The organism is Amycolatopsis sp. FDAARGOS 1241, from assembly GCF_016889705.1.
In the GTDB taxonomy this organism is placed as follows: domain Bacteria; phylum Actinomycetota; class Actinomycetes; order Mycobacteriales; family Pseudonocardiaceae; genus Amycolatopsis.
Map to the genome: position 1 here is coordinate 4,400,591 of NZ_CP069526.1, position 54,841 is coordinate 4,455,431.

At 71.7% G+C, this 54,841-nt stretch carries 54 protein-coding genes and 6 pseudogenes; 31 read left to right on the forward strand and 29 right to left on the reverse strand.

Going from position 1 to position 54,841, the window contains the following annotated elements:
* Nucleotides 1–291 precede the first annotated feature (291 nt).
* Nucleotides 292–537, forward strand: coding sequence for a hypothetical protein (locus I6J71_RS21670; protein ID WP_204096368.1), 246 nt, complete (start codon nucleotides 292–294; stop codon nucleotides 535–537).
* Nucleotides 538–539: 2 nt separating this feature from the next.
* Here the strand turns inward: I6J71_RS21670 and I6J71_RS21675 are convergent, their stop codons facing one another.
* Genes I6J71_RS21675 through I6J71_RS21690 form a run of 4 tightly spaced genes read right to left on the reverse strand, consistent with a single transcriptional unit; the run spans nucleotide 540 to nucleotide 2,800 of the window.
* Complete coding sequence (locus I6J71_RS21675; RefSeq protein ID WP_204096369.1) at nucleotides 540–1,235, reverse strand: phytanoyl-CoA dioxygenase family protein; 696 nt, start codon at nucleotides 1,233–1,235, stop codon at nucleotides 540–542.
* A gap of 53 nt (nucleotides 1,236–1,288) precedes the next feature.
* On the reverse strand, nucleotides 1,289–1,753 hold the full coding sequence (locus tag I6J71_RS21680; RefSeq protein ID WP_204096370.1) for an MSMEG_6728 family protein: 465 nt from the start codon (nucleotides 1,751–1,753) through the stop codon (nucleotides 1,289–1,291).
* Nucleotides 1,754–1,775: 22 nt separating this feature from the next.
* Nucleotides 1,776–2,327, reverse strand: coding sequence for a hemerythrin domain-containing protein (locus tag I6J71_RS21685; protein ID WP_204096371.1), 552 nt, complete (start codon nucleotides 2,325–2,327; stop codon nucleotides 1,776–1,778).
* Nucleotides 2,306–2,800 carry a carboxymuconolactone decarboxylase family protein gene (locus tag I6J71_RS21690; protein ID WP_239155137.1) on the reverse strand — a complete coding sequence of 165 codons (495 nt, stop codon included), beginning with the start codon at nucleotides 2,798–2,800 and terminating at the stop codon, nucleotides 2,306–2,308. The genes I6J71_RS21685 and I6J71_RS21690 overlap by 22 nt, the downstream gene beginning before the upstream one ends.
* Nucleotides 2,801–2,961: 161 nt before the next feature.
* Here I6J71_RS21690 and I6J71_RS21695 point away from each other — a divergent pair, with 161 nt between their 5' ends.
* On the forward strand, nucleotides 2,962–3,831 hold the full coding sequence (locus I6J71_RS21695) for an RNA polymerase subunit sigma-24 (RefSeq protein ID WP_370542177.1): 870 nt from the start codon (nucleotides 2,962–2,964) through the stop codon (nucleotides 3,829–3,831).
* Here the strand turns inward: I6J71_RS21695 and I6J71_RS21700 are convergent, their stop codons facing one another.
* The 4 genes and pseudogenes from I6J71_RS21700 to I6J71_RS50960 form a co-directional block, all read right to left on the reverse strand.
* On the reverse strand, nucleotides 3,832–4,182 hold the full coding sequence (locus tag I6J71_RS21700) for a metalloregulator ArsR/SmtB family transcription factor (RefSeq protein ID WP_204096372.1): 351 nt from the start codon (nucleotides 4,180–4,182) through the stop codon (nucleotides 3,832–3,834).
* Nucleotides 4,179–4,640, reverse strand: coding sequence for an SRPBCC family protein (locus I6J71_RS21705; RefSeq protein WP_204096373.1), 462 nt, complete (start codon nucleotides 4,638–4,640; stop codon nucleotides 4,179–4,181). The genes I6J71_RS21700 and I6J71_RS21705 overlap by 4 nt, the downstream gene beginning before the upstream one ends.
* Before the next feature lie 117 nt (nucleotides 4,641–4,757).
* Nucleotides 4,758–5,921: pseudogene (locus I6J71_RS21710) on the reverse strand (PAS domain S-box protein).
* 4 nt (nucleotides 5,922–5,925) lie between these two features.
* A complete protein-coding gene (locus I6J71_RS50960) occupies nucleotides 5,926–7,122 on the reverse strand; it encodes a hypothetical protein (RefSeq protein ID WP_370542178.1) in 1,197 nt (398 codons plus the stop codon).
* Between the two features lie 321 nt (nucleotides 7,123–7,443).
* Here I6J71_RS50960 and I6J71_RS50965 point away from each other — a divergent pair, with 321 nt between their 5' ends.
* The gene (locus tag I6J71_RS50965) at nucleotides 7,444–8,355 is read left to right on the forward strand and encodes a zinc-binding dehydrogenase (protein WP_370542179.1); all 912 of its coding nucleotides are present in this window, start codon (nucleotides 7,444–7,446) and stop codon (nucleotides 8,353–8,355) included.
* Here the strand turns inward: I6J71_RS50965 and I6J71_RS48605 are convergent.
* From I6J71_RS48605 to I6J71_RS21735, 4 genes and pseudogenes are all read right to left on the reverse strand, one after another.
* Nucleotides 8,310–8,756, reverse strand: a pseudogene (locus I6J71_RS48605) (LysR substrate-binding domain-containing protein); the annotation flags it as partial. The gene I6J71_RS50965 and the pseudogene I6J71_RS48605 overlap by 46 nt on opposite strands.
* Nucleotides 8,757–8,912: 156 nt before the next feature.
* Entirely contained in the window at nucleotides 8,913–9,077 is a 165-nt protein-coding gene (locus I6J71_RS21725; RefSeq protein ID WP_204096375.1) for a LysR family transcriptional regulator, read from the reverse strand.
* A 58-nt stretch (nucleotides 9,078–9,135) separates the two neighbouring features.
* Entirely contained in the window at nucleotides 9,136–11,565 is a 2,430-nt protein-coding gene (locus I6J71_RS21730; protein ID WP_204096376.1) for a CehA/McbA family metallohydrolase, read from the reverse strand.
* 54 nt (nucleotides 11,566–11,619) lie between these two features.
* Nucleotides 11,620–13,794 (reverse strand): PQQ-binding-like beta-propeller repeat protein, encoded by a 2,175-nt coding sequence (locus I6J71_RS21735; RefSeq protein WP_204096377.1) that lies wholly within the window; start codon nucleotides 13,792–13,794, stop codon nucleotides 11,620–11,622.
* A gap of 286 nt (nucleotides 13,795–14,080) precedes the next feature.
* On the opposite strand from I6J71_RS21735, the gene I6J71_RS21740 reads away from it, so the two are divergent.
* Nucleotides 14,081–14,596, forward strand: a complete 516-nt coding sequence (locus tag I6J71_RS21740) for a nitroreductase family protein (RefSeq protein ID WP_204096378.1) — start codon at nucleotides 14,081–14,083, stop codon at nucleotides 14,594–14,596.
* 155 nt (nucleotides 14,597–14,751) lie between these two features.
* On the opposite strand, the pseudogene I6J71_RS21745 reads toward I6J71_RS21740, so the two are convergent.
* Nucleotides 14,752–15,763, reverse strand: a pseudogene (locus tag I6J71_RS21745) (helix-turn-helix transcriptional regulator).
* 461 nt (nucleotides 15,764–16,224) lie between these two features.
* Between I6J71_RS21745 and I6J71_RS21750 the strand changes: the two are divergent.
* Nucleotides 16,225–17,208 carry an undecaprenyl-diphosphate phosphatase gene (locus I6J71_RS21750; RefSeq protein ID WP_204096379.1) on the forward strand — a complete coding sequence of 328 codons (984 nt, stop codon included), beginning with the start codon at nucleotides 16,225–16,227 and terminating at the stop codon, nucleotides 17,206–17,208.
* Between the two features lie 266 nt (nucleotides 17,209–17,474).
* On the opposite strand, the gene I6J71_RS21755 is transcribed toward I6J71_RS21750, so the two are convergent.
* Nucleotides 17,475–18,665 (reverse strand): SMI1/KNR4 family protein, encoded by a 1,191-nt coding sequence (locus tag I6J71_RS21755; RefSeq protein ID WP_204096380.1) that lies wholly within the window; start codon nucleotides 18,663–18,665, stop codon nucleotides 17,475–17,477.
* Nucleotides 18,666–18,809: 144 nt separating this feature from the next.
* Here I6J71_RS21755 and I6J71_RS21760 point away from each other — a divergent pair, with 144 nt between their 5' ends.
* Nucleotides 18,810–19,298, forward strand: coding sequence for an N-acetyltransferase (locus tag I6J71_RS21760; RefSeq protein ID WP_239155146.1), 489 nt, complete (start codon nucleotides 18,810–18,812; stop codon nucleotides 19,296–19,298).
* Nucleotides 19,299–19,302: 4 nt separating this feature from the next.
* Entirely contained in the window at nucleotides 19,303–19,701 is a 399-nt protein-coding gene (locus I6J71_RS21765) for a nuclear transport factor 2 family protein (protein WP_204096381.1), read from the forward strand.
* On the opposite strand, the gene I6J71_RS21770 is transcribed toward I6J71_RS21765, so the two are convergent.
* Together I6J71_RS21770 and rph are read right to left on the reverse strand one after the other, a co-directional pair.
* Nucleotides 19,614–20,570 (reverse strand): SAM-dependent methyltransferase, encoded by a 957-nt coding sequence (locus tag I6J71_RS21770; RefSeq protein ID WP_204096382.1) that lies wholly within the window; start codon nucleotides 20,568–20,570, stop codon nucleotides 19,614–19,616. The genes I6J71_RS21765 and I6J71_RS21770 overlap by 88 nt on opposite strands.
* Before the next feature lie 172 nt (nucleotides 20,571–20,742).
* The gene (gene rph, locus I6J71_RS21775; RefSeq protein ID WP_239155148.1) at nucleotides 20,743–23,337 is read right to left on the reverse strand and encodes a rifamycin-inactivating phosphotransferase; all 2,595 of its coding nucleotides are present in this window, start codon (nucleotides 23,335–23,337) and stop codon (nucleotides 20,743–20,745) included.
* 268 nt (nucleotides 23,338–23,605) lie between these two features.
* Between rph and I6J71_RS21780 the strand changes: the two genes are divergently transcribed.
* Nucleotides 23,606–24,415 (forward strand): Fpg/Nei family DNA glycosylase, encoded by an 810-nt coding sequence (locus I6J71_RS21780; protein ID WP_204096383.1) that lies wholly within the window; start codon nucleotides 23,606–23,608, stop codon nucleotides 24,413–24,415.
* Nucleotides 24,416–24,560: 145 nt separating this feature from the next.
* Nucleotides 24,561–24,881, forward strand: coding sequence for a PadR family transcriptional regulator (locus tag I6J71_RS21785; RefSeq protein WP_204096384.1), 321 nt, complete (start codon nucleotides 24,561–24,563; stop codon nucleotides 24,879–24,881).
* Nucleotides 24,882–26,261: 1,380 nt separating this feature from the next.
* On the opposite strand, the gene I6J71_RS21790 is transcribed toward I6J71_RS21785, so the two are convergent.
* Nucleotides 26,262–26,714 carry a GNAT family N-acetyltransferase gene (locus I6J71_RS21790; protein ID WP_204096385.1) on the reverse strand — a complete coding sequence of 151 codons (453 nt, stop codon included), beginning with the start codon at nucleotides 26,712–26,714 and terminating at the stop codon, nucleotides 26,262–26,264.
* A 334-nt stretch (nucleotides 26,715–27,048) separates the two neighbouring features.
* Here I6J71_RS21790 and I6J71_RS21795 point away from each other — a divergent pair, with 334 nt between their 5' ends.
* The 6 genes and pseudogenes from I6J71_RS21795 to I6J71_RS21820 all read left to right on the forward strand — a co-directional run bounded on the left by I6J71_RS21795 (nucleotide 27,049) and on the right by I6J71_RS21820 (nucleotide 33,328).
* A complete protein-coding gene (locus I6J71_RS21795; RefSeq protein ID WP_204096386.1) occupies nucleotides 27,049–28,284 on the forward strand; it encodes a glycosyltransferase 87 family protein in 1,236 nt (411 codons plus the stop codon).
* Between the two features lie 74 nt (nucleotides 28,285–28,358).
* The gene (locus I6J71_RS21800; protein ID WP_204096387.1) at nucleotides 28,359–29,894 is read left to right on the forward strand and encodes a substrate-binding domain-containing protein; all 1,536 of its coding nucleotides are present in this window, start codon (nucleotides 28,359–28,361) and stop codon (nucleotides 29,892–29,894) included.
* A 210-nt stretch (nucleotides 29,895–30,104) separates the two neighbouring features.
* Nucleotides 30,105–30,647: pseudogene (locus I6J71_RS21805) on the forward strand (aldo/keto reductase); the annotation flags it as partial.
* 72 nt (nucleotides 30,648–30,719) lie between these two features.
* Entirely contained in the window at nucleotides 30,720–31,673 is a 954-nt protein-coding gene (locus I6J71_RS21810) for an ATP-binding cassette domain-containing protein (RefSeq protein ID WP_204097180.1), read from the forward strand.
* A pseudogene (locus I6J71_RS21815) lies at nucleotides 31,670–32,478 on the forward strand (ABC transporter permease). The gene I6J71_RS21810 and the pseudogene I6J71_RS21815 overlap by 4 nt, the downstream one beginning before the upstream one ends.
* Nucleotides 32,479–32,692: 214 nt before the next feature.
* Nucleotides 32,693–33,328 carry a hypothetical protein gene (locus tag I6J71_RS21820; protein WP_204096388.1) on the forward strand — a complete coding sequence of 212 codons (636 nt, stop codon included), beginning with the start codon at nucleotides 32,693–32,695 and terminating at the stop codon, nucleotides 33,326–33,328.
* Nucleotides 33,329–33,334: 6 nt separating this feature from the next.
* On the opposite strand, the gene I6J71_RS21825 is transcribed toward I6J71_RS21820, so the two are convergent.
* Together I6J71_RS21825 and I6J71_RS21830 are read right to left on the reverse strand one after the other, a co-directional pair.
* On the reverse strand, nucleotides 33,335–34,399 hold the full coding sequence (locus I6J71_RS21825; RefSeq protein ID WP_204096389.1) for a hypothetical protein: 1,065 nt from the start codon (nucleotides 34,397–34,399) through the stop codon (nucleotides 33,335–33,337).
* Between the two features lie 91 nt (nucleotides 34,400–34,490).
* Nucleotides 34,491–35,363, reverse strand: a complete 873-nt coding sequence (locus I6J71_RS21830) for a LysR family transcriptional regulator (protein WP_204096390.1) — start codon at nucleotides 35,361–35,363, stop codon at nucleotides 34,491–34,493.
* 70 nt (nucleotides 35,364–35,433) lie between these two features.
* Here I6J71_RS21830 and I6J71_RS21835 point away from each other — a divergent pair, with 70 nt between their 5' ends.
* The 5 genes from I6J71_RS21835 (at nucleotide 35,434) to I6J71_RS21855 (ending at nucleotide 42,414) form a co-directional block, all read left to right on the forward strand.
* Nucleotides 35,434–37,218 (forward strand): gamma-glutamyltransferase family protein, encoded by a 1,785-nt coding sequence (locus I6J71_RS21835; protein ID WP_204096391.1) that lies wholly within the window; start codon nucleotides 35,434–35,436, stop codon nucleotides 37,216–37,218.
* Between the two features lie 134 nt (nucleotides 37,219–37,352).
* Nucleotides 37,353–38,984: an ABC transporter substrate-binding protein gene (locus tag I6J71_RS21840; protein WP_204096392.1), complete on the forward strand. Its 1,632-nt coding sequence runs from the start codon at nucleotides 37,353–37,355 to the stop codon at nucleotides 38,982–38,984.
* 3 nt (nucleotides 38,985–38,987) lie between these two features.
* A complete protein-coding gene (locus I6J71_RS21845; RefSeq protein ID WP_204096393.1) occupies nucleotides 38,988–39,944 on the forward strand; it encodes an ABC transporter permease in 957 nt (318 codons plus the stop codon).
* Nucleotides 39,941–40,813 carry an ABC transporter permease gene (locus I6J71_RS21850; protein ID WP_204096394.1) on the forward strand — a complete coding sequence of 291 codons (873 nt, stop codon included), beginning with the start codon at nucleotides 39,941–39,943 and terminating at the stop codon, nucleotides 40,811–40,813. The genes I6J71_RS21845 and I6J71_RS21850 overlap by 4 nt, the downstream gene beginning before the upstream one ends.
* An 11-nt stretch (nucleotides 40,814–40,824) precedes the next feature.
* On the forward strand, nucleotides 40,825–42,414 hold the full coding sequence (locus I6J71_RS21855) for an ABC transporter ATP-binding protein (protein WP_204096395.1): 1,590 nt from the start codon (nucleotides 40,825–40,827) through the stop codon (nucleotides 42,412–42,414).
* A 7-nt stretch (nucleotides 42,415–42,421) separates the two neighbouring features.
* Here I6J71_RS21855 and I6J71_RS21860 read toward each other — a convergent pair whose 3' ends face one another.
* The 3 genes and pseudogenes from I6J71_RS21860 to I6J71_RS21870 form a co-directional block, all read right to left on the reverse strand.
* Nucleotides 42,422–42,643 (reverse strand): iron-containing alcohol dehydrogenase, encoded by a 222-nt coding sequence (locus tag I6J71_RS21860; RefSeq protein WP_204097181.1) that lies wholly within the window; start codon nucleotides 42,641–42,643, stop codon nucleotides 42,422–42,424.
* Nucleotides 42,637–42,979 (reverse strand): annotated as a pseudogene (locus I6J71_RS21865) (ArsR/SmtB family transcription factor). The gene I6J71_RS21860 and the pseudogene I6J71_RS21865 overlap by 7 nt, the downstream one beginning before the upstream one ends.
* Nucleotides 42,980–43,042: 63 nt before the next feature.
* Nucleotides 43,043–44,158 (reverse strand): hypothetical protein, encoded by a 1,116-nt coding sequence (locus tag I6J71_RS21870; protein WP_204096397.1) that lies wholly within the window; start codon nucleotides 44,156–44,158, stop codon nucleotides 43,043–43,045.
* 85 nt (nucleotides 44,159–44,243) lie between these two features.
* Here I6J71_RS21870 and I6J71_RS21875 point away from each other — a divergent pair, with 85 nt between their 5' ends.
* The 6 genes from I6J71_RS21875 (at nucleotide 44,244) to I6J71_RS21900 (ending at nucleotide 46,664) form a co-directional block, all read left to right on the forward strand.
* Entirely contained in the window at nucleotides 44,244–44,738 is a 495-nt protein-coding gene (locus I6J71_RS21875; protein ID WP_204096398.1) for a sialidase family protein, read from the forward strand.
* Between the two features lie 134 nt (nucleotides 44,739–44,872).
* Nucleotides 44,873–44,995 carry a sialidase family protein gene (locus I6J71_RS21880; RefSeq protein ID WP_204096399.1) on the forward strand — a complete coding sequence of 41 codons (123 nt, stop codon included), beginning with the start codon at nucleotides 44,873–44,875 and terminating at the stop codon, nucleotides 44,993–44,995.
* 140 nt (nucleotides 44,996–45,135) lie between these two features.
* Nucleotides 45,136–45,558: a sialidase family protein gene (locus I6J71_RS21885; protein WP_204096400.1), complete on the forward strand. Its 423-nt coding sequence runs from the start codon at nucleotides 45,136–45,138 to the stop codon at nucleotides 45,556–45,558.
* A complete protein-coding gene (locus I6J71_RS21890) occupies nucleotides 45,528–45,692 on the forward strand; it encodes a hypothetical protein (protein WP_204096401.1) in 165 nt (54 codons plus the stop codon). Before I6J71_RS21885 ends, I6J71_RS21890 begins: the two co-directional genes overlap by 31 nt.
* Nucleotides 45,689–45,967 (forward strand): hypothetical protein, encoded by a 279-nt coding sequence (locus I6J71_RS21895; RefSeq protein WP_204096402.1) that lies wholly within the window; start codon nucleotides 45,689–45,691, stop codon nucleotides 45,965–45,967. The genes I6J71_RS21890 and I6J71_RS21895 overlap by 4 nt, the downstream gene beginning before the upstream one ends.
* Before the next feature lie 124 nt (nucleotides 45,968–46,091).
* Nucleotides 46,092–46,664, forward strand: coding sequence for a hypothetical protein (locus I6J71_RS21900; RefSeq protein WP_204096403.1), 573 nt, complete (start codon nucleotides 46,092–46,094; stop codon nucleotides 46,662–46,664).
* On the opposite strand, the gene I6J71_RS48610 is transcribed toward I6J71_RS21900, so the two are convergent.
* The 3 genes from I6J71_RS48610 to I6J71_RS21915 all read right to left on the reverse strand — a co-directional run bounded on the left by I6J71_RS48610 (nucleotide 46,585) and on the right by I6J71_RS21915 (nucleotide 48,059).
* Nucleotides 46,585–47,034 carry a respiratory nitrate reductase subunit gamma gene (locus I6J71_RS48610; RefSeq protein WP_370542223.1) on the reverse strand — a complete coding sequence of 150 codons (450 nt, stop codon included), beginning with the start codon at nucleotides 47,032–47,034 and terminating at the stop codon, nucleotides 46,585–46,587. The two genes, I6J71_RS21900 and I6J71_RS48610, sit on opposite strands and share 80 nt — an antisense overlap.
* 129 nt (nucleotides 47,035–47,163) lie before the next feature.
* On the reverse strand, nucleotides 47,164–47,304 hold the full coding sequence (locus I6J71_RS21910; RefSeq protein ID WP_204096404.1) for a hypothetical protein: 141 nt from the start codon (nucleotides 47,302–47,304) through the stop codon (nucleotides 47,164–47,166).
* Nucleotides 47,301–48,059 carry an SDR family NAD(P)-dependent oxidoreductase gene (locus I6J71_RS21915; protein ID WP_204096405.1) on the reverse strand — a complete coding sequence of 253 codons (759 nt, stop codon included), beginning with the start codon at nucleotides 48,057–48,059 and terminating at the stop codon, nucleotides 47,301–47,303. Before I6J71_RS21915 ends, I6J71_RS21910 begins: the two co-directional genes overlap by 4 nt.
* Nucleotides 48,060–48,143: 84 nt before the next feature.
* Between I6J71_RS21915 and I6J71_RS21920 the strand changes: the two genes are divergently transcribed.
* Nucleotides 48,144–48,983, forward strand: a complete 840-nt coding sequence (locus I6J71_RS21920; RefSeq protein WP_204096406.1) for a helix-turn-helix transcriptional regulator — start codon at nucleotides 48,144–48,146, stop codon at nucleotides 48,981–48,983.
* Between the two features lie 4 nt (nucleotides 48,984–48,987).
* Here I6J71_RS21920 and I6J71_RS21925 read toward each other — a convergent pair whose 3' ends face one another.
* On the reverse strand, nucleotides 48,988–50,166 hold the full coding sequence (locus tag I6J71_RS21925) for a nitroreductase family protein (protein ID WP_204096407.1): 1,179 nt from the start codon (nucleotides 50,164–50,166) through the stop codon (nucleotides 48,988–48,990).
* Between I6J71_RS21925 and I6J71_RS21930 the strand changes: the two genes are divergently transcribed.
* A complete protein-coding gene (locus I6J71_RS21930; protein ID WP_204097641.1) occupies nucleotides 50,102–50,725 on the forward strand; it encodes a hypothetical protein in 624 nt (207 codons plus the stop codon). The genes I6J71_RS21925 and I6J71_RS21930 overlap by 65 nt on opposite strands.
* Nucleotides 50,726–50,879: 154 nt before the next feature.
* Here I6J71_RS21930 and I6J71_RS21935 read toward each other — a convergent pair whose 3' ends face one another.
* From I6J71_RS21935 to I6J71_RS21945, 3 genes are read right to left on the reverse strand one after another with little or no spacing between them, the layout of a single operon-like run.
* Nucleotides 50,880–51,713 carry an SDR family oxidoreductase gene (locus I6J71_RS21935; protein ID WP_239155154.1) on the reverse strand — a complete coding sequence of 278 codons (834 nt, stop codon included), beginning with the start codon at nucleotides 51,711–51,713 and terminating at the stop codon, nucleotides 50,880–50,882.
* On the reverse strand, nucleotides 51,710–52,060 hold the full coding sequence (locus I6J71_RS21940; RefSeq protein ID WP_204096408.1) for a hypothetical protein: 351 nt from the start codon (nucleotides 52,058–52,060) through the stop codon (nucleotides 51,710–51,712). Before I6J71_RS21940 ends, I6J71_RS21935 begins: the two co-directional genes overlap by 4 nt.
* Entirely contained in the window at nucleotides 52,051–53,241 is a 1,191-nt protein-coding gene (locus I6J71_RS21945) for an FAD-dependent monooxygenase (RefSeq protein ID WP_204096409.1), read from the reverse strand. Before I6J71_RS21945 ends, I6J71_RS21940 begins: the two co-directional genes overlap by 10 nt.
* A 211-nt stretch (nucleotides 53,242–53,452) precedes the next feature.
* Between I6J71_RS21945 and nadE the strand changes: the two genes are divergently transcribed.
* The 3 genes from nadE to I6J71_RS21960 all read left to right on the forward strand — a co-directional run bounded on the left by nadE (nucleotide 53,453) and on the right by I6J71_RS21960 (nucleotide 54,766).
* Complete coding sequence (gene nadE, locus I6J71_RS21950; protein WP_204096410.1) at nucleotides 53,453–54,277, forward strand: ammonia-dependent NAD(+) synthetase; 825 nt, start codon at nucleotides 53,453–53,455, stop codon at nucleotides 54,275–54,277.
* An 85-nt stretch (nucleotides 54,278–54,362) separates the two neighbouring features.
* A complete protein-coding gene (locus tag I6J71_RS21955; protein WP_204096411.1) occupies nucleotides 54,363–54,551 on the forward strand; it encodes a hypothetical protein in 189 nt (62 codons plus the stop codon).
* Nucleotides 54,548–54,766, forward strand: a complete 219-nt coding sequence (locus tag I6J71_RS21960) for a hypothetical protein (protein ID WP_204096412.1) — start codon at nucleotides 54,548–54,550, stop codon at nucleotides 54,764–54,766. The genes I6J71_RS21955 and I6J71_RS21960 overlap by 4 nt, the downstream gene beginning before the upstream one ends.
* The last annotated feature ends 75 nt before the right edge of the window (nucleotides 54,767–54,841 follow it).

Consider the following 54,841-nt stretch of genomic DNA (forward strand, 5'->3'; position numbering starts at 1 on the left):
AGCACCACCGTGAGAGGACCACTCTGATGGCTACCGGAGAGACCGGGTTCGACGACGTCACGTTCGACCTCGTGTCGGTGCAGTACCACTCGCTCAAGGCCGGGCACGACTACGGAGTACGTCCGCGACGCGGACAACGCGGACCGCCGGGACATCGCGGACTTCTTCCGCCGCGTGATGGAGGAAGACTCAGCCCGCGCGAAGCAGTGCCGCGAGTTCCTCAAAGACCTGTCGGGCAGCTCCGATCCGGCCCGGCCGTCACCTGAGAGCCCAGCCATCCGGAGGAACCCGATGCCAGAGGTCGCTGTCGGCCACCTGCGCGAACTGCTCGCGTCGACTCTGCCCGACCCGGTGCTGGTGCTCGTCGAAGGCCGCGTGCGGGTCGAACCTCGCGACACCGAGACGCCCGGCGCCGGTGACGTGATCAGTCGAGCCGGCCTGCGCGGCCGGCCCGGCGCGGCGACCGAGTCCACCGACCGCGACCTGGAGCTGATCGCCGCGACGCTCACCACCGCGGTCGTCCAGAGGTGGAGCTGACGTCAGGCCGGCTCGGCGCCGGTGAACGTCACCGAGACGTTGGTACGTGGGTAGGGCGTGATGTTGTCGCCCGAGCCGTGCAGGAGGTGGGCGTCGAAGAACAAGGCGGTACCCGGCGCTCCGGTGAACTGGTGGATCCCGCGCCGGTCGGTCAGACCGCGGATCACCTCGACCGGCAGCGCACCTTCCGAGCGCGAGACGATGGTGCGGTGCGAGCCGGGGATGAGGAGCAGACCGCCGTTGACGGCCAGATTGGCGCACAGGACGAGCGATACGGTCATCGCCCGGGGCGCGGCCGTGTCGTCGCCGGTGTGCCACCGCTCGAGATCGGAGCGCCAGGCGAACCCCTTGCCGGCGAACGCGGGCAGGTCGTCGATCAGGCCGTGGTGGACGCGGACCCGCGCGCCGAGGATCTGGCGGGCCCGGTCGAGCAGACGCGAGTCCCGGGCCAGCTCTCCGACCAGCCACAGCGAGGAGACGGGCCGCGCGGCGGCCGGCTGCGCTATGAGCCGGGCCAGCCGTGCGCGGACCGCCTCCACCTCCGCCACCCCCAGGAGTCCGGGCACCTCCACGTAGCCGTCGCGGTGGTACGCGGCGAGCTCGGCCGGTCCGAACGGACCTTCCCGTTCGCGCGGACGAAGGGGGCGCTCGAAGCGCGGAGCCGAGGCGGCTCCGCCGGGAAGTACGGTTGTGGTCATGGGGCCTCCTCACGGCGCCCGCAGCAGCACCGGAGTTCCCTGCACCGCCCGGGCTAAACCCGGCCCGCGGGACCGCGATCCGACACCGGCCAGACGTAGGGCAGGTCGGCCGGGACGCCGGGGAACAACGGCGCGTAGTGGTCCGGATCCTTGCGCACCAATGCCGAGCGGTGGCTGCGGTGCAGCGCGTCGTCCCCCAGCCACGGCGGCAGCTCCCCCGCCATCGCCAGCTCGGCCTGCGTGCGGACGGCCCCGCCGAACTGCTCGGCCAGCTTGGTCGCGCAGGTATCCGCCCCGCCGGCCGCGAGCCAGACGTCGCAGACGTCCAGGCCGTACCGGGTCAGCGCTTCGCCGTAGCCCGTCCACATCTTCGCCGCCGGGTGGTGGCGCCAGCCGTAGCCCGGCACCACCAGCGCCCGCAGCACCTGCAGCGCCTCGACCCGTTGCTTGCCGAGGCGACGCCGGTCGAGCGCCCGGGCGCTGGCGGTGAAGTCCGGGTACGGGAGGAACGTCTGCATCGCCCCGGGGTACCCGCCGTGATCACTTCCGCAACGCGGCCCTGATCGCGTCACGAGCGCGATCCACGATCGCGGCCGGCGGACCCAGCAGCAGGTTCGCCGTGGCGCTCTCCACACCGGGGTGCGGCCGCGTCGGCGCGACCGCCTCGGCCAGCCGCACGGTCGCCGCCATCGCCCGCAAGCGTTCCGGCGTGCGGTGCGCCCGCAGGAACGGGAACTCCTCCCGTTCCTCGTGCTCGGCGTGCGCCAGCACGTCGTCGCGCAGCTGGACGAGCAGCGTGTCGAATCCGTCGGCGTCGGGGCCCATCGACTGCAGCGTGCTCAGCAGCTCCTTGGCCCGGCGCTCCTCCGCGACTCGCGCCTCGACGACGGTCTCCGCCGCCGGCTCGAGGTCCCGGATCTCGGGGTGCACGACCTCCTCCTCGGCGGTTTCGTGCACCGCCAGCAGCCCCACGAGATGGTGGAACAGCTCAGTGCGCCGGGCACCGGACGCGGTCTCCAGTTCGGTGAACATCGCGCGGACCTCGCGATGCTGCTCCAGCAGCAGGTCGATCACGTTCTCGTTGTCCGCCATGCGAAACCTCCTCTGGGTGAGGGTCGGAGGTTTCCCGGAAACCGGCCGCTCACACCTGTCCGGCCGGGCTGTAGTTCTTCCCCGGCGGCCGCTCCGGGATCGGTTTCGCGATCGGACCCACCGGGATGAAGAAGCCGATCTGCCCGATCGCCACGGTCAGCGTCCCGAGCTGCTTTGTCGTCGTAGCCAGCGACGGCTCGGGCGAACAGCACGTCCGGGACGCGCTCCCCGCGGGGGCTGGGCGTGAGCACCGCTTCGGTCAGCTCGAGAGCGAGGCGCTCGGCCTCGGTGAAGTACGGGGAGTCGCGCCACGACGACAGCACGGTGATGCGGTCTTCGGGTTCACCGGCGTTGCGGAGCAGGCCCGTCTGGCGCACAGCGTGGTACGTGCTGCCCACGAGCTGTCCCGCGCGCAACTGCACCAGCGCGATCGTCGCGTCCGGGATGGCGCCGTTGTGGACGGTCTTGGTCATCGCGCCGGCCAGCGATCCAGGTCGGGGCAGAACAGGGCGAGGTCGAGCAGGCGGGAGCGGCCGGTCATCGCGGAGTCCTTTCGTCGTCAGCGCAAGTCCGACGACGCGACCGCGCGGAACGTCAGGCCTCGCACTTCGCCGCGCTGGTTCGTCGGACAGCCATGACCACCGAAGCCGACCCCGGCGAGCGGCGGCAGCTGCTCGACCTCGTCTACCGGCTCCTCGGCTCGCTCGCCGAAGCCGAGGACGTCGTGCAGGAGAGCTACGCGCTGGTACGCGCTGCCGGAATCCGAGCGGCAGGCGATCCACTCGCCCGGCGCCTGGCTCACGACCGTCGCCGGCCGGATCTGCCTCGACGTGCTTGGGTCGGCGCGGGCACGGCGGGAGCGCTACGTCGGCGAATGGGTGCCGGAACCGCTGCCCGGAAACACCGGGCGGGACGACCCCGCCGACCGCGTCACGCTCGACGAGTCCGTGTCCTGGCCTTCCTCGTCGTGCTCGACGCGATGACCTCGGCGGAACGGGTCGCGTTCGTGCTGCACGATGTGTTCCGCTACCCGTTCGCCGAGGTCGCCGCCGCCGTCGTCGGCCGGACGTCCGTCGCTTGTCGCCAGCTCGCGTCCTCGGCCCGCATGCGGATCCGCGCCGCGCGGGCCCCGGCGACGCCGCCCCGCGCAGCGCGCCGGGATCGTCGCGGCCTTCAAACGTGCCGGGAAGCGCAGCACATCGACGCGCTGGTCGGTCTGCTCGACCCGGCCGCGACGGTCATCGCCGACGGCGGCGGCCTCGGCCGGGCCGTGCTGCACCCGGTCGAGGGTGCCGACCGGATCGTCCGCTACCTCGTCGATCTCTTCCCCCGGCTCCCCGCCCTGACGATCCTCGAACGCCTGGTCAACAGCGAGCCCGGCGTCGTCGTGCGCCAGGATTGCGAGACCGTGCGCGTGCCGGCGTTCGACGTCGCCCGCGACCGGATCGCGCACATCCGGGCGGTGCGCAACCCGGAGAAGCTCAAGCCGTGGACGAAGAACTGATCACTCATCGGGCTTCGGCGAGCGCGCGGCTTCGATCGACTCGGCGATCGCCTTGATCCGGCGCAGCCGCGAATCCCACGCCGCGCCGACCGACGTCAGCTGCTCGACCGCGCGGGCGAACTGCGCTTCGTTGACCGCGTAGCGCACCTCTCGCCCGTCCTTGCACGGCACGACCAGCTCCGCACGTTCCAGCACGCCGAGGTGTTTCGCGACCGCTTGCCGCGTCACCGGAAGGCGGCCGCTCAGTCCCGTCGCCGTTCCCCAGCCGTCGGCCAGGAGCACGTCCAGCAGCCGCCGCCGGGTGGGATCACCGAGCGCCGCCCACAGCTCGTCGTCGACCGGCGTGGTCACGCCCGCACCAGGCCGGCGGCGTACGCCCCGAGCGCGCCGAGGTGCTCGTCCCAGCCCGCGCTGTGGTCGCGGTGGTACGCCTCGAGCCGCGCGGCCTCCCAGCCGACCTCGCGGAAACCGGCCTCGGTGAGGCGCAGCACCGTCCCCTCGCCCGAGGGCGCCAGGTGGAACGTGACCAGGAACGAGTTCTGCGGTGTCGCCGGCCGGCCGTCGGGGTGGGCCCAGCGGAACGCGAACCGCCGCGGCGCCTCCGCTTCGACGACCGCCAGGGGGACGACCAGCGTGCCGCTCCCGTCGCGCCGGGGCCTGGTCATCCGCCCGGTCGCACCGGCAGACGCCGGAACCTGCAGGTCAAAGCCCCACCACGCGGCGATGTGCTCCGGTTTCGTGATCACCTCGTAGACGACCTCGGGGCTGGCGTCGATGTGGATCTCACGTTCGATGGTGCCGTACTCCATGGCTTTCTCCCTCAATTCGCAACCGATGGTTGCAGGTTAGCCGTCGGCGCCGCTACGCGCAACTATCGGTTGCGTGTGCGACTGGGGCCGCCACTATGCGAGCGAGGCACCCGGAGCTCACGCCGCCGAGTTCTGCTCCACTTCCTCCATCACCAGCAGCGCGCCCTGGCTCTGCCCTCCCGAGCTCCGCAGCGCGCTGCACAGCAGCCGGGACCACGGCTTTGCGGCCACGGCGGTTGATGGCGTTCAGCATCAGCTCGGTGTGGAAGCCCGGATCGGTCAGCGCTTCGCGCACGGCGGGGCGCAGGTCGGCCAGCGGGAGGCCGATGTCGATGTTCAGCAGATGCGAGCCTTCGGCCCCTTCCCGCCGCAGGCCCCACACGTCCTCGGCACCGCGGTTCCACGCCTTGATCTGCATCTCGGTGTCGATCACGACGATGCCGGCGCGGATGGACGTGAGGACCGATTCGAGGAACTCGTTGACCTCGTCGAGGTCGAGGCTGCGTTCACGCAGGGCGTCGTTGATCGTCTGGAGCTCGTCGTTGGTGGACTGCAGCTCCTCGTTCATGGTCTCCAGCTCCTCGACCGTCGACTGGAGCTCCTCGTTCGTCGTTTCGAGCTCTTCGATGGTCGACTGCAGCTCCTCGTAGGCCGACTCCAGCTGCCGGTTCGTGTGCTCGAGTTCCGTCAGCAACTGCCGCGCCCAGCTCACGTCGTGGAACACCACGGAAACGCCGAGCAGGTCCTTCTCCTTGGTCAGCAACGGGTTGACGTGCACCTCGTACCACACGGTCTCGCCACCGCGGTGCCACTCGACGTCTTTGATCCGCAGCGAGCGGCGCTCGAGCCGCAGCGGCCGCCCGATGTCGCGTTCGGACAGTCCCAACGCGACTTCGGCCTGCTGGTTCACGAGCGCGGTCAGCTCCTACGACGTCACCACGATCTGCGCGACCGGGCTCGCGGAGAACGCGTGCTCCCGCAGCTCGTCCAGAGGTAGTCCCAGGCGTCGGGATCGCGGAAGAACCCCGTGACGTTGATCAGGATGGTGTTGAACAGCGCGACGAACTCGTCGGCGTTCACCTGCAGCTGGTCGAGGTAGTCGCCGTAGCTCTCGATCCCGATCTGCGTCTTGCGCCGCCGCACCCGCCGCATCAGGCTGCTGCGTTTGTAGCCCGTGAAGTCGAACCCCCGCGATTCCTTCAAGTACGCGAGGACCGCCTCGAATTCGCCATTGGGCTCGTGCTTCGGTTCCGTCGCGCTCTGACACGCTACTCGCGGCAGCAGATCATCGGGGTTTCGCGGGTGTGGCGAGGACCGCCCAGACGATCTTGCCGCCGGACCACACGCGGCTGCACCCCCACGCACGGGCGATCTGCGCGACGGCCTTCAGTCCGAGGCCCCGTTCGGCGAGGCCCAGGCCTTCGTGCAGCCGGGCCGGCACCAGGCTGTCGTCGGCGACGGCGATCGTGAACATCGCGCGACGCAGATCCAGCCGCACCCGGGGCGCTGACGTCGTGTGTTCGATCGTGTTCTCCACGAGTTCACTCACGACCAGGCACGCGTCGTCACGCAGGTGAGGCACCGCCCACTCCGCACACTTCGCCGTGACGAACTGCCGCGCCCACGCGGCCGACCGCGGCGAACGGGCGAACTCCTGCTGCGCCCTGAGCCGCACCGGCCGGTCGAGCCCCGCCTCCGCGGCCGTGGTGTCGGCATGGACCGCGGCGAACCGGTCGACGGTGCGCCGCCGGAGCAAGTCGCGGTGTTCCGTCCGGGTCGAGACGACGGCGAAGGGGATCGCGGGCCATTCTCCGATCCGCATGGCCACCAGCGTGAAGACACTCACCAGCGCCGGATCCTGGATGGCGAGCCCGCTGATGTCCGCGATGAGCCCGTCCGGGTCTTCGGCGGCCGACTTCAGCAGGTAGTCCCGCAGCTGGGGGTAGCCGTCGAGGGTGAGGTCACCGGCGGCGGTCACCACGGTCGAGTTCTCGCGGCGCAGCCGCGACAGTTCGAGCGGCCGGACAGTCACTGCGCAGCGGCCTCCTCCGTACCGTCTCCGAGCGAGTCGACGAGGAAACGGCGCAAGGGGCGCGGCGGCTTCACCGGCGGATCGCGCGTAGAAGCCCGCGAGGGACCACTGCCCCCGATCGCGCGAGCGGCGCTCGAGCCTGCGCGCGAGCCCGGCCTTCTCGTCGAGGGACCTCAACGCCGTCGAGACGGCGTGCTCGAATTCGCTGTCGCGGGCACCGAGCAGGGCCTCGGCCGTCCAGGCGTGGCCGATGCGGCACCGAAACCGTTCGCGGGAGCCGTCGATCGCGATCAGCGCGCCCCGGCAGTCGGGGCACGTGTAGCCACTGGGCGGCCCGTCCTCGCCCGGGCGCACCGACTCGAAGGCCACGCCGTCGCGGGCGATCCGGTCTTCGACCAACAGGGCCGCCGGAACCGGCGGGACAACCGGTTCTTCGACCGGCTCGCGCACGAGTTTCCGCGTGCCGCGCTCCGCGACTTCGGCCTGAGGCCGGCCTCACCCGCTCGACACTGCCGGAGCGAAGCAGAACGTGTCCCGAGAAGCCATAGCGGTCGCGCGAAATCGAGACGCCCGAGCCCGGCCCCGACCGGCTCCTGATCCACGTGGCGGGCTCCGGGGTGTGCCGGTCGAACCTGCGCCTGGTCGAGGGTGGCTAGTGGGCAGGCGGGGTGCCGGGCATCAGCCCCGTCGTCCCCGGCCACGAGGTCACCGGCACCGTCGCCGCGATCGGGGACGGGGTCGAAGCCTTTCTCGGCCGACGACCGGGTCGGGGTGCAGCCGCTGTGGTGGGCGGGTGAGGAGTGCGAGTACTGCACGTCCGGGCGCGAGCGGCTGTGCCACCGCCGCCGCATCACCGGTGAACACGTCGACGGCGGGTACGCCGAGTACCTGCTCGCCAACGCCGCCCACACCTACCGCGTGCCGGAGGCGCTCGGCCTCGTCGCCGCTGTTCTGTCTGGCAGCACCACGTTCGACAAGCTGGACGTCGGCCCGGGCGCGAAGGTCGGGGTCTACGGGCTCGGCGGCGTCGGGCACATGGCCGTGCAGCTCGCGGCGCTCACCGGTGCCGAGGTCGTGGCGATCGGCCGCAGCCGCGACCACCTCGACGTCGCCCGGGAGCTGGGTGCGAGCCGCGTGGTCGATTCGACCCGCGAGGACCCGGCCGAGGTCTTCGCGAACGAGCTCGACGCCGTGCTCACCTCCGCCCCGTCCACGACGGTCACCGAGCAGACCCTCGCCTCGCTCGCCTGGGATGGCACGCTCGTGGCCGGGGTTGTCCTGAAGCTCGCCGAATTCCCGTTCGCCAAGGCCCAGACGATCAAGGCGGCCATCCTCGGCAACGGCGCGCAGATGGCCGGAGGTGCTGCGGCTCGCCGCGCAGGGCCGGGGGCGCACGGTCGGCGACCGCTTCCCGATGCGCGAGGCCGCCGCCGTGCTCGGTCGGCTCCCCGAAGGCACGCTGCGCTCGCGCGCCGTGCTGGAGAACGCCCGACTCAGGCACGCAGGCGTTCCCCGAGCACCGACCGGACGTCCGCCACGACCTCGGCCGCCACGAGCAGCTCGGCGAACGAGCACGACGGGCGGCCGGCGCCGGGGCGGCAGGCGAAGTGCACGACCCACGCCAGGTCGGGCTCCGGCACCGCGGTCCGCACCAGCCCCTCACCCTGCGGTTTCGCCGCGTAGGACGCCGGCACGAGCGCGACGCCGGAGCCGTTGCGCACGAGGTCGAGCAGCAGGTGCACGTCGTCGACCACGCACGCGGAGGTGCGCCCGCGGCGGCCGGCGAACGCGTCGCCCACGACCTGCCGCGCGGTCCAGCCGGCACCGAAGTCGACGAACGGGTCCGCTTCCAGCACCGCCCACGAGAACGGGCCGGCCGCCGGCAGGTGGCCCGGTGCGGTGAGCAGCTCGAAGCCGTCGCGGGTCACCTCGAACCCGGGCAGCTCCACCGGCGGGTCACCGGGCAGGGCGAGCAGGGCCGCGTCCAGCTCTCCGTGGCGGAGCCGCTCGAGGATCTGTTGCCCCGCCAGCTGTTCGACCCGCAGCGAGGTGCCCGGGTAGCGGGCCCGGAACGCGCCGAGCAGGTCCGGGAGGTCGACCGTGTCGCCAAGGCACTGCTCGGCGCCCGAGCGCGAGCTTGCCCGCCCCGTCGGCCGCCTCGGCGAGCTCGCGCTGCGCGGCCTGCGCGTCGGCGAGCATCCGCCGGGCGCGCGGGAGGAACGCGTGCCCGGCGGTGAGCGTCACCGACCGCGGCGACCGGTCGAACGGCGGGTGCCGAGCTCCCGCTCCAGGCTCCGGACCGAAGACGGCAACCCGGACTGGCTGACGTGCGCGAGTACCGCCGCGCGCGTGAAGTTCAGCTCCTGCGCCACGACGACGAAGAACTCGATCTGCCTGAGGTCCATCCTGCCCGTCTGAAGCCGGACGGCTTCGGTGCACCACGGGCGGGCAGGCGGCGCACCGTCACCTCCCGCCGGTGTCCAGGAGGTGCACCTGCTGCGTCCCGTCACGCTGGCCGCGGGTGGCGCCCCGGTCGCTCGTGAACACGACGACTCCGCCCGAGGCCGCGGGGAACGTGGCGTTGGCCGGCTTCGTGACCTGCGCCGGCGCCGACCAGCCCGCCGGCGTGAGCCGTGCGGTGAACACCTTCCAGCGCCAGTCGGCCGCCCGCGAGTCGTACCAGACGGCGCGGACCGTGCCGTCCGGGTCGCGGCTCAGGCGCGGGCGCTGGCTCATCGCCGCCGGCTCCGCCGCGAACGGCTCGGCCGGCGACCAGGTCCGCCCGCCGTCGGCCGAGTGGCCGGCCCGCAGCGACAGGTTGGCGCCCGAGCTCTGCAGCGCTCCGCTGTCCCAGGCGAGGACGAACGCACCGGTGCGGTCGACGCTCGCACTCGGGTGCCGGTCGGCTCGGTCGGTCGCCGCGCTGACCTGCACGGCGCCACTCCAGCTGCCGCGCGTGCCCGCACGGGTGGCCGCGAGGATCTGCCAGTTGTCGGGGTCCGTGCCCCCGCTCGCCGGCTGCCCGGCGGGCGGGGTGTGGCCCGTCCACAGGGGATCCGGGTCGAAGCGGTTGTCCTGCCACGCGACGAGGATGCGATCGTCGCGGCCCACGGCGAGGGTCGGGAACAGCGATGCGGGGTAGCGCGGCGAACGGGCATCGACCGTACTGTTGCCGGCGCTCACCGTCTTCCCGGCCGCCGAGACGTTGACCGGCGTGCGGTCGACGCCGACGACCTGGGTGTACACGTCGAAAGCACCGCCGGTGTTGTCCGCCCACGCGACCACGGGCCGGCCGCTGCCGAGCAGCGCGATGGCCGGGTGGATCGCGCGGCCGGTGCCGGCGTCGAGGCGCACGGCCGGGCCGAACAGCAGGCCGCCGAGCGCGCTGTGGCGCAGGTAGATCGCGGGGCGGTGCGGCTGCTCGTGGCCGCGTTCGTCCTGCCAGACCACCCACACGTCACGGCCGGACGCCGCGATCCGGGGCGCGGTGGCCGTGCCGGAACCACCGGAGAGCTCGACCTCGAACAGTCCCCGGCCGTGGCGGTCGAGGTGGCGGTAGACGACGGTGCTGCGCCCGGCCACGTGCTTCTCGGCCACCACGTGCACGTCGTCCCCGGCCACGGCGACGTCGGCGAACCCGGCGAAGTCACCGGCCGCTCCGATCACCGACGTCGCGTTGTCTCGCCCGGATCCGGCGGCAGGCAACGGGATTTCGGGCTCGGGAGTGGCGACCCGGCCGACCGAGACGAACACCGGCGAAGTCGCCGCGCGCAGCTGGTCGGGCAGGTTCGGGTCGGCGTCGGCACCGGACGCGCTGCCCGGGGAGCGCACCTCCGCGCGGAACCACTCGTGGTCGCCCGACAGCGTCAGCGGCAGGACGCGGGTGTCGTCGGTGCCCCGAACTGTGGTGTCGAGCACCGCCCCGGCGGAGCGGCCGGGCGCGGCGTAGACGAGCAGGCGCGCCCCGGCGCCTTGCCGGACCCGCACGCGCAGCGCCGCGTGGCGCGGCAGGTGCCGCGAGTGGACGACCGTCTCGTCGCCGCCGATGGCTTCGAAGCGGCCGTCGCCGTCGAGGTCGGCTTCGATCGTGACGAACGGGCCGGTGACGCCCGAGGACACCGTGGTGCGGCCGGCCTTCAGCGCGTCCAGGACGGACCGGACGCTGCGATCGGCGGCGAACACGCGGGTGGCCGGCTGGCCGGGTCCGGCGATGCCCCACAGCTCGCGGAAGTGGCAGTCGCTCGCGGCGGTGACGCCGGTGCGGAAGCCGTGGTTCCAGCGGTTCTCGGCGTAGTCGAGCTGCGCGTCGGGGTTCGTCGAGACGTTGAGGACCTCGATGTTGTGCACGCCCTGCACGCTGGCGTTGTCGTTGGGCCCCGCGTCGGGGGTGTACTCACCGTCGTCGGGGTGGGCCACGTGCCAGACGGCGTCCTGCGAGCGCGCGTCCCAGATGGACTGCTGTACGTGCCGGAACGCCGCGGATCCGGGTGGGTTGGCACCGTCCACAATGGCGTCGACCGCGCCGAGCACGATCGCGTGCGGCGAACCGTTCGCCTCTTCGCCGGGAATCAGCAGCAGCTTGTCCGACGTCCACTGGGGATCCCAGTGCTGGTCGTACGTGCGGTGGTCGGTGAGCGGCAGGAAGTCGAGCCCCGTGCGCTCGGCCTGCCCGATCTGGTCGCCGACGGGCAGGTTGCCCGGCAGCGTCTGCTTCGACTGCTGGCGCGGCAGGCTGCCGTCGGACGAGTGGTCGTCGTGGACGTGCGTGTCGCCGACGAGCCACTGGCCGCGGGGTTCCTTCGCGGCCGGCGTGGCGAACGCCGGGGAGGCCACGAGGGTGGTCGCGGCGACGGCGCCGCCGGTCACGATGAACTGTCTTCGGGTGAGTCCCATAGTCGGTCCTTTCTCAAGGCTCGGGTCCCGGGGGAAAACTCAGGGCGGGGAAGCTCAGGGCAGGGAGATGCCGTGGACGACACCGTTCTGGTCGCCCACGACGAGCGTCTTGCCGTCGATCACCGGCCGACCGAAGGTGTAGCCGAGGCTCTGCTGCAGCCAGCCCAGGCGCGCACCGTCCGACAGCCGCACGCCGATGACCTTGCCGTCGACGGTCAGAACCCACGCGGTGCCGTCGCTGATCGCGACGCCGGCGTTGAACACGCGCAGCGCGAGGTTGGTCTGCCACAGCTGCTTGCCGGTGGTGAGGTCGGCGAGCGTGAGCACACCCCACTCGGTGGTCAGCAGCACGCTCGTGCCGATGATCAGCGCCGGGGCGTACATCGCGCTGCCGGCGACGCTCCAGCGCAGCGCGCCCGTGGAGCGGTCGAGGGCGAGGGCGCTCGAGACGGTGGCGACGATGACGACGTCTCCGCCGACCGCGACGACCGTGTCCCAGCCGCTGTAGAGCGCGGTGCGGTGCTCGACGCCGGTGACCATCCGGTAAGCCCAGAGCTCGGCGCCGGTGCGAACGTCGTGCGCGCGGGCGTAGCCGTCGGCGGCCGAGGTGAACACGCGGTCGCCGTCGCTCGCGGCCTGACCGGAGGAGAACCCGCGGCCGGGCACGGACCAGCGACGGCGCCCGTCGGTGCCGACGGCGAACAGCGATTCGCCGGCGGAGAAGACCACCTGCCGGCGTCCGTCCACAGTGGTCACGATCGGCGCGCTGAGGACCGGCGCCTGCGCGTCGAAGGTCCACACGCGGCGTCCGGTGTGGACGTCCAGAGCGTACAGGCGGTGGTCGGCCGACGGGACGAACGCGAGGTCTCCCGCGACGGCCGGGCGGCGGTAGACCGGGCCGAGCTGCGTGCGCCACGCGCGGTGGCCGCCGCGCTCCAGCGCCGTGACCTCACCGGCCGTCGACGCGGCGAGCACCCGGCCCGTGTGCGCGTCGGCGAGGCTCACGCCGCCCTGCACCGAGCCCGGGAGCTGCTGCTGCCAGCGGCTCGCCGGGTCGCCCGTCTTCGCGGGCACGGTGAACAGCGCGACCTCCTCCCACCAGCTACCGTTCCCCCCGCACACGCGCACCTGCAGGCGCTGGCGCCCGGGTGCTAGGGCCGAGACGTCGACGGTTCCGGTCCAGCGGTCCTTGTCCGCTGCGAGCGGCTGCCAGGCACCGGCGCTGCTGCCGCCGAACACGGCCTGCGGGTAGGGCTGGACGCCGACCTGCGTGCCCTGGGCGCGAACCTCGACCGGCAGCTTCCCGCCGGCGACCGGGCTCAGGTGGACGTAGCGCGGCCGCTGTTCCCGGCCCTGGCCGCCGCCGGCCAGTGGAATGGTCGCGAAGGGCGCGTCGGTGTCGGTGCCGTCCGCGGCGACGGTGACCCGCCGGACGTCGAGCACCGGCACGCCGGCCACGGTCGTCTTCGCGGCCCAGTAGTAGGTGGGCCCGTTGAGGACGGCGTTGAGCGTGACCTGCGTGAGACCGTTGAACCGCGTGACGTCCTCGCGGTGCACGTGTCCGGCGACGATGCCGCGCAGGTTGTGCCCGGCGATGACGTCGAGCACGGCCGGCTGGTCGTCGACGTAGTAGAACTCGTTGCCGAACGGGAAGTGCTGGAACAGCACGACCGGGGTCGCCGGCCGCACGCCGCGCAGGTCGCGATCCAGCCAGTGCAGCCCGGCGGGCCCGTAGTGCCCCGGTTCCTGCAGCACCTGGGTCGGATCGAAGCCGACGAAGTGGACGCCCCCGGCGTCGAACGAGTACGGCGCCGGCCCGAAGTGACCGTGGAACTCCTCCTTGGCCGAGGGGTCCCACCGCGTCTCGTGGTTGCCGGGCGAGTAGTGGATCTTGCCCCGGAGCGCGTCCGGCACCACCGTGCCGTACTGCTCGTACTCGTCGGCCAGCCCGGTGTCGGTGATGTCGCCGCAGTGCAGCACCAGATCCGGTTCGCGGCGCGCGATGCTCTGGTACACCAGCGACAGCCAGGTGGTCGACTGCGGGCTCGTCGTGTTCACGTGCGTGTCCGACACCGCCGCGAAGCGCAACCCGCCACTCTGGGCCGGGGTCACCGCGCCCGCCGGCGCCGCGCCGAGCACCGATGCCAGCCCCGGCGCCGCCACCGCCCCCGCGGCCAGCCCCAGGAAACCTCTGCGACCCACGCCGTGCCGGCAGGGCTCGTCGACCATCACGTTCCTCCGTCCGAGAAGCACCACAACCCGCTGAGCCTCGCCCGATCGGGTTACACCGGGCTTGCGCGCCGAAGTGGTGTTGCTGAACGCCGGACCAAGCTCTGCCGGGTTCGCGACCACGGCCGGACAGTCGATTCGCCCGGTATGTCGAGGACGGCACGCCCTGGCGTGGTGGCACCGGAGCGAGCAGGTTTCACCGCTTAGGACGGCCGCCCGCGAAGTCGCGCGGCGTGGCAGCCTGGGGCGCACACGGGCTCGGCCCCTCGCGATCGGAGGTCTGACGATGGAGGCTTGGGACGCGATCCGCGCCCGGCGCAACGTGCGGAGTTACTCGGCGGAGCCGGTACCGGCCGAGCACCTCACGCGGATCGCCGAGGCGGGTTGGCGGGCGCCGTCCGCGTCGAACCGGCAGCACTGGGACTTCGTGCTCGTCACGGACCGGGAGCAGCTGACGGAGCTGTCGACGGTGTGGCAGGGCGCGGGGCACATCGCGGGCGCGCAGGCGGCGATCGCGCTGGTCGTGCCCGAACCGGCGGACGAGCGGACTCGGGTGGTGGACCACTACGACCTCGGGCAGGCCACCTACGCGATGATGCTGGCGGCCACGGACCTCGGCATCGGCACCGGGCACTCCTCCGTCGGTGACCAGGCGAAGGCGCGGCTGATCCTGGGCGTGCCGGACACGCACGTCGTGTCGTTCCTGCTCGGCATAGGGTATCCGGCGGATCGGCCGCTGCGGCCGATCACCAAGCCCTCGCGCCGGCCCTTCGACGAGGTCGTCCACCGCGGCCGGTGGTGACCCGGGGCAGCCCGCGACCGGCCACTGCCCCGGCGTCCGGGCCCCAGCCGGCCGGCGGGCGCAGCGCGCCGGCCGATTCGGAACCCGGTTGGGCGTGGTAGAGCGACACCGCTGCTCCTGGTCGCCCGGCAGGCTGAAGGTCTCGCAGTGCCCGGTCAGCTCGCCGACGAGCGGGTGACACAGCCACAGGTGTCATGGGTCTTGCGCTTCACGGTGTGCGCCGCCCACCTCGCGCGGAAGTTCTCGCTCTTCAGCGACAGCTCGCCGACCAGCTCGGCCGTCAGCGGGTCGTCCGGGCGCCGGCCGGCGTCGGGGCGCAACCGGCCGACGACGTCGGTGGCCTTGGCCTCCCAGTCGGCGAACAGGCTCTGCGTCGGGGGATCCAGGAACACCGGCCGCGCCCGGTTTCGCTCCCGCGGCGGGCGCGAAGGCCCCGTCGCCGAACACGGCGGCGGCGGTGTGGTTCCAGGCGAGAATGTCGGTGCGCCGGCCCCATGCGGACGCGGGCATGCCGTCGATCGCCGGCAGCAGCCGCGCCAGTGCGGGCCGCACGCGCCGGCGCCGGGCACCGGAGCGCCACTGCTGCTCGCGCGGGCGGGCGAGATCGAGCAGGTCGACACGCTCCGGTTCGGACAGCTTCAGCGCCGACGAGATCACGTCGAGCACCTTGCGCGGCACGGCGCGCCCGTTGCCCTGCTCCAGGCGCGTGTAGTACGCGACGGAAACACCGGCGAGCTGCGCCGGCTCGGCGCGCCGCAGGCCGGGAGTCCGGCGGCACCCACCGTAGGAAGCAAGTCCCACGTCGGACGGCGTCAGCCGGGCCCGGCGGGTGCGGAGGAATTCACTCAGATCCGCGCGCGGGTCCGGCTGCCGCTCGGGCGCCCGTTCGCGGGAAGTGCTCACGGCACCGAGTATCACGCGGGAATCGCCGATCGTGGGCGGCCCACCTGTCCCTGTCGGTAGTAGGCACCGCAGGCACAGTCGCGGCCTCCCGCGACCCGGGTGAGCGGGCCCGAAAGTCCGAATCGGACGTCCACAGTAGATGTTCAGGGTCGGCGCCGATCCCGCAGCTGCGCCCGGTGCAGGCTCGGCCGCTGTGGCTCCAGTTGCCGGACCTCCATCGAGCAGCTGAATCCGTCTGAGCACCGCCCGCTGCGCCACCCGCATCGACACGGCGTAGTGGTCGCCTCGAATCCGAAGTTCCCCGCCACACCACAGCACCTGGTGGCTTCCCGGACGCGCGCCATCCCGAACCGCGCGAGCGCGCGGCGCTGCACCGCCGCGCCGAACGCCCAGTACTCGTGGCAGTGCATCTGCACCGCGACCTCGGCCGGCACGGGTGGCGGTGTCCACCGCGCGGCAACCCACTCCGTGACGGCTTCGGCGAAGCTGCGCACCCGGCGCGAACCCGGTCGGCTCCGGCGGAACCGGCAGTACCGGCAGGTCCTTGTCTGGCGCAGCCGGACGTCTGGCGGCGCTTCGTTCGTCGTCCCGCCGGCGGGCCTGCCGATCCCCGTTCCGCGGGGAGCCGCTCTACCGGTCCGCTCGGGCTCGTACTACAGTCGCGGCAGCTTCTACGCGCGTGTAGAATTTCAGTGGACTGCCGAGCGAAGGAACGACGTGGACCGATGGCTGCCTTGACCTACCCGGAGACCATCGTGGTCGGCTTGCTGCAAGGCGTCAGCGAGCTGTTCCCCGTGTCGAGCCTGGGCCACAGCGTGCTCGTGCCCGCGTTGATCGGCGGCAGCTGGGCGCGGGACCTCGACGCGTCGGCGAACGGGTCGCCGTACCTGGACGCCCTGGTGGCCATGCACGTCGCGACCGCGGCGGCGCTGGTGATCTTCTTCTGGCGCGACTGGGTGCGCATCATCGGCGCGCTAGTCGGCTCGATCCGCCACCGCCGCATCGTGACGCCGGACGAGCGGCTGGCGTGGCTGCTCGTGGTCGCGACGATCCCCGTCGGAATCGCCGGGCTGGCGCTGGACAAAGTGATGCGCGAGTACCTCAGCCGCCCCATTCCCGCGGCCGCGTTCCTCGCGCTCAACGGCGTGGTGCTGTTCACCGTCGAACGCCTGCAGCGTGGCAAGAAGCCGGCGGCCGAGCCGCGTGCGGCCGTGACCGGCGACGAGCCCACGGTCGTGCTGCCTGCGGTCACCGGGCGGATCCCGGCGAACGAGGTCACCGCGCCCCTGGCGCCGGTCTCGGCCGACGAGGCCAGTGACGCCCGGCTCGCGAAACTCGGGTGGTGGGAATCGATCGCCGTCGGGGCCTGCCAGATCTTCGCGCTGCTGCCGGGCATCAGCCGCTCCGGCATCACGATCGCCGGCGGCCTGCTGCGCGGGCTACGGCACGAGGACGCCGCACGGTTCGCGTTCCTGCTGGCGACCCCGGTCATCGCGGCGGCCGGCGTGCTCAAGATCCCGGAGCTGGCCCGGCCGGAGATGCACGGCGCAGTCGGCCCGACGATCGTGGGCAGCCTCGTCGCGGGTGTCGGCGCGTACTTCTCGGTGCGGTTCCTGGTGCGCTACTTCGAAACCCGCACGTTGACGCCGTTCGCGATCTACTGCGTCATCGCCGGTCTTGGCTGCCTGGCCTACTTCAGCCTGGGGTGAGGGTTGACGAGGTGGACGTCCACCCGAGCTCGTTCGATCCGAGCATCCGCCTGTCGGCGTGCGGGTTCGCGCGGCCGTGACGCTCACGGATTCATCGAGCCGGCGCGGCCTCGGAAGCCGGCGGCGTCAGCGCTTCCTGCGTGGCCCGGTCCTGCGCGGTCGAGGTTTCCGGGCCCTGGTCCTCGGTGTCCGGCCGGCGGGGTGGCTCGGAGCCGAAAACCAGCAAGCACGTGAACCTCCGTCAGGGCATCCGTCCCGGTTCGGCATCAGTCGGGGTCCGTCGCGCCGGCCAGGCCCGCCCTGGCCGTGGCCAGCAGCTCGCGGCCCCGCTCTCGCGTCACCGCCGCCGCGAGGACCGGGTCCGCGAGCAGCACGACCGGCGCGAGGTGGTCCGGCGTGCGGGGCCGCCAGTGCGGTAGCGCGGCGCGGATGGCGGCCCAAAGCGCCTCGGGGTCGTGCTCGTGCTCGGTCCGGGCGCGGCGGATGCGCTCGTCGAACTCCGCGTTGCCGTAGCTCAGGCCCTCGCCGAGAACCGCGGCCCGAGTTCGGCGACCATCTTCATGATCCCAGGCCGTTCGCCGATCATCGCCACCTGCAACACCGACGAGTGGTGGGGTGCCGCGGTACGCCGGTGGTCTTCGAACAGGTAAGGCGCGAACTCCTCGGTGAACACCGGGTCGGTCAGGAAACCGCCGGGCTGAAAAGGACTCGTGCAGCAGCCGGCGGAGCAACGACCGGGCCTTGTACTCCCGGCCCGCGAGGATCAGCAGCTGGGCCCGCAGCACGGTGGCGCGTTCCCGGCCGAAGTCCTCGGCCCGTTTCAGGGTTTCCTCCGCGGCGCCGGTGTTTCCGGCGAGTGCGTCGAGCCGGGCCCGCTCGACCGCCGCGTCCCAGTGGTCCCGCGTCGGTCCCGCGGGCCGGCGCATCCGGTGGAACTCGGCGTAGAGGTCCTCCATCAGCTCCGCGAACGACGCGAACTTAACCGGCGGCTCGGCCCGCCACGAGAACAGGCTGTACGCCGCCCACTCGGGTTTCTCATCGACGTCGAGCGGGTCGAGGAACAGGATCCCGGCGTCGGCCTCCAGCGACAGCAGCAGGCCCCGGCTGAAGCGGTTGCTGTTGCCCGGATCGGGATCCGGGTTGTCGTCCTCGCACAGCTCCTCCCATTCCTCCCAGTACGGCTCGTGGTGGCGGAGCCAGTCCACGGTCTCCGTGTCCCGCATCCGGAAGACGAACATCCCCGCGCGGCGCCAGCCATTCGTGGTCAGCAAGAAGTCCCGATAGGACGGTGGCAGCCGGAACCCGAGCCGCGCCTCCGCACGGGCGACCTCGTCCTCAGTCGCGGACCCGAACCCGAGCCATCGGTCGCGCAGCACCGCCTCGTCGAGCTCGTCGTCCTCCTCGGCGGTGCTGATCCACTCTTCACTCCAGCGGCGCAACCAGGGCTTCCAGTCCATGCCATGCACTCTGTCAGAGGGGTCCGACAAATTCCGGCGCGGCGGGGCCGCGCGCTTGCTACCGTCGAGAACGTGCCAGGCCACGCCGCGGGCCGGACCCGCTGCTGAGTGAACGATGCAACCACCGTTTCCCACCGGGCAACGGTGTCCGAACCGTACCCTCGGCGAAAGGCACCACCATGGACATCCGCTCTCTCGAACCTGCTGATCTTCCGGCGCTGCTCGAGCTCACGATCGCCGTTTTCGGGCCGTTCTACGAGAACTCCTACCGGCCCGTGGTGGGCGACACCGTGTTCGCCAACCGGCACGGGGATTGGCACGAGGATTACCGCCGGCTCCTGGGCGGGCTGCACGCGCCGGGCGAAGGCAGGTTCGCCGCCGTCGCACGCGGCGATCCTCGCCGTCGCGCCGGAGCACCGGGGCAAGGGCATCGGGCGAGCGCTGGCGGAACACGCCATCAGTCACCTGGACGTCGACGTCGTGTCCATCGGCACCGGCGGCGACGCCTTCCACGCGCCCGCTCGCGCGCTCTACGAAGCGCTGGGGTTCACGCCCTTCCCCCTCGTCAGCTATACGAAGGCCGTGCGTGAAACACAGCCAGGTGCCGTGACCTGGGGGACGAGCGCATCATGAGGCGATGACCGACCGCGACGACTTCCTGGCATGGGTCAAGACCACGCTGTACGACGCGGAGCTCGCGCTGCACAACGGCGACGCGGCGCCGCGTCGGGCCCTGTGGTCCCGCGCCGAACCCGTCAGCGTCCTCGGCGCCTGGCGCAACGCGCGGGGCCAGGCGGAAATCGACGAGCTTTTCGCCCGCCTCGCGAAGAGCTTTTCGCACTGCACGTCCTACACGTTCGAGCTCGTGGCGTTCGACGTCGTGGGCGAGATGGCCTACACCGCCGGCTTCGAGCACACCACGGTGTCCGTCGACGGGGAGGCGCGCAGCTACACCCTGCGGGCGACGCAGGTGTACCGCCACGAGGACGGTGAGTGGCGCGTCGCCCACCGGCACGGGGACACGGTCGCGCCCTGACGCTCACGGTTTGCGAGCGACGCCCCGACGATCAGGCGCTGGCCCACGTTCATCTCACCCAGCAACGGGCCGGCCGGCCACCAGCGCGCGAGCGGCACGATGTCCGGCTCCGCACCCGACCCCGGCGGCACGAGTTCGAGCCCGTGGAACAGCTCACGGATCTCCGCGCGGGTGCGGACGGTGGCCCCGCCGAGCGCTCCGCGGCGGATGGTTTCGATCAAGTCCTCCAGCAGCCGCGCGTCGTCCGAACCGTCGTGCGGATCCACGACGTGCGAGATCACCGCGAACGAACCCGCGGGCAGGCGATCGATGAACTCGCGGGTGACCTCGGCCGGGCGGCCGCGGTCGCCCTTCCAGTGGTGAAGGGTGGCGACGAAGAACAGCGCCATCGGCCGCGTCCGGTCGAGGTGCTCCAGCACGACCTCGTGGTCCAGGATGCTGCCCGGTGTGAAGACGTCGCCTTCGATGTAGCGGGTGCGGTCGTTCTCCTCGAGCAGCGCCCGCCCGTGGGCGGTCACCACGGGGTCGTAGTCGGTGTACACGACCCTCGACTCCCGGTTGACCCGCTGCACGACCTGGTGCACGTTCTCCGCGGTCGGCAGGCCCGAGCCCAGAGCGAAGTACTGGTCGATCTCCGCGTTGCGCGCGAGGAAGGTGCTGGCGCGGATCAGGAACGACCGGTTCTCGACGGCGATGTCGCGCAGCTCCGGCATCTTCGCCGTCAGCTCGTGCGCGACCTGCCGGTCCACCTCGTGGTGCGTACTGCCACCGAGCAGGTAGTCGTAGACGCGCGCGACGCTGGCCCGGCTGGGGTCGACTCCCGGCGGGCCGTCGAGATCCGATCGCTCCCCGTGCTCAGGCTGCGACATCCAGTGCCTCCTCGCCTGCTGTGGCGGGGTTCGCCACCGAGAGTATTGGTCCGCAGGTGGGCGCGTGACTCCGGGCGGCACTCCGGTGCTCCGTCCCGCCGCAGCCCGGCCTCGGTTCCGGCGCCGGCGGGCGCCGAGCGGTACGGACACTGCCGCTCGGCGCCCGCCGGGGTCAGAAGAGTTCGACGTAGCCGGTGGTGCCGTTCACCCGGATCCGCTGCCCGTCGCGGATGCGCCGGGTGGCCTGGTCGACGCCGACGACGGCCGGGAGGCCGTATTCGCGGGCGACGACCGCGCCGTGGGTCATCAGGCCGCCCACCTGGGTGACCAGCCCGGCGATGGTGACGAACACCGGTGACCAGCTGGGGTCGGTGTAGGCGGTCACGAGGATGTCGCCCGCTTCCAGGTCCGCGTCGGCGAGGTCCAAGACCACCCGGGCGCGGCCCTCCACGGTCCCCGCGGACACCGGCAGCCCGGGCAGGGCGCCCTCGGGCACGTCCTCGCGCCGGTAGCTGCCGGCGACGGTCTCTCCGTCCGAGGTGAGCACCCGCTGCGGGGTGAGGGCTTGATCCGCCGCGAACTGTGCCTTGCGGCGGCGGATGAGTTCGGCGTCGGCGGCGCCGGTGCGGACAACCTCGTGCAGTTCCTGGAACCGCAGTGAATAGATGTCCTCCGGCGCCTCGAGCACGCCGGCCGCGACGAGCCGCCCGGCCTCGGCCAGCAGCGCCTTCTTGTAGCGGAAATAGCGGCTGATCATGCCGTACTTCGGGTATTCGCGGTAGCCGATGAACGTCCGCAGCCGGTCGATCATCGCTTTGGTCTCCTCGGCTTTTCGCGCACCGTCGGGCAGGACTTGCAAGCGCTCCAGCAGGTCCTGCTCCTTCTTGGCCGCTTCCCGCAGCCCTTCGTCGAAGCGCCGGCGGGCCGCGCCGGGTTCGAAGTTGTCGATATCGGCGAGCAGCACGGGCAGCAGCGTGCTGGGCCGTTCGCTCCACCGCGGCCGAGTGATGTCGATTTCGCCGACGCACCGCATGCCGTAGGTGTCGAGGTACGCCCGGATCGCGTCCCGTGCTTCGCTGCCGCCCGGCAGCGCGGGCAGGTCGTCCAGAAATTCGGAGTCCTGAACGGTCCGCAGGAACGCCACCACTTCCGCGTGCGGGCGCAGGACGTCGGCGACGTCCAGCAGGGCGAGGCCCATTTCCGAGGAGACGTTGTCGGGCGCGGACTGCGAGAGCGTGTCGGCGGCGTTCTCCTCGCCCAGCCATTCGCGCAGCTGCTTGTTCAGCCACGTCGTCGCGTCCATCCCGGCCATGACCACCTGGTGGCTGCGCGGACTGAACAACAGCCGCCGAAGCTCCTGCAGATCCGCGAGGATGAAGTCGAACAGCTTCGCACCGCTCTTCTCCCGGATGTCCCGGTCGAGTGCGGCCAGCGACGCCTTGGTCTCCGCGATCAGCTCCTGGACGATCGCCGGATCGGTCGCGATCGGCTCCGGGGCGACGCCGAACGGCAACGGCGCGGCCCCGCCCTCCGACGGCTCGGGCAGAAAGCCGCGGTCCAGCACGGTCTGCAGCGCGTCGCGCATCAGCGGGTCCGAGGCCCCCATCATCTCCAGCAACCCGGCGCGCCCGGCCTTCGTCGCCAGGCCCGCGGTGATGTCGACGAACAGCCGGCTGCCGGCCTCGGCCATGGGCCGCGGCGTAGTCAGCTGCCACACGGACAGCCCGAGCGGGCGCATCGCGTCGGTCATCATCTGCTGGTGCCCGACCGAGAGGTAGACGTGGTTGCCCTCGTCGGCGGCCGGCGGGATCGGGAACAGCGTGGTGATCGGCCGGCTCTGCACGATCTGGAACTCGCCGTCGGCCAGGCACCATTCGATGTCCTGGGGCCGGCCGAAGTGCGCCTCGATCCGGCGGCCCAGCCGCTCGAGCTCCAGCACCTGCTCGTCGGTCAGCGCCGGCTGCTGCTGCAGCTCCGGCGCGACCGCGTCCTGCCGCGTGCCGCCGCCCGGCACGGCGTGGACGGCCAGCTGCTTGGCCGACACCGTCTTCTCGACGATTTCGCCGTCGCGCACGCGGTAGCCGTCGGCGTTCACCAGCCCGGAAACGAGCGCCTCGCCGAGGCCGAAACCGGCGTCGATGCTCGTGACCTTCCGGTTCGACGTGATGGGGTCGGCCGTGAACAGGATCCCGGACGCCTCGGACACCACCATGTGTTGCACCACCACGGCCATGTGCACCTTGTGGTGGTCGAATCCGTTGCGCAGGCGGTAAGTCACGGCCCGCTCGGTGAACAATGAGGCCCAGCAGAGCCGGATGTGCTCGAAGATCGCCGCCGGCCCGACGACGTTCAGATAGGTGTCCTGCTGGCCCGCGAACGAAGCCGTCGGCAGGTCTTCGGCCGTCGCGCTGGAACGCACGGCGTAGGCCGCCTTTTCGTCCAGCCCGCTCAGCGGCGTGAGCAGCGCCGCTGCCAGGCCGTCCGGAACCGCGGCGGCGGTAACGACCTCGCGGAGCTGCGCGCTCAGCGTGGCGATCGTATTCCGGTCGTCGGGATCCAGCCGCGCCAGACGGTCCAGCCCGCTCTCGAACAACGGCACGTCCGCCAGTACCTGGCGGAAAGCGTGCGTCGTCACGCAGTATCCGGGCGGCACCCGCACGCCCTCGATCCGCGAAAGCTCCCCCAGATGTGCGCCCTTGCCTCCGACGAGGCCGACCTGGCTCTCGTCGATCTCCCCGAAGCCCAGCACGAGCTCGGTTCCACCCACTCTTCGTCCCCCGTACTTCGATGGTCGCCGCCGGCGGAGAATTCCGCGAAAGCAGGCCGAGGCCGACGATTGTGCAGGACCACCGGGGTCTTGCCACAAGACCGGGGGTGCGCTATAGGTTGAAAGTGGCAGGAGGACTATTCAGTCGTCCTGCTTTTCCGTCTGGTCTGGACCCGCGCCTCCGGAGTTCACCGGCCCGGACTTCGCCCCCCTCCAGGGCTGAGCCGATAATGGCCGCGATCCACATCCCCTTGTCCCGGAGCCGCGCGTGCCTGAACTGCCCGAGGTCGAATCCGCCCGTTCGGTGATCGAGCGCGCGGCGCTCGACCGCACGATCGCCGACGTGGACGACACCGACTCCTACGTCTGCCGCCCGCACAAGCCCGGCGAGATCCGCGACGCGCTGCTCGGCCACCGGCTCCTGGCCGCGCACCGGCGGGGCAAGTCGATGTGGTGCGAGACGGGCGACGACGGGCCCGTACTGGGCCTGCACCTCGGCATGTCCGGGAAGATCGTGATCGCCGACCGCGACGGCGCCGAAATCGACGGCGGCGACTACTGGGAACGCGGCCGCGAGCCAGGCGACTACCGATTCTCACGGTTCACGCTGAGGTTCGAGGACGGCGGCGCGCTCCTGCTCGTCGACCCGCGCCGGCTGGGCCGCGTCACGCTCGACCCGCAACTGGAACTGCTCGGCCCCGACGCCGCGACGGTCACCCCCGCCCAGTTCCGGGCGGCCGTCACCAAGGGGTCCGCGCCGATCAAGGCCCGGTTGCTCGACCAGCACGCGATCGCCGGCATCGGCAACCTCCTCGCCGACGAGATCCTGTGGCGCGCCCGCGTGCACCCCGCCCTGCCCGTCGACGACCTCGGCCGCGCCGACGTCGACCGCCTCCTGCGCGCGACCCGCAGCGCGGTGTCGGCCGCGGTCAAGCACGGCGGAGTGCACACGCTCTCCCTGATCCCCTTCCGCAAACCCGGTGCGCAGTGCCCGCGCGACCACGCGCCGATGGCGCGCGGAAAGGTCGGCGGGCGCACGACGTGGTGGTGTAGCGCGGAACAGCAGCTGCCGGGCTGAACCCCGCGGCGGGAAACGCCGCGCCTCGCGTACGGACACTCGTGGGCCGACGCCGCCCGTGTCCGACGCGCCGCGATCAAGCGCTTCATCGAGCCACTGTCCTGCAGTAGTCTCACTGTGACTACTGGACCGGGCGAGGATGTCGATGGCATCGGGAACGCGCGAGCTCACGGCGACGGCATACGTGGTGCTCGGCATGATCGCGCAGCTCGGCGTGACCACGCCGTATGCGGTGAAGCAGGAGTTGCGGCGGTCGATCGGGCAGTACTGGCCCATCTTCCACGCGCAGCTGTACGCGATCTCCGGGCGGTTGCAGGAGCAGGGCCTGCTGGAAGGCGTCCAGGAGACTTCCGGGCGGCCGCGCAAGACGTACCGAGTTCATCGAAACGGGACGGGCGGCGCTGAGCGAATGGCTGAGCGGGCCGGGGACGGAGCCGGGGTGAAATCCGCAGCGTGGCGTGGCTGAAGCTGGCCTTCAGCGATCTCGCGGAGCCCGCCGACATCTCGCAGCTCGCGGCCGAACAGGTCGAGCTGCACAAAAACCGGATCGCGCGCCGGAACCCGCGGGAGGGATCACGCGTCGCAGCCGGCACTGGAGCTGGACCGGGCCGCGCTGCGGTTCTGGACGGGCCTGGCGCAGCGCAACACCCGAAGCCCTGTGATCCAACCCTTTCCCCGGCCGATCCGGCACACCGGACGAGCCCCGCCCCGTCGTCCCACTGCCCTGGAACGGCATGAGAGGACCGGCCGGAGATGAACCAGCACATGCTGGAGCGTCTGACCGGCGCCGTGACGAAGATCCGCGAGCACGGAGTGCCCGACGACGTGTGGGACGAGGCGCTTGCGATCTGATCGGCGAAGGAGGTGGCCGACCTCGTGATGGCGGCCGTCATGACCACCGCGCGCAGCCGCATCGCGATCAACACTCCCCAGGCCAGTCGCTGGACGCGTGACCACCGCGGTCCGGCCGGCCGCCCCGGCATTCCCACCGTGGTCCCCGCCGCCGGCAGTGCGGAGTTCGAGCAGCACCGCCGGTGCCACCGGGCGCCGCCCACCAGGTCCTCGGCCCCCTCGCCGACGCCGAGGACGTGGTGCAGGAATCGTGGCTTGTGCTGGTCCGATGTGGACCGTTCGGCCGTCGCGGTACCCCGCCCGTTCCTCATCAAGGTGGTCTCCCGGCTCGCGATCGACAGCCTGCGTCTGGCCCACCGGCGGCACGAGACCTACGTCGGCCCGTGGCTGCCCCCAGCCCGTGGGCACCGGCGACGGGCAGCCCCACGGTCCCGCCGACACCGCCGCCCAGCGCGACACTCTGTCGGTCGCGACCCTGCGCTTGGGCACTGCTTCGCGGTGCCCCGAGCGTGCCGTGTCCATCCTCCGAGCGGCGTTGGAGCTGCCGTGCGAGGAGATCGGCGAGGCGCTCGGCCCGCGCGAAGCCCCCGCCCGCCGGCTGCACCGCAGCGGCTCGACGCACCTCGCGACCGGCCGCGACCGCTTTTCCACCGACCCCGGCGTGGACCGCGAGGTGGTGGAGCGGTTCCTCGCGACCGCCGCACGGGCGACCGGGTCGCGTTGCCGGGCCCGCTCCCCCACACGGCACGCTCTGGGACGGCGGCGGCAAGGCTGCGCCCCGCCGCGACCCGTCACCGGCGCCGAGCGGGTCGACCGGTCCGGTACCGGGCCGCTCGCCCAGTACCCCGGCGCCGGTTCCGCGGCGCCGAAGTCAACGGCGCCCGCGCCGGCGGTCGGCCCTCGGCGAGCACTGGCACGGGTGCTCGTCCGAGGTCGGCCTGGGCCGCACCGGCGTCCCGCGGGTGTCCGATCGGGACAAACTGCGCCGGCTCGCCTAGCGGGCCACCGCCACGGCGAAGTGGTAGGCGATGAGGTCGAACTCGTTGCGGATGTAGAACCGGTGCGCGGCCGTGTTCGACACTCCCGAGTCGGGTTCCAGCCGCGTGCAGCCGTGCCGCCGGGCCGGCTGCTCCACTTCGGACATCGGCCGCCTGCCGACGCCGGTCGAGCGCGCCTCCTCGGCGGTCATCAGGTCGTCGACGTAGAGGAGGCGGCCGCAGCTGGTCACCAGCAGGCGGTATCCGGCCGCGGCCGGCGCGGCCCCGCCGGCGTATGCGACGAAGTACCGCAAGCCCTGCTCGTGCCCGGTGGTCACCAGTTCGCCGAACTGCTCACGCGTCAGGTGCGGCCGCAGCTGTCGCAGCAACGGGAACAGCTCGCTCTCCGACCTCGGGTCTCCCGCCCCCAGCTCCTCGACGGCCGGTTCGGTGGCACGTGCCTCGCTCATGCTCCTCCTTCTCACACTCCGACGGACTCGCTTGCACAGGTGGCCGGTGCGCCGGCTGCCCGGGCGCCGCGCACGGCCTGCCGCATCACGGCTTTTCCGCGGATCCCGGTTTTCGCCATCTCGACTCCGCTGCGTCACGGCTTTTCCCGGCTCTGGTTGCGAGGTACTTGTCCAGTACGAAGACCGCGTGGTTGCAGCGCGGCGTGACAACACGTCGTGTGAGGACAGCCACACGCGAACGACCAGGTCAGCGGACCGCGGCTGCTGATCCCCGTTCGCCGCGGACGGCCGTGATCGTTAAGATCGTCCGGAACGGCATCGGGGGGAGAGACTTTTGTCACTGGCCGACCTGCGTCCGCGCTGGGGTCTGGTCCTGCTCGGGGAAGCAGTCGTCGTCGCGCTGGTGCTGGCGCTGCGCCACTATCCCGGGCTGGACCTGGAGGTCTACCTCGGCGGCGCGAAGACCCTGCTCACCGATCGGCCGCTCTACGGCACGCCGCTCGCGACGTCACAGAACATCAGCCTGCCGTTCCTCTACCCGCCGTTCGCCGCCGTGCTGTTCCTGCCCGCCACCGTCCTGCCGTTCGCCGTGACGATGCACGTGCTCACCGCCGTTTCGGTGATCGCCGTCGGCGTGACGGCGTACTTCGTGGTCCGGTCGCTGACCGGCCGGACCGATGCGGCGCTGCCGGCCGCGTACGGCGCGCAGCTCGCCGGGATCGTCCTGGACCCGATCTGGCGCACCCTCACCTTCGGGCAGGTCAACATCCTGCTCATGGCGCTCGTCGTCGTCGACGCGCTCGCGCCCGGGCGCTCCCGGACCAGAGGCCTGCTGACCGGGCTGGCCGCTGCGGTCAAGCTGACGCCGCTGCTGTTCGTGCTCTTCTTCGTGCTCACCAAGGACTTCCGGGCCGCGGCACGCACCGTCGCAGGCTTCGCGGTCATCAGCGCGATCACGTGGCTGGTCACTCCGGCGACGTCCGCGTCGTACTGGACCGAGCACGTGTTCAAGATCGACGCTTCGGTCGGCACCGAGTACGTCAGCAACCAGTCGCTGCGGGGATTCCTGGAGCGCCTCGGCATCGACGGGCAGGCCTGGTGGTTCGCGGGTGTCGTGGTGCTGCTGGCGCTGACGGCGCTCGCGATCGCGCGTGTCCGGCAGCCGGCGCTCGCCGTGGTGGTGTGCGCGGTGGGCGGGCTGCTGATGTCGCCGATCTCGTGGACGCACCACTGGACGTGGTGCGTGCCGATCCTGCTGGTGTGCGGGTGCGTCGGCGTGCGCGCGTGGCCGGCCGATCGCCGGCTCGCGTGGTGGGCCTTCGCGTCGGGCGCAGTCGGCGCCGCGCTGTTCGCCGTGGCGCCGATGTGGTTCGACCCCGCGCCCGACCACAACGGGTCGGGCGGCTGGTGGCGGTTGGCGACCGAGTCGTTCGAGCTCTACGGGCTGGTCCTGCTGGTGCTCGCGGCGGCCACGACCCGCGTGGCCCGGCTGTTCGCGGACGGTTTTCCGTTCCCGGCGCCGGGAAAGCACCCGAACCCGTCACCGTCCGGTGAACACTTGCCGAACTGAACGGCGATCCGCCCCGGTCGCCCGCGCGGGCTCAGTAGGTTCATCGGTCCCTGTCCCCGCGCACCGGAGGGCTCGTGTCCGACTTCCCGTGGCAGAGCGTTCTCGCCGTCGTCGGCCTTCTCGTCCCGATCTTCGCCTTCCTGTGGGAGTTCGTCCTCGTCGGCCGCAAGCGGCTCGGCTACCGCGTGCAGATGGACACCACCGCGCGGCTCGAAGCCACCTCGCAGCACGCCGGCACGTGGCGGCAGCTCGAGCAGGAGAGCGGGAAACCGCTCGTGGAACCGTCGTTCGTACTGCTGCGGATCGAGAACACGGGCTCCACGAACATCGACCACGACGACTACGTCGCCAACAAGAAGCACGACGCGGGGGTGACGATCCGGTTCCACGGCCGCCGGGTCGCGGGCATGGTCGTGACGGATCTGAGCGACCAGTTCCTGCGCGACAACTTCAGCGACGGCTCCGGTCTGGGTTACGAGAACAAGACCGAGCCGCGCGGCGCCGTCGGCACCATCAAGCTGCCGCGCACGCAGCTGAACCGCGGGCAGCACTTCAAGGTGCTCGTGGTGCTGGAGCGCGCCGGCGGCGACGAGGGGACGAAATTCAGGGAGCCCGAGGTCGTCGCCGGCATCAAGGGCGGGGTCGGGCGCGGCGGGATCAGCGAGACGAAGAGCCGCACCGGAATCCCGCGCTGGATCACGGTGCTGATCTACGCGCTCGTGGCGGTCTGCCTCGCTGAGCCTTTCGTGTACTCGCTGGTCGTGCCGAAGCCGGCGCCACTGGACTGCGCGAGCGGCACCGTGCGCATCACCGGCTCGACAGCCTTCACCCCGGTGCTCGCCGAGGCCACCGCGTCGTACACGCGCACGTGCCCGGGCGCCGTGTTCACCCTCGACACCCACGGCAGCGCGCAGGGCCTGGACGCCCTTAACCAGGCCGAGAACGCCGGCGTGCTGGCCTTCTCCGACGGCGTCAAGGGCAACCGGCAGCCCGAACTACTGCCGCGCCCGATCGCGTTCCTGCTCTTCACCCTCGTGATCAACCGCGACGCGGGTGTGCAGGATCTGACGCTCGCGCAGGTGAAGGCCGTGTTCTCCGGGCAGGTCACCAACTGGCGGCAGGTCGGGGGCAACGACCGCCCGGTGCGCCTGATCGACCGCGAATCGGATTCCGGGACGCGCACGACGTTCGAGCAGCGGGTGCTCGGCACCGTCGAACCGGGCGAGAACTCCAACGACTGCGTCGAACCGAAAACCGCGACCGCCGACGTCATCCGGTGCCGCCGCAGCGACACCGACGACCTGCTGAACACCGTGGCCGCCACGTCCGGCGCCATCGGCTACAGCGAACTCGGCGCGGCAACCGGGCGGGCCGACCTCGTGCCCGTCCGCATCGACGGCCAGGCGGCCACTCTCGAGGCCGCCGACCACGGCGCGTATCCCTTCTGGCAGACGGAATACGCCTACACCTACGGCGATGTCGGAGCCGCCACCCTGCCGGCGAGCTTCCTGCGCTACCTGACCGACCAGGTGGGGGCGGACATCATCCGGTCGCACGGGGACCGGCCGTGTGCGGAGCTGGAGAACCCGGTGCGCTGCTCGCCGTCGTGAGCGGGGGACGCCGCGCCGCGCAAGCCGAGAGGATCGGGCAAGAACCCGAGACGATCTCGCTGGCCCGCCCCCGGCCGCGCTGATTTCCCGGGAGGACCGGAACGATGGTTCCGGCGAACGCTTCCGAGGAGACCGATGAAGTACCGCACACTGGGCCGGACCGGGATCAAGGTCAGCCCGTTCGCACTGGGCGCCATGATGTTCGGCGCCATGGGCAACACCGACCACGACCACTGCATCCGGATCATCCACAAAGCACTCGCCGTGGGCGTCAACTTCGTCGACACGGCGGACGTGTACTCCGGCGGCGAGCCGGAGGTGATCGCCGGCAAGGCGCTCGCGGGCCGCCGCGACGACGTGGTCCAGGCGAGCAAGGCGAACTTCCCGATGGGCGACGACCCGAACCGGCGGGGCAACTCGCGCCGGTGGCTCGTGCGGGCCGTGGAGGACTCGCTGCGCCGGCTGCGGACCGACCACCTGGACCTGTACCAGATCCACCGCCCGGACCCGAGCGTCGACGTGGAGGAGACGCTGTCCGCGCTCACCGACCTGATCCGCGGCGGCAAGGTGCGGGCGATCGGCACGTCGACGTTCCCCGCTTCGGAGCTCGTCGAAGCCCAGTGGGTCGCCGAACGACTGGGCCTCGAGCGCTTCCGCACCGAGCAGCCGCCGTACTCGATCGTCAACCGGAGCATCGAGCGAGAGGTGCTGCCGGTGTGCGAGCGCTACGGCATCGGCACCCTGGTGTGGAGCCCGCTCGCGCAAGGCCTGCTGACCGGCCGCGTCCGCAAGGGCCAGGACACCACCACCCACCGGTCCGCAGCCATGCCGGTGCACTTCGACCACGAAGGCAAGCTGGACGTCGTCGAGAAGCTGGGCGACCACGTCGTGCTCGACGGTCTCGACCTCGACGTGCGGCGCGGTACCGTCTTCTCGCTGCTCGGCGCGAACGGCGCCGGGAAGACCACCACGGTCAACATCCTGTCCACTTTGCTCTGTGCCGACGCCGGTGCCGTCCGGGTCGCGGGCCACGACCTCGATCGCGAGCCGGACGCCGTCCGCGCCGCCATCGGCGTCACCGGGCAGTTCTCCGCCGTGGACAACCTGCTCACCGGCGAAGAGAACCTGCAGCTGATGGCGGATCTGCACCACCTCGACCGCGACGAGCGGCGTCAGCGCACCACGCGGCTGCTCGAGCAGTTCGACCTCACCGACGCAGCCAAGAAGCCCGCGTCGACCTACTCGGGCGGCATGCGGCGGCGGCTCGACCTCGCGATGACGCTGGTCGGCAGCCCTCAGGTGATCTTCCTCGACGAGCCCACGACCGGCCTCGACCCGCGCAGCCGCCGGAACATGTGGCAGATCACCCGCGAGCTGGTGACCGGCGGCGTCACGATCTTCCTCACCACGCAGTACCTGGAGGAAGCCGACGAGCTGGCCGACCGGATCGCGGTCCTCGACCACGGCCGCGTCGTCGCCGAGGGCACCGCGGAGGAGCTCAAGCGCCGCATCCCCGGCGGGCACGTCCGCCTGCGCTTCGCCGACCGGGCCGGCCTCGACACCGCCTTGCGCGAGCTGCACCAGGCCACCCGCGACACCGACGCGCTCACCCTGCGTGTGCCCGACGACGGCAGCCTGCGGTCGCTCAAGACCCTGATCGACCAGCTCGACAGTCGTGCCCTCGACGTCGACGAGCTGTCCGTGCACACCCCCGACCTCGACGACGTCTTCCTCGCCCTCACGGGCACCCCGACCCACGGGCAGGTAACCACCCGATGAGCACCCCGGTCCTCGCCGCCCCACCGCGGTTCCACCCGCTGCGCGACTCGGCGACCATGCTGCGCCGCAACCTCAAGCACACGCTGCGGTGCCCGTCGATGACCGTGATGCTCGTCGGGATGCCCGTGGTCTTCCTGCTGCTGTTCGTCCACGTGTTCGGCGGCACGCTCGGCGCCGGGCTCGGCGAGCCGGCCGGTGGCCGCGTCGAGTACGCGAACTACGTGGCGCCGGCGATCATCCTGATGACCATCACGGCCGCCGTCCAGGGCACCGCGATCTCCGTCTCCGTGGACCTGACCGAAGGTGTCATCGCGCGCTTCCGCACCATGTCGCCCGCGTCTCGGTGCTGACCGGGCACGTCCTGGGCAGCGTGATCCAGACGATGCTCAACCTGGCGATCGTGAACGGGGTGGCCCTGCTCGTCGGCTTCCGGCCCACGGCCGGCGTGGGCGGCTGGCTGGCCACGGCCGGGTTCCTGGTCGTGGTGACGTTCGCGCTGGTCTGGCTGTCGGTCGCGCTGGGCCAGGTGAGCAAGAGCGTCGAAACCGCGAGCAACCTGCCGATGCCGCTGCTGCTCCTGCCGTTCCTCAGCAGCGGATTCGTGCCCACCGACTCGATGCCGGCCGGACTGCGCTGGATCGCCGAGTACCAGCCGTTCACCCCGATCATCGAGACGCTGCGCGCGCTGCTGATGGGCAAGCCGCTCGGGAGCCACCTGTGGTTCGCGCTCGGCTGGTGCGCCGTGCTCACCTTGGGCGGCTACATCTGGTCGAAGCGGCTGTTCAACCGCGAGCCGGCCGGCTGACGCCGGCCGCGTGTCGAGTCCCCGCCGGGGACTCCGCCGTGCCGAGCCGTATTCATCGCGCGTTGTGCGCGCAGGCCCGCCGGAGCTGATCGAAAAAAACCGAGCCCACCGCGTAACCACACCCCCGCTCCGCACGATGTCCTTCGCGGCGGCCGGGCGGAACCGTTCGCCCCGCCCGGCGTCGAAGGCGCTGGACGGTCCGCAGAGAGGGGGAATGGTGCGAAGACGATCCTGGCTGGGCGCGGCGATGGTGGTGCCGGCGTTCACGGTGGCCGGCTGCGCCCAGACGATCACCGGTCAGGCTTCGCCCGCCGCTCCCGCGGCGAACGAGGCTCCGGCGAGGCCTTCTTCGTCGTACCCTTCACCAGACGGCGCCACGGCCACCATCGCCACGATGACCGTCACGCTCCCCGCCGGCACGCAGTACGCCGTGGAGTCTCGCGACCCCGGCTACGAGGGGTGCCTGCAGTCGGCGTCCTTCGCGTGCGAGGGCAAGATCCTGGACCTGCGGGAAGCCGCCGGCGCCGGCCTGGTCACCCTCCCCAGCCCGACCCGCCGGTTCGGCTGGTACCCCGGCACCGACGTCCCGTCCTGCCTCGGCCCCACCTCCGACCCCGGCGTCGCCTCCCAAGCCACCGGCAGCACGGTCCTCGAACACGGCTTCGCCCCGGTGGGCCCGAAGAAGGCCGAGTACGCGCGCTTCGCCGAGACCTGCCAGGATCCGGCGCAGAACAACCAGGTCCGCATGTGGTGGCTCCCGCAGAGCAAGATCCTCATCGTGGAACACTCCGCCACCTCGGCCCTAGACGCGGCTTTCGACGGGATGCTGGCATCGGCGACGTTCAGCTGAAGCCGGTTACGCAGCGGCGCGGCTCGCGAGGTAGGCGAGGTGGTGCGAGGTCGCGTAGGCGACCGGCTTGCTGCTCGAACCGAGGCCACGACCTCGCCCTTCCGCCGCGTCGCTGATCGCGCGGTCACCCCACGAAAAACCCGGACCGGAGTAGTCCTCGGACTGCACCACGTTCCGGCACACAGCCCGGAAGGTGCGAGCGCGAGGCGGTTCCGTCGATGCCAGGCCGGTCTCGTCGTCTCGTTCGGGGATGCGTTCGCGGGAATAGAGCCAATGGTCCCAGCAGGTGTAGCGGAGGGTCACGTGTTTGGCGCGGAATCCGTCACCGGGCACCGGGTGCACTACTCCGTAGTCGCCGAGCCGGAGACCACCGGCGCCGGCAGCCACGAGTGCGTGCCAGAGCTCTTCTTCGATCCGCGGCTCTTCCCAGACCTTGGTGTGGGACAAGGTGCCGGGGACGGAGCCGGCGAGCAGCGTCGTCGATCGGAAGGGACCGAAAGCCGCGAACGTCCGAATGATTTCCCCGGCTTGATCGGTCAGAGCGGAGGTGACCTTCGGGACGTATTGAAGATCGACGATCAGATCGAGGTCCTCGCAACCAAGGCGCAGCCCCGCGAGAAGGCGCTCGACAGTGCTCGCCATCACCACAGGTTCTCGTACCCGGAGGACGCCTCCGGCACCGAGCTCGCGGCACAGCTCACCCAGCATGGTCAGCTGCCTGTCGTTCGCGTCGCAGCGCGCCACGGGAATGAATCCCCGGTGGCCGGAAAGATCAGCCTCGTCGGCCAAGCGGTTCGCTGTCTCGCCCAGTGCTCCAGCCACCCCGAAGGCTGCGTCCTCGGAGGCATCGAGCATGACCGCGCGGCCGAATCCGTTGAGTGTCCGGACGGCCGTGATGACGTCTTCGAGCTGTTTCTCCGCCTGCGCGCCGGCCTCGAACTGGAGCAGGGGCTGCACGGGCCGGAAATGGGCAGCGCGGTTCGCGTTGTTGATCGCCATCAGCTCGCCCTCTTTGACGCGCAGCGCGACCAAAGCGGTGAAGTCACCAGGCTGGACCACACTGGTTCCCATCACTGGACGTGCAGAGTCGATTACCCGATCGACAGTAGGTCGTCATCGCTGATGGGCACATCCTCCACAAGCTTGAATCGCTTGCCCAGCCTCATCGGGCCGCGAGTGTGGTGTCCAGGAAGGCCTGCGTCGCGGCTGTGATGGGGCCCGAGCGGTGGACCAGCCATTGCGGTAGCCGTTCGGGCGGGGAGAACCGGACGACCTCTGCCCCGGCGCGGCGGGCGAGGTCGGCCCAGCCGTCGGGCATGAGGCCGGCGCCGATGCCGCGCAGGACCATCGGGAGGACGACGCTGCGGTCGCCCACTTCGGCCGCGATGGCGACGTCCGGGACGGTCGCGGCGATGCGGTCGAACAGCGCGCGCACGGCCGTCGCGGGTTTGGTGACGACGAAGCGCAGGCCGCGCAGGTCGGCCCACTCGACGGGGTCCCCCACGCCGGAGCCGGGTGGTGCGACGAGCAGGAACTCCTCGTCCCGCAGGTGGTGTGCGACCAGGCCTGGGCCGGCGGGCCGCTCGGCGCTGCCGCACACCCCGGCCTCGCAGCGCCCCTGCAGCACCATCGCCACCACCTCCGCCGCCGACAGCGCCGACGACGTGCTCACCAGCACGCCCGGATGGCGCTCCCGGAGGTCGGCGATGATGCTGATCACCGGTTCGAGCGCGGACGACGACGTGGCGGCCACGTCGACGCGCCCGGCGAGGCCGTCGCCGACGGCCCGGGCCGCCGCGCGCAGGGCGTCGAGGTCGCGCAGCACCAGGCGGGCACGGTCGGCCATGAACTCGCCCGCGCTGGAGAGCACGGCGTTGCGGCCCACGCGGTGGAAGAGCGCGACACCCAGTTCGTGCTCCAGCTTGGCGATCGCGCGCGACAGCGACGGCTGGGCCACCCGCAGCGCCCGCGCCGCGTGGGTGAAGCCGCCGTGCTCGACGATGGCGACGAAGTACTCGAGCTGACGGCGTTCCATAGCACCACGCTATCGGAATGGTGTCATACATGTCTTTGACGTCCGGCACGGACCGCGCGACGATGCAGGGATGTTCCAGACGCGTCCCACGCTCCAGGGCACCTTCGGCATGGTGTCGTCCACCCACTGGCTCGCCTCGGCCGCCGCGATGGCCGTTCTCGAAGACGGCGGCAACGCCTACGACGCGGCGGTCGCCGGGGCCTTCGTGCTCCACGTCGTCGAGCCGCACCTCAACGGGCCCGGCGGCGAAGTGCCGATGATCATCGCGCCCGCGGGCGGCACACCGAAGGTCCTCTGTGGACAGGGGCCCGCGCCGGCCGGCGCCACGATCGAGCACTACGCCTCACTCGGCCTGGACCTCGTGCCCGGCACCGGCCCGCTGGCCGCCGCGGTGCCCGGCGCGGTCGACGCCTGGCTGCTCCTGCTGCACGACCACGGCACGAAGCCACTGCGCGACGTCCTCAAGTACGCGATCTCCTACGCCGAAGACGGCCACCCCGCCGTCGACCGCGTCGGCTCGACCGTCGAGACCGTGCGCGAGCTCTTCGAGACGGAATGGACCACCTCGGCCGAGCTGTACCTCAGCGGCGGCCGCGCGCCGAAGCCCGGCGAGGTCATCAAGAACACCGCACTCGCCGACACCTGGCGCCGGCTCGTCACCGAGGCCGAAGCCGCCGGCCCGGGCCGCGAGACGCAGATCGAGGCGGCCCGCAAGACCTGGCGCGAGGGATTCATCGCCGAAGCCATCGCGAACTTCGCCGCGAAGCCGACCATGGACACCTCCGGCGAGCGCCACTCGGGCACCTTGACCGGAGGTGACCTGGCCGCCTTCCGCGCGACGTACGAAGACCCGGTCACGTACACCTGGAACGGCTGGACCATCGCGAAAGCCGGGCTGTGGAGCCAGGGCCCGGTGTTCCTGCAGCAGCTCGCGCTCCTGCCCGACGAGCTGGACTACGCCACGCCGGACTACTACCACACGCTCATCGAGGGCACGAAGCTCGCGATGGCCGACCGCGAAGCGTGGTACGGCGACGGCTCCGACGTCGACGTCCAAGCGCTGCTTTCCCCCGCCTACAACGAAACCCGCCGCAAGCTGATCGGCGAGCGCGCGTCGCACGAGCTGCGCCCCGGCAGCCCCGACGGCCGGGAACCACGGCTGAGCAGGCACGCCCGGTACGTCGCCGGCGGCGGCGCCGTCCAGTCGGCCACCGGCGCGGGTGAGCCGACCGTCGCCAAGGACGGCGCGACGCGCGGCGACACCTGCCACCTCGATGTCGTCGACCGGTGGGGCAACATGGTCGCCGCGACGCCCAGCGGCGGCTGGCTCCAGTCCAATCCGGTCATCCCCGAACTCGGGTTCCCCCTCGGCACCCGGCTGCAGATGGCGTGGCTCGACCCGGGCCTGCCCAACTCGCTCGCCCCGGGCAAGCGCCCGCGCACCACGCTCACCCCGTCGCTCGCCTCGCGTGACGGCGTGCCGGTGATGGCGTTCGGCACGCCCGGCGGCGACCAGCAGGACCAGTGGAGCGTGCATTTCTTCCTGGCCGTCGCGTTGCGCGAAAAAGTGCGCAGCGGGTTCGATCTGCAGGGCGCGATCGACGCGCCGAACTGGCACAACGACAGTTTCCCCGGCTCGTTCTACCCGCGTGCGATGGCCGCCGGAAGCGTCACCGTGGAATCACGGATCGGCGAGGATGTCATCACCGGCTTGCAGAACCGGGGCCACGTCGTGACCGTCGGAGAACCCTGGTCCGAAGGGAGGTTGTGCGCCGTCGCCCGTGACCCGGAGACCGGCGTGCTGTCCGCCGCGGCGAACCCCCGGGGAATGCAGGGTTACGCGGCCGGACGATAATAGAGCCTTTCCCGCCGAAAAGCGGGCCCGTGCGCGGGTCCGCTTTTCGGCGTGCCTTTTTTGCGCATAACGATTTAACACGGATTAACGATCCGGAAACGGGGTCGGGGAAAAACGGACGTACGTTGTGAGCCATGTCTCCTCGGTCCCTGCTCCCCCTCCTGGCCGGGCTGGCGGTGATGGCTCTCACGGCGTGCGTGCCCGTCCAGCACGCGAGCGCCCACGGCGACCACCGCGACGACTTCGGCACTCCCGTCGGCAGCCAACCGGTCCAGCACGGCGGCGACCTCGTGATGGGTCTGTCCAACGAGCCCGACAAGCTCGACCCCACGACGTCCAGCTCGCTGTACACGCGCTACGTGATGACCACGATCTGCGAGAAGCTCTACGACATCGACGACACCAGCAACGTCGTGCCCCAGCTGGCCAGCGCGTTGCCGTCGATCTCGCCGGACGGCTCGACCGTCACCATCCCCGTGCGCACCGGCATCGTCTTCGCCGACGGCACCCCCTTCGACGCGCCCGCGGTCGCGACGAGCCTGCGCCGGCACTTCGAGCTCAAGACTTCGCAGCGCAAAAGCGAAATGGGCCCGATCAGTCGCATCGACGCGCCCGACGAGTCGCACGTCGTGCTGCACTACAAACGTCCGTTCGCGCCGATCACCGCGGCGCTGGCCGATCGCGCCGGCATGATCATGTCCCCCGCCGCGCTGGCGAAGGAGGGCGACGACTTCGGCGATCACCCGGTGTGCGTCGGGCCGTTCAAGTTCGTGAAACGCGTGCCGCAGACCGAAATCGACGTCCAGCGTGACCCGTTGTACTACGACGCCAAGGACGTGCACCTCGATTCGATCACCTACCGGATCATGACCGACGCCAACATCCGCGCGGCGAACCTGCGCTCGGGTGACATCCAGGTGGCCGACACGATCTCGCCGCAGGACGTCGACGCGCTCGCCCAGGACCCGGACCTCAAGGTACTGCAGTCCCCGTCGCTCGGGTACCAGAGCGTCACGTTCAACACCGGAAACGTCGACGGCGTGGGCAAACCCACCAAGCACATCGACAAACCCGTCGCGAACGACCCGCGCATCCGCCTGGCGTTCTCGCTCGCACTGAACCGTCGCACGCTCGTGGACACGGTCTTCAACAACTGGTTCGATCCCGCGTGCTCCCCCATCGCGCCGAAGACGCCGTATTCCTCGCCCGCGAGCGACGCCTGCCCGGCGTTCGACCCGGTCAAGTCGAGGCAGCTGCTCCAGCAGGCGGGCGTGCAGATCCCGTTCCCGATCGAGCTGCAGGTGACCAACACGCAGGACCAGCTGCGCTACGCCCAGGCCCTGCAGGCGAGCGTGGCCGAGGGCGGGTTCGCCGTGAAGATCGTGCCGGTGGAGTACTCCACCCTGCTGGACGTGGAAAAGCGCGGCACGTTCGAAGCGCTGATGCTCGGCTGGTCCGGCCGCATCGACCCGGACGCGAACACGTCGCGGTTCCTCTCGACGGGCTCAGGCGGCAACTACGGCGGCTTCAATTCGTCCGCATTGGACAAGCTGCTGACCGACGCGTCGCGCAGCATCGACACGAAGCAGCGCGCCGCGCTCTACGGCAAGGCCGTGCAGCTGATCCAGCAGCAGAACCCGATCGTCTACACCTACCGGGTCCGCAACCTCACCGTGCACTCCACCCGCGTCACCGGCATCCAGGTGTACGCCGACGGCGTGGTGCGGCTCGGCAAGGCCGCGTTCCTCGCGAACCAGGAGGGCTGAGCCGTGGTGCGCTACCTGTTCCACCGCCTCTGGCAGTCGGTCGTGACGCTCGTGCTCGCGTCGATCGTCGTGTTCATCGGCGTGCGCGCGCTGCCGGGGGACCCGGCCATCGCCATGGCGGGCGAGGAAGCCGACCCCGCCGCCATCGCCGCCGTCCGGGCTCAGCTCGGCCTGGACCAGCCACTGCCTGTGCAGTACTTCAAGTTCGTCGGCCACGCGCTCACCGGCGACTTCGGCAAGTCGGTGCGGACGGGCACACCGGTGAGCGAGATGATCGGCGCGACCCTGCCGGTCACGGTGCAGCTCGCGGTGTTCGCGATGCTCGTCGCGGTGCTGGTGGGCATGCTCGCCGGCGTCGTCGCGGCGGTGTTCCGCGGCCGCTGGCCGGAGTGGGGCGCGAACGGTTTCTCCCTGTTCGCGCTGTCGGTCCCGACGTTCTGGCTCGGCATCCTCGCCGTGCTCTACCTTTCGGTGCAGCTGCGGTGGTTCCCGGCGTCCGGCTACGTGTCGCCGTTCGACCAGCCACTGCGCGGGATCTACTACCTCGCGCTGCCGGCGATCATCCTCGGGCTCACGCACGCCGCCGTGGTGCAGCGCCAGACGCGCTCGTCGATGGTCGAGACCCTCACCGCCGACTTCGTGCGCACTGCGCGGGCGAAGGGGCTCGGGCGCGGCGCGGTGATCTTCCGCTACGGCCTGCGCAACAGCCTTATCGTGGTCACCACCATCGTCGGCCTGCAACTGGGCGGGCTCATCGCGGGCGCGGTGGTCACCGAGCGGATCTTCAGCCTGCCGGGCATCGGCAAGCTGACGCTCGATTCGGTCTTCACCCGCGATTACCCGGTGATCCAGGCCGTGGTGCTGGTGATCACCACCGCCTACATCGTGATCAACCTGCTCGTCGACTTCCTCTACACGGTCATCGATCCACGCATGCGAGTCTCCGGGAGGACCCGATGACGATCGCCGCCGAAACCCCCGTGCCGCTCGCCCGCGTCCGCGGCCGGGTCGGACGCCGGCTCCTGCACAACCCGATGGGCGTGATCGGCGGCGTGCTGCTGCTGATCGTGGTCATCGCGGGGGTGTTCGCGCCGCTGCTGGCGCCCTACGCCCCGACGGAGGTGCACTTCGAGACACCGTTCCAGCAGCCGGGCACGGTCGGGTTCGCGCTCGGGACCGACGACCTGGGCCGCGACATCCTGTCCCGCGTGCTCTACGGGACGCGCGCGTCACTGGAGGTCGGGGCACTGTCGGTGCTGTTCGCGGTCATCGTCGGCGTGCCGCTCGGCCTGCTGTCCGGGTACTGGCGCCGGCTCGACTCGCTGATCTCGCGGCTGGCCGACCTGATGCTGGCGTTCCCGTTCCTCATCCTCGCCGTCGGGCTCGCGGCCATCAACGGCGGCGGGCTGACCAACGCGGCGATCGCGCTCGGTATCGCCCAGATCCCGACCATGACGCGGGTCGTGCGCGCGGACACGTTGCGGCTCAAGGAAACCGACTTCGTGCTGGCCGCCCACACGATGCACGCCGGGCCGTGGCGGATCCTCGGGCAGCACGTGCTGCCCAACGCCTTGTCGGCGATCATCGTGCAGGCGACGGTGATCATGCCGGTCGCGGTGATCGGCGAGGCGGTGCTGTCGTTCCTCGGGCTCGGCATCCAGCCGCCCGCCCCGAGCCTCGGGATCATGCTTTCGGACGCGCAGCAGTACCTGTTCCGCACGCCCTGGCCCGGCATCTTCCCCGGTGTCGCGCTCGCGCTGATCTGTCTGGGCTTCAACCTGTTCGGCGACGCCCTGCGCGACGCACTGGACCCGAAAAGCACCCGGTGAAGGGGACGAACATGACCCAGCCGCTCCTGGAAGTGAGCGACCTCGACGTGTCCTTCGGCCGCACCGCCGCGGTGCGTGGCGCGAGCCTGACGCTGAACCCCGGCGAACGCGTCGCCGTCGTAGGCCAGTCCGGCTCCGGCAAGTCCACCACCGCACACGCCATCATCGGCCTGCTGCCCGGGTCGGGACGCGTCACCGGCGGCACGATCCGGTGGCGCGGCGAGGACCTCACGCACGCCGGGGAGAAACGGCTGCGCCGGCTGCGCGGGCGCGAGATCGGGCTCGTGCCGCAGGATCCGATGTCGAACCTCAACCCCGTCGCCCGGGTCGGCCGGCAGGTCGCGGAAACCCTGGTGGCGCACCGGATGTGCACTCGCCGCGAAGCCTGGGCGCGCGCGGTGGAGCTGCTCGGGCAGGCCGGCATCCCCGAGCCGGCGCGGCGCGCGCGGCAGTACCCGCACGAGTTCTCGGGCGGCATGCGCCAGCGCGTGCTCATCGCGATCGGCCTGGCCTGCCGGCCCGACCTGCTCATCGCCGACGAACCGACGTCCGCCCTCGACGTGACCGTGCAGCGCCAGATCCTCGACCACCTGGAGAAGCTGACGCAGGAACTGGGCACGGCACTGCTGTTCGTCACCCACGACCTCGGGCTGGCGGCGGACCGGGCCGACCGGGTCGTGGTCATGTCCGACGGCGAAGTCGTGGAGACGGGACCCGCACGAGCCGTGCTGAACGAGCCGCAGGAGCCCTACACGCGGCGGCTGGTCGCCGCCGCGCCGTCGCTCACCGGCCCGATGCACGAATCCGCCCCGGCCTCGGACGTGGTGCTCGAGGTGGCGCACGTGTCGAAGGAGTACCGCGTGCGCGGTCGCGGCGGCACGCTGCGCGCGGTCGACGACGTGTCGTTCACCGTCGGCCACGGCCGCACGACCGCGATCGTCGGCGAGTCCGGTTCGGGCAAGACGACCACCGCGCACATGGTCCTCGGCCTGGTGCCCGCGACGTCGGGCACGATCAGTCTCGACGGCTCCGAGGTCGTCGGCCTGCGCGGCGCCCGCCTGCGCGCGGCCCGGCGCGCGATGCAGCCGGTGTTCCAGGACCCATACGCGTCGCTCGATCCGATGTGGACGGTGGAGCGCATCGTCACAGAGCCGCTGCGCACGTTCGGTGTCGGCGACCGGGCTTCGCGGCGCCGGCAGGTGGCCGAGCTGCTCGACCAGGTGGCGTTGCCGGCTTCGCTCGCGCAGCGCTACCCCAACGAGCTGTCGGGCGGTCAGCGCCAGCGCGTCGCGATCGCACGGGCCCTGGCTCTGCGGCCGCGGCTGGTCGTGTGCGACGAACCGGTGTCCGCCCTGGACGTGCTGGTGCAGGACCAGATCCTCGGATTGCTGTCGGCTCTGCAGCAGGAGCTGGGCCTGAGCTACCTGTTCATCTCCCACGACCTCGCCGTGGTGCGTTCGCTGGCCCACGACGTGCTGGTGATGCAGGCGGGCCGGGTGGTGGAGCACGGCCCGGTGGACCAGGTGCTGTCCTCGCCCTCCGACGATTACACGCGCCAGCTGCTCGACGCGGTGCCGGGAGCGGCCACGTTCACCCCGTGATCGCGGGTCACCGGGCGAGGGCGAGGATCTCCTTGACGTGGTGCGGACCGTCGATGGGGCGCGGGTTGCGCGGCACCCACGGCGTGCTCATCGCGCGTTCGGCCACCTCGTCCTCGCTCGCCGGGCCGACGCCGACGGCGCCGAGGGTCGCGGGAAGGTCCAGGTCGCGGACGAGGTCACGGACCACGTCGGCCGCCTGTTCCCCGCCGACACCCGAGTGGCTCAGCAGCTCCCGCTGCCGCGCGCCGTTGGCCTCGGCGTTCCAGGCGGGTTTTCGTCCCGGTTTTCATCGAGGTGCCGCTCGAGGGCGTCGAGGCGGCCGGCCCACAGCGCGCGGTAGGGCCGCAGCCACGCGTCGATCTCGCGCAGCGGCTCGTCGTCCAGCTCGTACCAGCGCAGCTGCGCCTCGCGACGCACCCGGACCAGCCCGGCCTCGCGCAGCACGCGCAGGTGCTTCGAGGCACCCGGCTGCGTCAAGCCGAGCCGCTGAGCGAGCTCACCCACCGGAGACGGTCCTCGCGCAGCAGATCCTGGTTGCGGCGCCGCGCACCGCCGCGGCCGCCACCTCGAACGTCGTGGGTACGCCCGTTATATGCCCCTTCGCGTATATGCCTGTCAAGGCATGGAGCTAGCGCGACCGGAACAGCAGCACCCCGTTGACGCTCAACGTGCACTCGCTCGACGCCCGGCCCGTCGGCAGCGAGTACCTGAGCGGCAATTCCCTCCGGCCCGCTTCGAGCGTGCCGCCGGACGGCGGGAACCAGCGCACCGGCTGCAGCAGTCCCGGCGCGTCCGGTTCGAACAGCGCGCAGTGCAGTGGCACCGACAACGCCGACGCGAGCCGCACGGTCACGGCCACGTCGAGCGTGCCGGCCGGAACCCGCGCGCCCGTCTGCGCGGCCACGGCGAGCTCCACCGCGCTCCGCGCGGCCTGCGGCGCCGCGGGCCGGAACCGCACGGAATCCCACGTGACCGACAGCGGACCGAACTCCAGCGGCCCCGGCCCCGCCGGCTTGAGCACCACCTGCGCCGGGCGGGTCAGGCGCTCGTCGTCCTCGTACTCCTGGGGCAGAACCACGTCCCAGTCCGGTTCGGCGCCGGCGTGGCCCAGCCCTTCCGCGAGAGTGCGCGATTCGTCGAACAGGCTCAGCGCGAGGTCCATCACCTCCGCCGCCGCGTCGACGAGGTCGCTGCCGAGCTCCTCGATCCGCTGTTCGCGCCGCGACCGGAAGCCGGAGCCGCCGACCTGCTCGCGCGCGCGTTCGTAGGCTTGCGGTCCCACCAGCGGCATCGCGCCGACGAGTGCTTCGAGGGCCGCTTTGTCGAGCAGGGTCAGCGCGGTGCGCACCGCCTCGACACGGCCGAGCGCCAGGGCGCACAGCGCCAGGTACCTCTCGCCCACCGCGACCTGCAGCGGCGAGCGAGCCGACGCGACGGCGTCGCGGAACAGATCCCGCGCCCGGTTCAGCTCCGCGGTGCGCACGCCCGCGTCGCGGGTCGTGCTCGCGTCGAGCAGTGTGCGCAGCCCGGCGCCGACCGCGGCCGTGTACCGCTGCTCCAGCACCTCGTCGAGCTGCCGCTCGATGCCGGACAGCTGCTCCCCCAGCCGGTCCTCGCTCTCCACGAGTGCTCCGACGATCTCGGAAGCCACGCCCCCGAGCTCCTCTTTCCCCGTCAGTGCCCCGATCACGGCGGACACCCCGTACTTCGTCGCGATCACGGCGATCGCCGTCAGCGGCTCCACGGCGGACAGCCTAGTTGTACGGCGCGTGTACGACCGCCGGCGATCCTGGGCGCACTTCGCAGTACCCCGACAGAGAGCCGGGACCATGAAGTCCAGACGTTTCGCAACCGGGCTGCTCGCGGCGTTCGCCACCGCGCCCGGGCTCGCTGCACTGCCCGCCGCGCCCGCTTCGGCCGACGTCGCCTCCGCCTTCGTGTTCCAGGCGAACACCGAAGGCTACGACTGTTTCCGCATCCCCGCGGTGGTGAAGGCGCACGACGGCGAGCTGCTCGCGTTCGCCGAGGGCCGCAAGACCGGGCCGGACTGCCTCGACGCCGGCGACGTGGACGTCGTCCTCAAGCGCTCCCAGGACAACGGGAAGACGTGGAGCGCGCCGGTCATCGCCGTGCACGGCTGCGGCGACACCAAGGACAACGCCGTACCGATCGTGCTGCCCGCCGGCCGGATCGTGCTGCTGTCCGAATGGCAGTGCGTGAACAGCTTCCTGAACTACCTGCACGTTGCCACGGGGCGTCGAGGTGGTGCTGCGGTGTCTGGCTGTGGGTCGTGCGGCCGTGGCGGCGGAATCGTTGCCGTGTGAGGTGCGTGCCGGCCGGCTGAGTCGGGCCGGGCTGTCGCCGTTGCCGCTGGGCGGCTGCGTGGTGAGGCCGGGCGTCGAGATGGTGCCGCGGTGTCTGGCTGTGGGCCGTGCTGCCGTGGCGGAAGTGTTGCCGTGTGAGGTGGTCCCCGGCGTGCGGGCGGATCCCGCGCGTGAGCTTCAGCGACGACAACGGCGCGACGTGGACCGCGCCGAAGGACCTGACCACCCAGCCCGGCTTCGCCGCGGCACCGAACTGACTCGCGACCAGACCCGGGCACGGCATCGTCCTGCAGCACGGCGCGCACGCCGGACGGCTCGTGGCCGGCCTGAGCTACCAGGTGAACCCCGCGAGCCCGAACGTCGGCGCGCTGATCTACAGCGACGACCAGGGAGCGACGTGGCACCTCGGCGCGACCGACCAGGCGTCGGACCCAAACACGCCCCGCAGGAGATCAGCGTCACCAAGCTGGCCGACGGCCGGATCTACGCGGCCGCTCGCAACGACCACAAGGCCGCCCCGGCCGATCCGTGCACGATCCACAATCGCGCCTTCGCGATCAGCTCTGACGGCGGCGCGAGCTTCAGCACGAAGTTCGCCGTGGTAGCGGACCTCACGACCCCGCGCGTGCAGGGCTCGGTGCTGGAGATGAGCGCGACCACGGCCGGCGAAGCGTACGACCGCCTGTTGTTCGCCGGGCCGTCCACTTGCGACCGGCGCAAGGAGCTGCGCGTGCGTTCCTCGTTCGACGAGGGCGGCACCTGGACCAGCGACGCCGACAGCCTGCTGGTGTGGGGCCAGGACGCTCCTACACCGACCTGATCTCGCTCAGCTCCACCTCGGCCGGCCTGCTCTACGAAGCCGGCCCCGAGTACCAGGCCGACGCGAGCATTCGCTGGTCGGTGCTCACCGAAGCGCAGCTGGGCGCCCGGTCTGCGGCACGGGGTACGGCGTGATCGACTCGGCGCCGCTGAGCACGGCAGGGACCGTGTACCTGTCCTACAACGCGGCGAACGGCCAGAAATGCGTGAGCACCATGAAGAAGACGGGCGCGGGCACGCCGTCGCCGGCGGCCTATCTGCAGGTGCAGGGCGCCTCGCGCAAAACGGACTCGGGCTCGTTCTCCTTCTACGCCGGCCCCGTCTCCGCGCCCGCGGCCGGCAAGTGCGTCCAGTGGGGCGGCGCGATCGGCACGGCCGCATACGACAGCCCGCTCGACCACTGCGGCTGAGCCGGGGGCTCCCCCACCGAGCGGATCTCGTTCCGGCCATGACCCGCCGTGCTCCGGGCACGGCGGGCTCAGCCTCGGCCGGAGCACGAAGGGCAAGGATCCGGTGGCCGGGTACCGTGCAGCGGTGACCACGCTCGCCGACCGAGGCGGTGCGCCGCTGCAGCGGCTGCACTGCGCGCCGCACCCCCGGCGCGACTACCTGCCCATCGAGCTGGCCATGCGCGACATGCGCTCGGCCCACGGGCGCGACCCCGAGACGGGCGAAGGAGCCGGCACCCGGTCCTGGATCGGTGTCTGCCTGGGCATGATCGTGCTCGACACGTTGTCGGGCACGTCCGCCCCGGCCGGTCGGCGGTTCAAGCGCCTGCTGATCGAGCACGGTGTCGACCACGACGACGCGACCGTGCTGTGGATCATCCGCAATTCCCTGCTCCACGGCTACGGCCTGCCCCGCCCGTCGGACGTCCGCCACCGCCGCGTCGAGGTCACCGGGGCCACCGACGCGTTCGCCCTGGACACCGGCGACCCGCGGATGGTGCGGCTGAGCGCGCCGGTGTTCTGCAGCCACCTGGTGGAGCGCATCGCCGCGTCGGTGCCGCACCAGTGGGACACCAGCCTCATCCACACCCACGACGAACTGCGGCACGCGGGCGTGCGCTACGTACCGCCCCCGGGCCGCGGCGACCACAGCGGATAGGCCGGCCGGCCGGTTCACGCCGGCGACGCCGCCCAGCCCGAGCGCGACGGCGTGGTACTGCGCTCTGGACACGCCCGAGGTCGTCGGTGAGCGGCTTGGGGACGACGAGTTGCGCGAGGTTTCCGATCACGACCACGAGCAGTCCGAAGTGGAACATCGGGCTGCCGACGCGCAGCAGCGGGCTCTCGTAGAGCTGCGACGACCGGATAGTCCTGCCGAAGCGGTCGTAACGGTATCGCCACATCGTGGTCGGCGCTCCGCAACAACCGGCCGGCCCGCAGCAACGCCTCGCAGGCCGGCCCTGTGTCACTCCCCGCCGACGTCCGGCGCCTTCTCGGCCCGATTCCCGGGGTCCGAGTAGAACAGCCATCCAGCGCAGTGCCACGGGCGAAAGCGCGGGGATTTCACGTGCCGCGCGACGGTGACCTCGCGCCGGAAGCGCGCGCAACTGCGGGTCCGCGGTGTGCTCGGCGCGGATGACCTTGACGGCCACTTGCCGCTAGTCGTGGCGCGCCGCGAGGTACACCGTGCCCGCGCCGAGGCGCCGCACCACCCCGCCGTGGCCGACCCGCCGCGGTCGCCGCCACGGCGAAGCCTGCCGGACGTCCTGCCCCACCAGCGCCGAAAGTGGCCCTGTCAAGCGCGCGCTCCCCCATCCACGCGCAGGACCGTGCCCGTCACGTACGACGCCCGGTCGCTGAGCAGCCAGGCGGCAGCTTCGGCGATCTCGTCCGGCTGGGCCGCGCGGCGCAGCGGCGTCGCCGCGATCAGCCGGTCCTGCAGCCCCGGCGAGTCGGCTTCCCAGGCGCGGATCATCTCCGTCAGCGTGTTGCCGGGTGCGATGGCGTTGACGCGGATTCCCTCGGGGCCGTAGGTGACCGCAGCCGACTCCGTCAGGCTGTTGACCGCGCGCTTCGCGGCGCCGTACGCCGGCAGCTCGGGGTTGCCCATCAGGCTCCCGACGGACGAGGTGTTCACGATGGCACCCGATCCGGCCGTGGCGCGGATCGCCGCGACCTCGGCGGCCATCGCGAGCCACACGCCTTTGAGGTTCACCGCGCAGACGTGGTCGAACTCGGCTTCTGGCAGCACGTCCAGCGGGCCTGGCCGCTGGATCGTGGCGCCGTTGTTGAACGCGATGTCGAGGCGGCCGTAGACCTCGACCGTCCGCTCGACGGCGCCGCGCACGCCGGCCGCGTCGGCCAGGTCGCACACGACGTGGTCCGCGGTGCCCCCTTCGGCGCGGATCTGCTCGGTGACGGTCTTGAGCTGGGCTTCCGTCCGGGCCGCGAGCAGCACACGGGCGCCCTCCCGCGCGAACAGCCGCGCGGCGGCCGCGCCGATCCCGCGGCCCGCGCCGGTGACGAAGGCGATTTTTCCTGCCAACAGAGTCATGACCCCAGCGTCGGCGCGGACGGCGACCGCATTCAGGCACTGGCGGTACCTGGCTCGGCCCGCCGCACGCGGCACACTGGAGCTGTGGACAGGCGCGAACTGGCCGGTTTCCTGCGGACCCGGCGCGAACGGATCACTCCGGCCGACGTCGGGCTGCCGGCCGGAGCGCGCCGCCGCACCCCGGGGCTGCGGCGCGAGGAAGTGGCGCAGCTGGCGTTCATCTCGACGGAGTACTACACGCGGCTCGAGCAGTCCCGTGGCCCGCACCCGTCGCGTGAGGTGCTGGCCGGGCTCACTCGTGCGCTGCGCCTGTCCGACGCCGAGCGCGACCACCTGCACCACCTCGCCGGCCTGCCGCCGGGCCCATCGCCCGGGCCACCGCGGCACGTGCGCCAGAGCATCCTCGACCTCATCGACCGCCTCCCGCTGGCCGCGGCGATCGTGGTGTCCGCGACGCTCGAGGTGATCGCCTGGAACGACCTCGCGGCCGCCCTCCTGGAGGATTTCTCCGCGCTGCCGCGCCGCGACCGCAACCTCGTGCGCCGCGCCTTTCTCGGCGGCCGCCGGCTCTACGGCGTCTCCGACGCCGGCGAGTTCGCCGAATACGCGGCCCACAAACTCCGCGCCGCCGCGGCGCGCTACCCGGGCGACCCGGAAATCGCGGAACTGGTCGGTGAACTCAACGCGCGAAGCACCGAATTCGCTAACCTGTGGTCTTCGCACGACGTGTCCACCGAACCGGCCCTGACCAAGACCTTCAACCACCGTTCGCTCGGCCCGATCACCGTCACCTGCGACGTCCTCGACCTCACCGACCGCGACCAGCAGGTTGTCATCTACACCGCCGCCCCCGGCTCGCCCGCCGAGGAAGCTCTGCGGCTCCTGGCGGTCGTCGGCACGCAGCGGATGGACGTCGACAGCTGATCGGTCAGCTGCGCCAGCTGATCAGCTCCTCGAGCGGCAGCTTCGCCCGCTTCCCCGCACTCCCGCTCGGCGGCGCCGCCGGGTCTTCGGCCGAATAGCCCACCGTGAGGATCCCCGCGAGCGACACGTCGGCCGGGAAGCCGGTGAGTGCGTGGACCGCGGCGAACCGGCTGTCGTCACCGGGGCCGAAGAAGCCCGTGGCGAGGCCCTCGGAGGTGGCGGCGAGCTGCAGCAGTGACAGCAGGGCGCCGCTGTCGAACCACCAGTACGGGACGGGCCAGGGGATTTCGGCGCCGTCGTCGAGTTTGTCGGGTTCCTGGTAGCGCTCGTGGTAGGAGGCCTCCCGGACGCCGAGCGCGATGAGCACGGGCGCGCCCGAGATCCACGCCGTGAAGCCGGCCTCCACGTACGGCCCTTCGCTGATCGCGGCGATGCGCGCGCGGACAGCGGGCGCCGTGATCACCGCGAGCCGGTGGCCCTGGCTGAAGCCGGCACTCGGCGCGCGCCGGATCACGCGCACCACCCGGCGCAGGACGTCGTCGGGAACGGGGTCGGGCCGGTAGGCGCGGACCATCCGCCGGTGGCGCAGAACCTCGGAGAACTCCATGTGATCAGCATGGCGGATGAGCCGCGGTTCAGTAACCGGCCGAGATCCGCAAGTAGTCCAGCGGCGCCGCGTAGGTGGTGCCGGCGCCGCAGTGGCCGCCGGGGACGGTCTCGACGTCGAGGCTGAGTGCCTGGATCGCGTCGTACAGCTGCGTGGCGAGCCGCCGCGCTGGGCGTCCGGGGCCGGCGGCTCCGGAGTCGGGTTCCACAGGTCGGAGTTGAACACGAGCTTGCCGGAGTTGACGTGCACGATGGGCATGTCCGCGGCGTGGTCGCTGACGATCCGGTCCGCCGACCCGGTGCCGCCCTCGGCGGTGTCGAAGGTCAGCACCTCGTCGATCCCGCGCACGCCGGCCTCGGCGGGCACGGCGGCGAGCCGGTCGGGGTCCACGGTGCGCGGGCCGGCCAGCGCCTGCTCGAAGAACGGCACCGCCGGCGTTCCCACGTGGACGGTCAGGTCGCCGACGGCGGCGAACTCGCGGAGGCCGCCCACGTGATCGAAGTGGAAGTGGGTGCAGACGAGCTCCCGCAGCGGCTTGCCGGAGAAACGTTCGCTTGGCCTGAAGGAGCGCAGCAAGGCTGAAGTCGTCGTACAGCGGGGATTCGATGGCAGGCACCGGAAAATCCTCGCCTCGCGCAGGGTTCCGGCCGCGTCGCTCGTGCCCGCGCTCGACCTGCTTTCCGCGGAGATGCGCGATTTCCCGCGGGCGGGCACGGTCCTCCGCGGCTCGCCGCGCCACGATCTCCGTGCATCGGTCGAGGTTGAGCTTCGCGAGCAGCGCCGTCGACGCCTCCGACAGCAGGGTCGTCCGCGCCCGCTCGATCCGCAGCGCCTCGCGGGCTGGCCATGCGCCGGTGTCTTCGACGAACCAGAGGGTGACGCTGCCGTCGCAGTGGCGGACCGGGTGCGCTTCGAACCTGCGCTCGGCAACCAGCCCGCCGGCGCGGGTCGCGGTGCGCGCCGAGGTCAGCACCCACGCGGGCACCGGCGCGGCGAGCCCGCCGCCGGTCCGCCAGCCGGGGAACAGCTCGCGCGCGCCGTGGTTGGCGTACTCACCCCGCCCGTCGGCGCCGACCCGCAAGGCAAGGCCGGGAGCGTCGTCCCGGGCCGCCGGGGCTGTTCCGACGGCTCTTGATTCCAGGCTGCTTGATTCGAGCGTGCTTGTCTCGGCCGTGCTTGATTCGAGCCTGCCCGGGTTGATCCGGGGCGGCCGGTCGAGTTCGGACACACCTGCACTTCTTGTTCCCATAGCCGGATTCCGCGCCCGGGGCCGCCGCCGGTCGGCGGCGTCACCGGCGGCTGCTTGAACCGGATGCCCGGAATGGACGAGTCCGCCGGGTGTTCAAGCGGAGCCGCCGAGTGCGAGCCGACCCGCCCCACCGTGGCTCACTCGGGGACGCGCATGACCTCGGGCCGCTCCGGCCCGTGCGGGATGTCGAACGACTCCTCGCCCGTGCGTAGCAGCCGCAGGACACGCCCGCCACGTAGTCCGGGCTCTGGACCACCATGCCGGGGACCGGGGACGCCCCGAGGGTGAAGCGGCCGTCGGCGAACTCCGTGGCGGTGATGGAGGGCAGGAGCAGGGACACGGCGATACCGTCGGCAGCGAGTTCCTGCGTGAGCACCGAGCTGAGCATGTTGACGGCCGACTTCGAGGACGCGTAGGCACCCACGCCGACGGCGACGCGGCGGGTGGTGCCGGAACTGACGTTCACGATGCGGCCGAAGCGCTGGGCCCGCATGGCCGGCAGCACGGCCTGCGTCATCGCGAGCAGGCTGACGACGTTGAGCTGCAGGACCCGCCCGAGTTCGGCCGGGTCCACCTCGTCGAGCGGACCGTGGAGGCTGACGCCGGCGTTGTTGACGAGGCCGTCGACGCGGCCGTGGCGGTCGAGGGTGGCGGCGACGAGCGCTTGCACCTGCTCGGGGTCGGTCACATCGGTGGGGACGGCCAGCGCGCCGCCGAATTCCCCGCTCAGCGCGGCCAGCCGGTCGGCCCGGCGCGCGGCCAGCACGGGGTGCGCGCCCGCGGCGTGCAGGGCGCGGGCGGTCGACGCGCCGATCCCCGAGGAGGCGCCGGTGACGATCACGGTCTTGCCGGCCAGGTCGATGAGGTCCGTCATGCCTCGACGGCTACCAGACCTCGCTCGCGTGGCGTCGCGCGGAACCGTTGCCCCGGCAGGCAAATCGGACGCCGCGAGCCGAACCGGGCCAGTCTCGCGGCGCCGTGCTCAGTGGCCGCGCCGAACCACCGCCGCAGGTGCGCGGCCAGCTCGCGCTGCCCTTCGCCTGCCCAGACCACGTGTCCGTCCGGGCGCAGCAGCACCGCGGGCGCGTCGAGCTCATCGCTGCCCGACACGACGTGGTCGACGCGCTCGGACCAGCCACCGGAAAGCTCACCGGTCTGGTCCAGCAGCAGGCCGCGCCCCGTGCGCAGCAGCTCGAACAGGCGCCCCCGTTTCAGCGGCACGTCCCGCAGCCGGCGCCCGACGAGGCCGGGCCGAACCGAAGTCGTAGCGGATGGCGGTGGCGGTGATCTTCTCGATCAGGTGACGGGTTGACCTCCTCGAAGTCCATCAGTTCCGCCAGCAGCTTGCGCACGGACCGCGGACCGGGCTCGGTGGACATGAACTGGATCTGCGGGCGCGTGTTGTCCAGGACGTCCGCGGCCACCGGGCGCCGTTCGGCCTCGTAGGTGTCCAGCAGGCCCTCCGGTGCCCAGCCGTGCACCGCCGCGGCCAGCTTCCAGCCGAGGTTGCCCGCGTCCTGCAGCCCGAGGTTGAGGCCCTGGCCACCCGTGGGCGGGTGGATGTGCCCCGCGTCGCCGGCCGGCAGCACCCGGCCGGCGCGGAAGCGGCCGGCCAGCCGAGTCGCGTCCCCGAAGCGCGAGAGCCACTGCGGCGGGTGGACATCGAAGTCGGTGCCGGCGAGAGCCGTCAGCCGAGCCTTGACCCCGTCGAGTGTCGGCGGGACCGCGGGATCCTGCGCCACCCCCTCGGCCGGCACGACAACGCGGAACACGCCCTCCCCGAGCGGCACCACGCCGAACCGCTTGTGCGTCTTGCGCACCTCGGCGACCGTGGCCGTCACCTCCTCCAGCGGCGCGCCGATCCGCATCTCCCCGAGCAGCGTCTCGACCCGGCTGGGCTCACCGGGGAAGCCGATGCCGGCGAGCTTGCGCACCGTGCTGCGCCCGCCATCGCAGCCGACGAGATAGCGCCCGCGCACCTGCGTGCCGTCGGCGAGCCCGGCGCTCACGCCGTCGTCGTCCTGGCTGAGCCCCCCACCCCGCTCCCGCGCCGGATCTCGACACCGAGTCCCGCGGCGTGCTCCCGCAGCAGCCGCTCGGTGGCGGTCTGCGGGATGCCGAGCGCGAACGGGTCCGGGCGTGTCGAGCCCGTGCGACGCCGGCTTCTCGATGCCCGCGAAGAAGCCGGCGAGCGGGTGGCGCTGCCCTTCCGCCGGGAACCGCTCCAGCAGCCCGCGCTGGTCCATCAGCTCGATGCTGCGCGAGTGCAGCCCGAGCGCGCGCACCACCTTCGTGGGCTCCGCGTCGCGCTCCAGGACCACCGGCCGCACGCCCTGCAGCCGCAGCTCGCTCGCCAGCATCACGCCGGTCGGTCCCCCACCCACGATGATCACGTCGATCACTGCGCACTCCCCCTTTGTGCTGTTCGTCGCGGGGAAGTGTGCGCGGCGAAGGGGGTCTTGCCGCAAGCCCCGGGGTGCGATACACGTTGGGAGCAGGGAGAAATCGTTCTCGTTGCTTTTCTTTTCCTCAGACCGCTTTCCGCGCCACCCCCCGGCAGACAGGCCGCGGGCTTGGCGCCTGCGGGTTCCGGGCGCCGGTTACAGTACGCGGATGGCGAACCTACGGCAGCAGATCGTCGCTGAGCTCGGCGTGAAGCCGACCATCATCCCGAAGGTCGAGATCCGCGAGCGGGTCGACTTCCTCAAGGACTACCTGCGCTCGACCCCGGCCAAGGGCTACGTGCTCGGCATCAGCGGGGGCCAGGACAGCACGCTGACGGGCCGGCTCTGCCAGCTCGCCGCAGAGGAACTGCGCGCCGAGGGGCACGACGCGACGTTCGTCGCGGTCCGCCTGCCCTACGGCGTGCAGGCCGACGAGGCCGACGCCCAGACCGCGCTCGAGTTCATCCGCCCCGACCGGTCGATCGCCGTCAACGTCAAGCCGAGCGCCGACGCGGTGGCGGCCGAGGTCGCCACCGGCGTCGGCGGTACCCTGCGCGACTTCGTGCGCGGCAACATCAAGGCCCGCGAGCGAATGGTGATCCAGTACGGCATCGCCGGGCAGCTCAGCCTGCTCGTCGTCGGTACCGACCACGCCGCCGAGGCCGTCACCGGCTTCTTCACCAAGTACGGCGACGGCGGCGTCGACCTCACCCCGCTCACCGGCTTGACCAAACGCCAGGGCGCGGCACTGCTGCAGGAACTGGGCGCACCCGCGAGCGTCTGGGAGAAAGTCCCGACCGCCGACCTCGAAGACGACCGGCCTGCCCTCCCGGACGAGGTGGCCCTCGGCCTGAAGTACTCCGAGATCGACGACTACCTCGAAGGCGCGGACGTCACACCGGAGGTCGCGCAGCGGCTGGAGTCGATCTACCTGGGAACGCGCCACAAGCGCAGCGTTCCGGTCACCCCGCTCGATGCCTGGTGGCGCGGCTGAGGCTCCGGCGAACCGGGGTGTGAACCGTAAGCGAAGGGGGTACCCGGGCGCGTCCGATCACCACCGAGCCCGCCGGAGGTCCCCGATGCCCGTCCGCTCCGCCCCTCCCGCCGACGTGGTCGCACTCGCGCGCACCGTGCTTGCCGCCGCCCACGGGTTGAGCGCGCCCGCCGCACGCGCCGCCCTCGTCGCGATGGCCCAAGACCGCGGCTGGCCGGTGACCCGGTGCGCCGAATTCGTCGTGGCGACCGTGGGCGGGAAGGCGAGCCGGTGAGCACCGTCACGCGACTCCCGTCGAACCGCGGCGACACGGCCGAGGTGGGCGCCGGCGTGCTGATCGCGGTCGGCATCGTCATCGTGTTCTTCACCTGGTGGTCGTGGTGGACGGTCGCCGGGCTCGCCCTCCTCGCGGCGGGCGGGCTGACGCTCGCGCTCGGCAGCGCCGGGCTCGGCCACCGGCGGGGCCGGTCCGGCCCGGAAACGCCGTGACGCCGGCGGGGTCCCGGGTGAGACCCCGCCGAAGCGTCAGAACCGGTCGACGTCCATGATGGCCTTCGCGAAGGG

What these genes read in the sequence shown, in the direction of transcription:
- I6J71_RS21670 (WP_204096368.1), top strand. Translation starts at nt 292, where the DNA reads ATGCCAGAGGTCGCTGTCGGCCACCTGCGCGAACTGCTCGCGTCGACT.
- I6J71_RS21675 (WP_204096369.1), bottom strand. Translation starts at nt 1,235, where the DNA reads ATGACCACAACCGTACTTCCCGGCGGAGCCGCCTCGGCTCCGCGCTTC.
- I6J71_RS21680 (WP_204096370.1), bottom strand. Translation starts at nt 1,753, where the DNA reads ATGCAGACGTTCCTCCCGTACCCGGACTTCACCGCCAGCGCCCGGGCG.
- I6J71_RS21685 (WP_204096371.1), bottom strand. Translation starts at nt 2,327, where the DNA reads ATGGCGGACAACGAGAACGTGATCGACCTGCTGCTGGAGCAGCATCGC.
- I6J71_RS21690 (WP_239155137.1), bottom strand. Translation starts at nt 2,800, where the DNA reads ATGACCAAGACCGTCCACAACGGCGCCATCCCGGACGCGACGATCGCG.
- I6J71_RS21695 (WP_370542177.1), top strand. Translation starts at nt 2,962, where the DNA reads ATGACCACCGAAGCCGACCCCGGCGAGCGGCGGCAGCTGCTCGACCTC.
- I6J71_RS21705 (WP_204096373.1), bottom strand. Translation starts at nt 4,640, where the DNA reads ATGGAGTACGGCACCATCGAACGTGAGATCCACATCGACGCCAGCCCC.
- I6J71_RS21725 (WP_204096375.1), bottom strand. Translation starts at nt 9,077, where the DNA reads ATGGACCTCAGGCAGATCGAGTTCTTCGTCGTCGTGGCGCAGGAGCTG.
- I6J71_RS21730 (WP_204096376.1), bottom strand. Translation starts at nt 11,565, where the DNA reads ATGGGACTCACCCGAAGACAGTTCATCGTGACCGGCGGCGCCGTCGCC.
- I6J71_RS21735 (WP_204096377.1), bottom strand. Translation starts at nt 13,794, where the DNA reads ATGGTCGACGAGCCCTGCCGGCACGGCGTGGGTCGCAGAGGTTTCCTG.
- I6J71_RS21740 (WP_204096378.1), top strand. Translation starts at nt 14,081, where the DNA reads ATGGAGGCTTGGGACGCGATCCGCGCCCGGCGCAACGTGCGGAGTTAC.
- I6J71_RS21750 (WP_204096379.1), top strand. Translation starts at nt 16,225, where the DNA reads ATGGCTGCCTTGACCTACCCGGAGACCATCGTGGTCGGCTTGCTGCAA.
- I6J71_RS21755 (WP_204096380.1), bottom strand. Translation starts at nt 18,665, where the DNA reads ATGGACTGGAAGCCCTGGTTGCGCCGCTGGAGTGAAGAGTGGATCAGC.
- I6J71_RS21765 (WP_204096381.1), top strand. Translation starts at nt 19,303, where the DNA reads ATGACCGACCGCGACGACTTCCTGGCATGGGTCAAGACCACGCTGTAC.
- I6J71_RS21770 (WP_204096382.1), bottom strand. Translation starts at nt 20,570, where the DNA reads ATGTCGCAGCCTGAGCACGGGGAGCGATCGGATCTCGACGGCCCGCCG.
- I6J71_RS21785 (WP_204096384.1), top strand. Translation starts at nt 24,561, where the DNA reads ATGGCATCGGGAACGCGCGAGCTCACGGCGACGGCATACGTGGTGCTC.
- I6J71_RS21790 (WP_204096385.1), bottom strand. Translation starts at nt 26,714, where the DNA reads ATGAGCGAGGCACGTGCCACCGAACCGGCCGTCGAGGAGCTGGGGGCG.
- I6J71_RS21810 (WP_204097180.1), top strand. Translation starts at nt 30,720, where the DNA reads ATGCCGGTGCACTTCGACCACGAAGGCAAGCTGGACGTCGTCGAGAAG.
- I6J71_RS21820 (WP_204096388.1), top strand. Translation starts at nt 32,693, where the DNA reads ATGGTGCGAAGACGATCCTGGCTGGGCGCGGCGATGGTGGTGCCGGCG.
- I6J71_RS21825 (WP_204096389.1), bottom strand. Translation starts at nt 34,399, where the DNA reads ATGGGAACCAGTGTGGTCCAGCCTGGTGACTTCACCGCTTTGGTCGCG.
- I6J71_RS21830 (WP_204096390.1), bottom strand. Translation starts at nt 35,363, where the DNA reads ATGGAACGCCGTCAGCTCGAGTACTTCGTCGCCATCGTCGAGCACGGC.
- I6J71_RS21835 (WP_204096391.1), top strand. Translation starts at nt 35,434, where the DNA reads ATGTTCCAGACGCGTCCCACGCTCCAGGGCACCTTCGGCATGGTGTCG.
- I6J71_RS21840 (WP_204096392.1), top strand. Translation starts at nt 37,353, where the DNA reads ATGTCTCCTCGGTCCCTGCTCCCCCTCCTGGCCGGGCTGGCGGTGATG.
- I6J71_RS21850 (WP_204096394.1), top strand. Translation starts at nt 39,941, where the DNA reads ATGACGATCGCCGCCGAAACCCCCGTGCCGCTCGCCCGCGTCCGCGGC.
- I6J71_RS21855 (WP_204096395.1), top strand. Translation starts at nt 40,825, where the DNA reads ATGACCCAGCCGCTCCTGGAAGTGAGCGACCTCGACGTGTCCTTCGGC.
- I6J71_RS21875 (WP_204096398.1), top strand. Translation starts at nt 44,244, where the DNA reads ATGAAGTCCAGACGTTTCGCAACCGGGCTGCTCGCGGCGTTCGCCACC.
- I6J71_RS48610 (WP_370542223.1), bottom strand. Translation starts at nt 47,034, where the DNA reads ATGGCTGTTCTACTCGGACCCCGGGAATCGGGCCGAGAAGGCGCCGGA.
- I6J71_RS21915 (WP_204096405.1), bottom strand. Translation starts at nt 48,059, where the DNA reads ATGACTCTGTTGGCAGGAAAAATCGCCTTCGTCACCGGCGCGGGCCGC.
- I6J71_RS21935 (WP_239155154.1), bottom strand. Translation starts at nt 51,713, where the DNA reads ATGACGGACCTCATCGACCTGGCCGGCAAGACCGTGATCGTCACCGGC.
- nadE (WP_204096410.1), top strand. Translation starts at nt 53,453, where the DNA reads ATGGCGAACCTACGGCAGCAGATCGTCGCTGAGCTCGGCGTGAAGCCG.
- I6J71_RS21955 (WP_204096411.1), top strand. Translation starts at nt 54,363, where the DNA reads ATGCCCGTCCGCTCCGCCCCTCCCGCCGACGTGGTCGCACTCGCGCGC.